Origin of the sequence: Paracoccus sp. P2, assembly GCF_046335115.1 — a bacterium.
Classification (GTDB): domain Bacteria; phylum Pseudomonadota; class Alphaproteobacteria; order Rhodobacterales; family Rhodobacteraceae; genus Paracoccus; species Paracoccus pantotrophus.
Genome location: NZ_JBGOSN010000016.1, coordinates 1 through 56,130, shown reverse-complemented (window position 1 = coordinate 56,130; position 56,130 = coordinate 1). Strand labels below are relative to the sequence as shown.

At 68.1% G+C, this 56,130-nt stretch carries 51 protein-coding genes, 2 pseudogenes and 1 riboswitch (1 of these 54 only partly in view); of the genes and pseudogenes, 20 read left to right on the top strand and 33 right to left on the bottom strand.

Annotation, left to right across the window (positions count from 1 at the left end; all coding sequences use genetic code 11):
• The 3 genes in view from ACDP63_RS12100 to ACDP63_RS12090 are tightly spaced (at most 48 nt apart) and all read left to right on the top strand, a layout consistent with a single transcriptional unit that may run on beyond the window.
• Positions 1 to 315, top strand: the final stretch of a protein-coding gene (locus ACDP63_RS12100) for a LamB/YcsF family protein (RefSeq protein ID WP_024844179.1). It extends 450 nt beyond the left edge of the window; only the last 315 of its 765 coding nucleotides appear in the window; the start codon falls outside the window, past its left edge; the stop codon is at positions 313 to 315.
• A 35-nt stretch (positions 316 to 350) separates the two neighbouring features.
• Positions 351 to 1,124, top strand: a complete 774-nt coding sequence (locus tag ACDP63_RS12095; RefSeq protein ID WP_024844180.1) for an SDR family oxidoreductase — start codon at positions 351 to 353, stop codon at positions 1,122 to 1,124.
• 48 nt (positions 1,125 to 1,172) lie between these two features.
• Positions 1,173 to 2,381 carry an aspartate transaminase gene (locus ACDP63_RS12090; protein ID WP_024844181.1) on the top strand — a complete coding sequence of 403 codons (1,209 nt, stop codon included), beginning with the start codon at positions 1,173 to 1,175 and terminating at the stop codon, positions 2,379 to 2,381.
• A 345-nt stretch (positions 2,382 to 2,726) separates the two neighbouring features.
• Here ACDP63_RS12090 and ACDP63_RS12085 read toward each other — a convergent pair whose 3' ends face one another.
• The 6 genes from ACDP63_RS12085 to ACDP63_RS12060 form a co-directional block, all read right to left on the bottom strand.
• A complete protein-coding gene (locus tag ACDP63_RS12085; protein WP_036747381.1) occupies positions 2,727 to 4,271 on the bottom strand; it encodes an aldehyde dehydrogenase family protein in 1,545 nt (514 codons plus the stop codon).
• 9 nt (positions 4,272 to 4,280) lie between these two features.
• Complete coding sequence (locus ACDP63_RS12080; RefSeq protein WP_409928087.1) at positions 4,281 to 5,144, bottom strand: NAD(P)-dependent oxidoreductase; 864 nt, start codon at positions 5,142 to 5,144, stop codon at positions 4,281 to 4,283.
• Positions 5,145 to 5,207: 63 nt separating this feature from the next.
• The gene (locus ACDP63_RS12075) at positions 5,208 to 6,140 is read right to left on the bottom strand and encodes a LysR family transcriptional regulator (RefSeq protein WP_197029420.1); all 933 of its coding nucleotides are present in this window, start codon (positions 6,138 to 6,140) and stop codon (positions 5,208 to 5,210) included.
• A gap of 35 nt (positions 6,141 to 6,175) precedes the next feature.
• Positions 6,176 to 7,330 carry a M20 aminoacylase family protein gene (locus ACDP63_RS12070; protein ID WP_036764930.1) on the bottom strand — a complete coding sequence of 385 codons (1,155 nt, stop codon included), beginning with the start codon at positions 7,328 to 7,330 and terminating at the stop codon, positions 6,176 to 6,178.
• The gene (locus ACDP63_RS12065; RefSeq protein WP_024844186.1) at positions 7,330 to 7,827 is read right to left on the bottom strand and encodes a hypothetical protein; all 498 of its coding nucleotides are present in this window, start codon (positions 7,825 to 7,827) and stop codon (positions 7,330 to 7,332) included. Before ACDP63_RS12065 ends, ACDP63_RS12070 begins: the two co-directional genes overlap by 1 nt.
• Positions 7,828 to 7,831: 4 nt before the next feature.
• Positions 7,832 to 8,647, bottom strand: a complete 816-nt coding sequence (locus ACDP63_RS12060; RefSeq protein ID WP_024844187.1) for a DUF3100 domain-containing protein — start codon at positions 8,645 to 8,647, stop codon at positions 7,832 to 7,834.
• Between the two features lie 439 nt (positions 8,648 to 9,086).
• Positions 9,087 to 9,206, top strand: a riboswitch (TPP riboswitch).
• 79 nt (positions 9,207 to 9,285) lie between these two features.
• Here ACDP63_RS12060 and thiC point away from each other — a divergent pair.
• A complete protein-coding gene (gene thiC, locus ACDP63_RS12055; RefSeq protein WP_024844188.1) occupies positions 9,286 to 11,091 on the top strand; it encodes a phosphomethylpyrimidine synthase ThiC in 1,806 nt (601 codons plus the stop codon).
• A 159-nt stretch (positions 11,092 to 11,250) separates the two neighbouring features.
• Here the strand turns inward: thiC and ACDP63_RS12050 are convergent, their stop codons facing one another.
• Positions 11,251 to 11,631 (bottom strand): methylglyoxal synthase, encoded by a 381-nt coding sequence (locus tag ACDP63_RS12050; RefSeq protein ID WP_024844189.1) that lies wholly within the window; start codon positions 11,629 to 11,631, stop codon positions 11,251 to 11,253.
• A 317-nt stretch (positions 11,632 to 11,948) separates the two neighbouring features.
• On the opposite strand from ACDP63_RS12050, the gene urtA reads away from it, so the two are divergent.
• The 5 genes from urtA to urtE are packed head-to-tail and all read left to right on the top strand — an operon-like array spanning position 11,949 to position 17,885.
• Positions 11,949 to 13,235, top strand: coding sequence for an urea ABC transporter substrate-binding protein (gene urtA, locus ACDP63_RS12045; RefSeq protein ID WP_024844190.1), 1,287 nt, complete (start codon positions 11,949 to 11,951; stop codon positions 13,233 to 13,235).
• A 48-nt stretch (positions 13,236 to 13,283) separates the two neighbouring features.
• Positions 13,284 to 15,203 (top strand): urea ABC transporter permease subunit UrtB, encoded by a 1,920-nt coding sequence (gene urtB / locus ACDP63_RS12040; protein ID WP_081762183.1) that lies wholly within the window; start codon positions 13,284 to 13,286, stop codon positions 15,201 to 15,203.
• A 1-nt stretch (position 15,204) separates the two neighbouring features.
• Entirely contained in the window at positions 15,205 to 16,440 is a 1,236-nt protein-coding gene (gene urtC / locus ACDP63_RS12035; RefSeq protein ID WP_147427496.1) for an urea ABC transporter permease subunit UrtC, read from the top strand.
• Positions 16,437 to 17,177 carry an urea ABC transporter ATP-binding protein UrtD gene (urtD, locus tag ACDP63_RS12030; RefSeq protein ID WP_147427495.1) on the top strand — a complete coding sequence of 247 codons (741 nt, stop codon included), beginning with the start codon at positions 16,437 to 16,439 and terminating at the stop codon, positions 17,175 to 17,177. The genes urtC and urtD overlap by 4 nt, the downstream gene beginning before the upstream one ends.
• A 3-nt stretch (positions 17,178 to 17,180) precedes the next feature.
• Entirely contained in the window at positions 17,181 to 17,885 is a 705-nt protein-coding gene (urtE, locus tag ACDP63_RS12025) for an urea ABC transporter ATP-binding subunit UrtE (RefSeq protein WP_147427494.1), read from the top strand.
• A 132-nt stretch (positions 17,886 to 18,017) separates the two neighbouring features.
• Here urtE and ACDP63_RS12020 read toward each other — a convergent pair whose 3' ends face one another.
• Together ACDP63_RS12020 and ACDP63_RS12015 are read right to left on the bottom strand one after the other, a co-directional pair.
• Positions 18,018 to 19,424 carry a sensor histidine kinase gene (locus ACDP63_RS12020; RefSeq protein WP_024844195.1) on the bottom strand — a complete coding sequence of 469 codons (1,407 nt, stop codon included), beginning with the start codon at positions 19,422 to 19,424 and terminating at the stop codon, positions 18,018 to 18,020.
• Entirely contained in the window at positions 19,417 to 20,121 is a 705-nt protein-coding gene (locus ACDP63_RS12015; protein WP_024844196.1) for a response regulator transcription factor, read from the bottom strand. The genes ACDP63_RS12020 and ACDP63_RS12015 overlap by 8 nt, the downstream gene beginning before the upstream one ends.
• 170 nt (positions 20,122 to 20,291) lie before the next feature.
• On the opposite strand from ACDP63_RS12015, the gene ACDP63_RS12010 reads away from it, so the two are divergent.
• The 5 genes and pseudogenes from ACDP63_RS12010 to ACDP63_RS11990 all read left to right on the top strand — a co-directional run.
• Entirely contained in the window at positions 20,292 to 21,533 is a 1,242-nt protein-coding gene (locus ACDP63_RS12010) for an ABC transporter substrate-binding protein (RefSeq protein WP_024844197.1), read from the top strand.
• A 66-nt stretch (positions 21,534 to 21,599) separates the two neighbouring features.
• Positions 21,600 to 22,472 (top strand): carbohydrate ABC transporter permease, encoded by an 873-nt coding sequence (locus ACDP63_RS12005; RefSeq protein ID WP_024844198.1) that lies wholly within the window; start codon positions 21,600 to 21,602, stop codon positions 22,470 to 22,472.
• A gap of 4 nt (positions 22,473 to 22,476) precedes the next feature.
• Positions 22,477 to 23,316 (top strand): carbohydrate ABC transporter permease, encoded by an 840-nt coding sequence (locus ACDP63_RS12000; RefSeq protein WP_024844199.1) that lies wholly within the window; start codon positions 22,477 to 22,479, stop codon positions 23,314 to 23,316.
• 3 nt (positions 23,317 to 23,319) lie between these two features.
• Positions 23,320 to 24,426, top strand: coding sequence for an ABC transporter ATP-binding protein (locus tag ACDP63_RS11995; protein ID WP_024844200.1), 1,107 nt, complete (start codon positions 23,320 to 23,322; stop codon positions 24,424 to 24,426).
• A 10-nt stretch (positions 24,427 to 24,436) separates the two neighbouring features.
• A pseudogene (locus tag ACDP63_RS11990) lies at positions 24,437 to 24,610 on the top strand (M20 peptidase family dipeptidase); the annotation flags it as partial.
• A 184-nt stretch (positions 24,611 to 24,794) separates the two neighbouring features.
• On the opposite strand, the gene ACDP63_RS11985 reads toward ACDP63_RS11990, so the two are convergent.
• The 3 genes from ACDP63_RS11985 to ACDP63_RS11975 are packed head-to-tail and all read right to left on the bottom strand — an operon-like array spanning position 24,795 to position 29,125.
• Complete coding sequence (locus tag ACDP63_RS11985) at positions 24,795 to 26,321, bottom strand: malonate--CoA ligase (protein WP_024844201.1); 1,527 nt, start codon at positions 26,319 to 26,321, stop codon at positions 24,795 to 24,797.
• Between the two features lie 16 nt (positions 26,322 to 26,337).
• Positions 26,338 to 27,708, bottom strand: a complete 1,371-nt coding sequence (locus ACDP63_RS11980; protein WP_024844202.1) for a malonyl-CoA decarboxylase — start codon at positions 27,706 to 27,708, stop codon at positions 26,338 to 26,340.
• 34 nt (positions 27,709 to 27,742) lie between these two features.
• On the bottom strand, positions 27,743 to 29,125 hold the full coding sequence (locus tag ACDP63_RS11975; RefSeq protein WP_024844203.1) for an SLC13 family permease: 1,383 nt from the start codon (positions 29,123 to 29,125) through the stop codon (positions 27,743 to 27,745).
• 192 nt (positions 29,126 to 29,317) lie between these two features.
• Between ACDP63_RS11975 and ACDP63_RS11970 the strand changes: the two genes are divergently transcribed.
• Positions 29,318 to 29,977, top strand: a complete 660-nt coding sequence (locus tag ACDP63_RS11970; protein WP_024844204.1) for a GntR family transcriptional regulator — start codon at positions 29,318 to 29,320, stop codon at positions 29,975 to 29,977.
• A 494-nt stretch (positions 29,978 to 30,471) separates the two neighbouring features.
• On the opposite strand, the gene ACDP63_RS11965 is transcribed toward ACDP63_RS11970, so the two are convergent.
• Positions 30,472 to 33,009: an ABC transporter permease gene (locus ACDP63_RS11965; RefSeq protein ID WP_074990556.1), complete on the bottom strand. Its 2,538-nt coding sequence runs from the start codon at positions 33,007 to 33,009 to the stop codon at positions 30,472 to 30,474.
• A gap of 85 nt (positions 33,010 to 33,094) precedes the next feature.
• Positions 33,095 to 33,793 (bottom strand): ABC transporter ATP-binding protein, encoded by a 699-nt coding sequence (locus ACDP63_RS11960; protein ID WP_024844206.1) that lies wholly within the window; start codon positions 33,791 to 33,793, stop codon positions 33,095 to 33,097.
• A 76-nt stretch (positions 33,794 to 33,869) separates the two neighbouring features.
• On the opposite strand from ACDP63_RS11960, the gene ACDP63_RS11955 reads away from it, so the two are divergent.
• Positions 33,870 to 34,508, top strand: a complete 639-nt coding sequence (locus tag ACDP63_RS11955; protein ID WP_244314560.1) for an arylesterase — start codon at positions 33,870 to 33,872, stop codon at positions 34,506 to 34,508.
• 546 nt (positions 34,509 to 35,054) lie between these two features.
• On the opposite strand, the gene ACDP63_RS11950 is transcribed toward ACDP63_RS11955, so the two are convergent.
• Positions 35,055 to 36,134 (bottom strand): PLP-dependent cysteine synthase family protein, encoded by a 1,080-nt coding sequence (locus tag ACDP63_RS11950; protein ID WP_409928086.1) that lies wholly within the window; start codon positions 36,132 to 36,134, stop codon positions 35,055 to 35,057.
• A gap of 194 nt (positions 36,135 to 36,328) precedes the next feature.
• Entirely contained in the window at positions 36,329 to 37,018 is a 690-nt protein-coding gene (locus ACDP63_RS11945) for a Crp/Fnr family transcriptional regulator (RefSeq protein WP_024844209.1), read from the bottom strand.
• A gap of 122 nt (positions 37,019 to 37,140) precedes the next feature.
• On the opposite strand from ACDP63_RS11945, the gene ACDP63_RS11940 reads away from it, so the two are divergent.
• Positions 37,141 to 38,217 (top strand): hypothetical protein, encoded by a 1,077-nt coding sequence (locus ACDP63_RS11940; protein ID WP_024844210.1) that lies wholly within the window; start codon positions 37,141 to 37,143, stop codon positions 38,215 to 38,217.
• A gap of 173 nt (positions 38,218 to 38,390) precedes the next feature.
• Here ACDP63_RS11940 and ACDP63_RS11935 read toward each other — a convergent pair whose 3' ends face one another.
• From ACDP63_RS11935 to ACDP63_RS11920, 4 genes are all read right to left on the bottom strand, one after another.
• A complete protein-coding gene (locus ACDP63_RS11935; RefSeq protein ID WP_024844211.1) occupies positions 38,391 to 38,936 on the bottom strand; it encodes a hypothetical protein in 546 nt (181 codons plus the stop codon).
• Positions 38,937 to 39,007: 71 nt separating this feature from the next.
• Positions 39,008 to 40,357: a TfuA-like protein gene (locus tag ACDP63_RS11930; protein WP_231486692.1), complete on the bottom strand. Its 1,350-nt coding sequence runs from the start codon at positions 40,355 to 40,357 to the stop codon at positions 39,008 to 39,010.
• Positions 40,354 to 41,520, bottom strand: a complete 1,167-nt coding sequence (locus ACDP63_RS11925; RefSeq protein WP_024844212.1) for a YcaO-like family protein — start codon at positions 41,518 to 41,520, stop codon at positions 40,354 to 40,356. Before ACDP63_RS11925 ends, ACDP63_RS11930 begins: the two co-directional genes overlap by 4 nt.
• A 47-nt stretch (positions 41,521 to 41,567) precedes the next feature.
• Positions 41,568 to 42,044, bottom strand: coding sequence for a GNAT family N-acetyltransferase (locus tag ACDP63_RS11920; protein ID WP_024844213.1), 477 nt, complete (start codon positions 42,042 to 42,044; stop codon positions 41,568 to 41,570).
• Between the two features lie 129 nt (positions 42,045 to 42,173).
• On the opposite strand from ACDP63_RS11920, the gene ACDP63_RS11915 reads away from it, so the two are divergent.
• Positions 42,174 to 43,940 (top strand): adenylate/guanylate cyclase domain-containing protein, encoded by a 1,767-nt coding sequence (locus ACDP63_RS11915; protein WP_024844214.1) that lies wholly within the window; start codon positions 42,174 to 42,176, stop codon positions 43,938 to 43,940.
• Positions 43,941 to 44,022: 82 nt separating this feature from the next.
• Here ACDP63_RS11915 and ACDP63_RS11910 read toward each other — a convergent pair whose 3' ends face one another.
• The 11 genes and pseudogenes from ACDP63_RS11910 to ACDP63_RS11860 form a co-directional block, all read right to left on the bottom strand.
• Positions 44,023 to 44,592, bottom strand: coding sequence for a hypothetical protein (locus ACDP63_RS11910; protein WP_024844215.1), 570 nt, complete (start codon positions 44,590 to 44,592; stop codon positions 44,023 to 44,025).
• A 138-nt stretch (positions 44,593 to 44,730) separates the two neighbouring features.
• Positions 44,731 to 44,921: pseudogene (locus ACDP63_RS11905) on the bottom strand (aldehyde dehydrogenase family protein); the annotation flags it as partial.
• A gap of 342 nt (positions 44,922 to 45,263) precedes the next feature.
• Positions 45,264 to 46,709, bottom strand: coding sequence for an aldehyde dehydrogenase family protein (locus ACDP63_RS11900; RefSeq protein WP_024844216.1), 1,446 nt, complete (start codon positions 46,707 to 46,709; stop codon positions 45,264 to 45,266).
• Between the two features lie 18 nt (positions 46,710 to 46,727).
• The gene (locus ACDP63_RS11895) at positions 46,728 to 47,594 is read right to left on the bottom strand and encodes a dihydrodipicolinate synthase family protein (RefSeq protein ID WP_024844217.1); all 867 of its coding nucleotides are present in this window, start codon (positions 47,592 to 47,594) and stop codon (positions 46,728 to 46,730) included.
• A complete protein-coding gene (locus tag ACDP63_RS11890) occupies positions 47,591 to 47,947 on the bottom strand; it encodes a ferredoxin family protein (RefSeq protein ID WP_024844218.1) in 357 nt (118 codons plus the stop codon). Before ACDP63_RS11890 ends, ACDP63_RS11895 begins: the two co-directional genes overlap by 4 nt.
• Positions 47,948 to 47,952: 5 nt before the next feature.
• Positions 47,953 to 48,729 (bottom strand): enoyl-CoA hydratase-related protein, encoded by a 777-nt coding sequence (locus ACDP63_RS11885; protein ID WP_024844219.1) that lies wholly within the window; start codon positions 48,727 to 48,729, stop codon positions 47,953 to 47,955.
• Positions 48,726 to 49,895 carry a CaiB/BaiF CoA transferase family protein gene (locus ACDP63_RS11880; protein ID WP_024844220.1) on the bottom strand — a complete coding sequence of 390 codons (1,170 nt, stop codon included), beginning with the start codon at positions 49,893 to 49,895 and terminating at the stop codon, positions 48,726 to 48,728. Before ACDP63_RS11880 ends, ACDP63_RS11885 begins: the two co-directional genes overlap by 4 nt.
• Positions 49,896 to 49,909: 14 nt before the next feature.
• The gene (locus ACDP63_RS11875; RefSeq protein ID WP_024844221.1) at positions 49,910 to 51,274 is read right to left on the bottom strand and encodes an FAD-dependent oxidoreductase; all 1,365 of its coding nucleotides are present in this window, start codon (positions 51,272 to 51,274) and stop codon (positions 49,910 to 49,912) included.
• An 80-nt stretch (positions 51,275 to 51,354) separates the two neighbouring features.
• Positions 51,355 to 52,158, bottom strand: coding sequence for an ABC transporter permease (locus tag ACDP63_RS11870; RefSeq protein WP_147427490.1), 804 nt, complete (start codon positions 52,156 to 52,158; stop codon positions 51,355 to 51,357).
• A complete protein-coding gene (locus ACDP63_RS11865) occupies positions 52,158 to 52,973 on the bottom strand; it encodes an ABC transporter ATP-binding protein (RefSeq protein ID WP_244314561.1) in 816 nt (271 codons plus the stop codon). The genes ACDP63_RS11870 and ACDP63_RS11865 overlap by 1 nt, the downstream gene beginning before the upstream one ends.
• Before the next feature lie 5 nt (positions 52,974 to 52,978).
• Positions 52,979 to 54,013, bottom strand: coding sequence for an ABC transporter substrate-binding protein (locus ACDP63_RS11860; protein ID WP_409928085.1), 1,035 nt, complete (start codon positions 54,011 to 54,013; stop codon positions 52,979 to 52,981).
• A 144-nt stretch (positions 54,014 to 54,157) separates the two neighbouring features.
• Here ACDP63_RS11860 and ACDP63_RS11855 point away from each other — a divergent pair, with 144 nt between their 5' ends.
• On the top strand, positions 54,158 to 55,063 hold the full coding sequence (locus tag ACDP63_RS11855) for a LysR family transcriptional regulator (RefSeq protein WP_024844225.1): 906 nt from the start codon (positions 54,158 to 54,160) through the stop codon (positions 55,061 to 55,063).
• Positions 55,064 to 55,100: 37 nt separating this feature from the next.
• Here ACDP63_RS11855 and ACDP63_RS11850 read toward each other — a convergent pair whose 3' ends face one another.
• Positions 55,101 to 55,313: a hypothetical protein gene (locus ACDP63_RS11850; protein WP_155987200.1), complete on the bottom strand. Its 213-nt coding sequence runs from the start codon at positions 55,311 to 55,313 to the stop codon at positions 55,101 to 55,103.
• 23 nt (positions 55,314 to 55,336) lie between these two features.
• Positions 55,337 to 55,474 carry a hypothetical protein gene (locus ACDP63_RS11845; RefSeq protein ID WP_155987201.1) on the bottom strand — a complete coding sequence of 46 codons (138 nt, stop codon included), beginning with the start codon at positions 55,472 to 55,474 and terminating at the stop codon, positions 55,337 to 55,339.
• A gap of 334 nt (positions 55,475 to 55,808) precedes the next feature.
• Here ACDP63_RS11845 and ACDP63_RS11840 point away from each other — a divergent pair.
• Positions 55,809 to 56,130, top strand: a 322-nt coding sequence (locus ACDP63_RS11840) for a transposase (RefSeq protein WP_409928084.1), incomplete at its 3' end; no start/stop codon positions are given.

Sequence of the window (56,130 nt, the reverse complement as noted above, 5' to 3'; positions counted from 1 at the left end):
AAGGCCGCGCTGGAGATGGGCGGCAACGTGGTCCGCCTGTTCCTGGCCGACCGCGGCTATCTGGCCAGCGGCCAGCTTGCCCCCCGCAGCCAGCCGGGGGCGGTCATCCATGATGCCGAGCTGGTCGTGGCCCGCGTCATGCGGGTCATCCGCGACCGGCAGGTCGACACGGTGGAGGGCCAGGTCATCCCGATGCCGGTGCAGTCCGTCCTGGTCCATTCCGACACGGCGGGCGCGGTCGAACTGACGCGGCGGCTGCGCGAAGGCATCACGGCGGGCGGCGCGACCATCGCGCCGCTGACCCGCCACATCTGACCCCCCGGCCCATTCACGAGAAGAAAGACAGAACCATGGCATTTTCGGATTACAAGACGGCATTGGTGACGGGCGCCTCGGGCGGAATGGGCTGGGCCATCGCCGAGCGGCTGCGCGCCAAGGGGCTGACCGTCCACGCCCTGGCCCGCAACGCCGACAAGCTGCAGGAACTGGCGGACCGATGCGGCGTCATCCCGCATGCGGTGGACGTTTCCGACACCGAGGCCGTGACCGCGCTGGTGAAGGATCTGGAAATCGACGTGCTGGTGAACAATGCCGGCGTGTCGCGGCCCGGCAGCATCCTTACCTCCAGCGCCTTCGACATCGACGAGCAGATCGACGTCAACCTGCGCGCCGCCCTGCACCTGGCCCGGTTGCTGCTGCCGGGCATGATGGCGCGCGACCGCGGCCATATCGTCAACATCACCTCGATGGCCGGGCATTACGAGTTCGGCGGCCATATCGCCTATCACGCCACCAAGGCGGCGATGCATACCGTCTCGCGCCAGTTGCGGGTCGATGCCTTCGGCCGCCGCGTCCGGGTGACCGAGATCAGCCCCGGCCGGGTCGAGACCGACATCTTCGCCAAGGTCGAGAAGATCGACCCCGCCGAGGCGAAACGCAAATATTACGAAGGCTTCGAGATGCCGCAGGTCTCGGACATCGCCGATGCCGTGGAATATGCGGTCGGGACGCCGCAATATGTCAACATCAACCTGATCGAGCTGCTGCCGACGCTGCAGGTCCCCGGCGGCCTGCGCACCGCAAAGCGCGTGGGCGACGACGTGATCCTGACCGGCAACAAGTAACGCGCCGCCCCGCCGGCATCCGAACAATCCGCACCGATGGAGATTGCCTTGAGCAACATCAAACTGGCCTCGCGCGTCACCAGCATCCGCGTCTCGCCCAGCACCGCCGCCGCGCAGAAGGTCCGCGACCTGCAGGCCGAGGGACGCAGGATCCTCAACCTCACCGTGGGCGAGCCCGATTTCGACACGCCCGACCACATCAAGGCCGCCGCCATCCGGGCGATGGAAGGGGGCGAGACGAAATACACCCCGGTCAACGGCACGGTCGCGCTGCGCAAGGCCATCCAGCGCGACTTCGCGACGCGGCTGGGCATCGACTGCGAATTGAACGAGATCTGCGTCGGCGGCGGCGCCAAGCAGGTGCTGTTCGTGGCGCTGATGGCCACCGTCGAGCCCGGGGACGAGGTCATCGTCCCGGCGCCCTATTGGGTGTCCTATCCCGACATGGTCATCGCCAATGGCGGCACCCCGGTCGTCGTTCCCTGCGGCGAGGAGGTCGGCTTCAAGCTGACCCCCGAGGTGCTGGAGGCCGCGATCACCGCCAACACCCGCTGGGTGATCCTGAACTCGCCCTCGAACCCCACCGGCGCCGCCTATGGCGCCGACGAGCTGCGGGCGCTGGGACAGGTGCTGCTGCGCCATCCGCATGTGATGGTGCTTTGCGACGAGATCTACGACCGAATCTGGTTCGCCGATTTCGAGCCCTGCAGCATCCTGACCGTCCTGCCCGAGCTGAAGCCGCAGGCCCTGGTCGTCAACGGCGTCTCCAAGTCCTACGCGATGACCGGCTGGCGGATCGGCTATGGCGTCGGGCCGCTGGCGCTGATCGATGCGATCAACAAGCTGCAATCGCAGATGTCGTCCTGCCCCTCCTCGATCAGCCAGGCAGCCGCCGCTGCGGCCCTGACCTCGGACCAGCATTCGGTCGACGAGGCCGTGGCGGTCTATCGCCAGCGGCGCGACCGCGCCCATGCGCTGATCAATGCCATCCCCGGCCTTGCCTGCCGCCTGCCGGACGGCGCCTTCTACCTCTATCCCAGCTGCGCCGGCCTGATCGGCAAGAAGACGCCGGACGGCAGGACGATCAGGAACGACCTGGACTTCAGCCTGTATCTTCTGGAGGCGGCAGGCGTCGCCTCGGTCCATGGCGGGGCATACGGGCTCGAACCCTATTTCCGCATCTCGACCGCGACCTCGATGGAGGTCATCGAACAGGCCTGCGCCGCCATCGCCCAGGCCTGCGCGGCCTTGGACTGAGGACAGGGATCACCGGCCGGCATTCCGGCGGCGATTGCTCGCTGAAGCGGTCGAGGAACGCGTCCCCGGCCCGCGCGATTGCACGGGCCGATCCGACCACCTTCCCCGGTGCTTGGGGCGATTGCCGCATCGCCGATACGGCTGCGCGGCTTGCCGGCAGCGGCATTCCGGATGGCGATGCCGCGGCTTCGGCTTGAAGGGATCACAGTTGCGGCATGGTTTCGAGCCCCGGGCGAGCAGCAGGCGCAGCCGCCCACCCGCTTGCGGCCTGCAGATCGATACCGCTTGTGCAGCCCGCGATTCTTGCGGGCTGCGCGGCGTCGTGATGTCTTGGGCTTTTTCCGATCAGCCGGGCGCGTAGCCGAAACTCGCCGGCGGTTCGGCCGCGGTCTCGACCCAGACGCTTTTCGTCTGGGTATAGGCCAGCAGCGCCTCCTGCCCCGAAGAGCGGCCGTAACCCGAGCGGCCGAAGCCGCCGAAGGGCGAGCAGACATTGATCGTCTTGTAGCCGTTCACCCAGAAGGTGCCGGCGCGGACCGCCGCCGCCATGCGATGCGCCCGGCCGACATCGGCGGTCCAGACCGCCCCGGCAAGGCCATAGGGATTGTCATTGGCCAGCGCGACGGCCTCCTCTTCGCTGTCGAAGGTCAGGACCGATACGACGGGGCCGAAGATTTCCTCGCGTGCGACGCTCATCTGCGGGGTTACGTCATCCAGGATCGTCGGCGCGAAGTAGAAACCGCCGGTCGCCTCGAACGACGCCGGCCGTCCGCCGCCGGCAGCAATGCGCGCCCCCTCGGTCACGCCGGCGCCGACCATCTCGGAGATCTTTTGCCACTGCCGCCGGTTGTTGATCGGGCCGACATGGGTCGCCTCGTCGAAGGGATGGCCCAGCGCGATGCGCCCGGCCGCCTCGGCATAGGCGGCGACGAAACGCTCCTTGATGCTGCGATGCACCAGCAGGCGCGAGCCGGCAACGCAGCTCTGCCCCGCCCCGGCAAAGATCGCCGCCTGCGCGCCGATGATCGCGCGCGGCAGGTCGGCGTCGGGAAAGACGATATTGGCCGACTTGCCGCCAAGCTCCAGCACGCAGGGCACGGTGTTCCTTGCCGCCGCCGCGGCGATGGCCGCGCCCGCCTGCGCCGAGCCGACAAAGACCACCAGCCCCGTCCGGGGATGGGTGACGCCGGCCTGCCCGGCCGTCGGCCCGGCCCCGGCGATGACATTGACCAGCCCGCGCGGCGCGCCGCCCAACTCGCACATCCGGCCCAGGATCAGCGTGGACAGCGGCGTCAGTTCCGAGGGCTTGATCACCACGCCGTTGCCGGCGCAGATGGCGGGCGCGATCTGCCAGCCGCCGGTGAACAGCGGCGCGTTCCAGGGGGTGATCTGCATGACCACGCCGATCGGCTCGTGGCGGGTATAGTTCAGATGGCTCGACGGCACCGGGATCACGTCGCCGTAAAGCTTGTCGCACCAGCCGGCGTAATATTCGAACATCTCGGCCACGCGCAGCGCCTCGCCGCGGATGTCGCGGATCGGGCGTCCGGCCGAACGGCTTTCGATCTCGGCGATCAGGGGGGCATGGGCGCGGATCTGGCCGGCGATGGCCCACATGATCCGGCCACGCGCGGCGGCGGGCATCGCCATCCATTCGCGCTGCGCGCGCGCCGCTGCGTCCATGGCGGCGTCGATCTCGGCCGCGCCGGCATCGGCATAGCGGGCGAAGACCTGGCCCGAGGCCGGGTCGGTCAGCTCCAACTGCGCCCCCGAGCCGGGCAGGATCTCGCCGCCGATCAGGCTGCCGATGTCGGCGCCCGGAAAGATCTCGCGATAGAGCGTCAGGATCCGGTCGGCCTGTTCGGCGGCGTCGATTGTCGTCACGTTCATGTCGTTACCTCATTTCGCCCGGAAATCGCCCATGCGGGTAAAGTCGTCGTCGCCGGCATAGGGCGCATCGGCCCAAAGCTGCGCGGCCTTCTCGGTCAGCGGCAGCCGGGCGCCGCATTCCTCGGCCAGCTGCCGCGCCAGCCGCACGTCCTTTTGCATCAGCGCCATGGTAAAGCCGCTGTTGAAGGCGCCGTTCATCACCCAGGCCGGGAAATGCACCTCGCTGAGCATGGTCCGCCCGGAAGCGGCGTTCAGCACCTCCAGCACCGATTGCGCGGGAATGCCCGCCGCCTCGGCCAGGCGCAGCCCCTCGGCCGTGGTCAGCATATGGGCGGCGCAAAGCAGGTTGTTGACCAGCTTGGCCACATTGCCCGCACCGCTGTCGCCGACATGGATCGCCCTGGCCGACAGCGCCTCGATGACGGGCCGGGCATCGGCCAGGTCTGCGGCGGAACCGCCGATCATCATGCTCAGCGCGCCCTTGGCCGCGCCGGCCGGCCCGCCCGAGACGGGCGCGTCCAGGAAACCGTGCCCCATCGCCGCCAGCCGGGCCGCCAGCGCCCGCGTCACCGCGGGTTCCGAGGTCGAGGTGTCGATGACGACGACCCGAGAACGTCCCTCGAGAACCCCCGAGACCTGGTCGATGACGCCCGCGACATCGCGCGCCGTCGGCAGCGAGAAGACCACGCGATCGGCGGCAAAGACCTGGGCCAGATCGCCCGCCGGCTCGACGCCTTCGGCGCGCGCCTGCGCCAGCCGTTCAGGTGACAGGTCGAATCCCAGGGTGCGGAAGCCGGCCCTGACAGCAGAGGCTGCCATGCCAAGGCCCATCGCGCCCAGGCCCACGATGCCGACGGTGGATGTTTCTGTCATGTGATCCTCTTCTGTTGATGCATGACAGTTTCCGCAACCGGGGCATCGGCGCTAGCGGTCGGATCACGAACGAGGTGTTGCCCCCAGCGGAACATCGGCAAAGCTGGCCATGCTGCGTTCCAGATGTCCGGCCAGTTGCGCCACGGATGCGGGCAGCCGCCGCCGCGCCCGCACCATCAGATGCGCCGTCGCCCCCAGAAGCGCCAGGTCGGCCAGTTCGCGCACCACCGCCGCGCCCTCGGCCAGGTCCATGGCGACCGAGGCCCGGGGCAGGAAGGCCAGCCCCAGCCCTGTGGTCACGAAGCGGCGCAGCGCGTCGATCGAGGTGGTCATCAGCTGCGGCGCCAGCGCCAGCCCGCTGTCCGAGGCGACCCGTGCCAGCAGGTCGGTGGTGCCATGCCCCCTGGGCAGCAGCGCCAGGGGATAGTCCAGGCAATCGGCCAGCCGGACCTGCGGCAGGCCGGCCAGGGCATGGCCGGGCGGCATCACCACGCAAAGCGGATGGCCGGCCGAAACGATGCTGCGCACCGATCCCGTCACCGGCGGGTTGTAGGCGATGCCGATGTCGCTTTCGCCATTGGCCAGCGCCGCGACGACCGCATCCGTCGAGCCGATCAGCAATTCGTAGCGCACATGCGGGCTGTGCGACATGAATCCGGCCAGGCCATTCCGGATGAAATCCGCCAGGAACCCCTCGCCGCAATGGATGCGGATGTTGCGCTGCTGGATGCCGCGCAGATCGGCAAGCTGTTCCTGAAGGAAGCCCGCCTCCTCGACGACGTGGCGGGCATGTTCCAGCACCAGGTTGCCGGCATCGGTCAGGCGCACGCCTTTCGAGCTGCGCTCGAACAGGGTCACGCCCAGCTGCGCCTCGATATCGGCGATCTGGCGCGACACCACCGAGGGCGCCAGCCCAAGCTGGTCGCTGGCGGCGCGGATCGAGCCATGGCGATGCACGGCCAGATAGATGCGGATGTCGCGGCGGTCGAGGGTCATCATCGCCTCACGATGAGGACCGTCCGCCTCGCGAGTCAAGGCGCGCGAAGCTCGGCCGCCGCCAGGTCCAGCCAGAAGCCGACGGCCAGCGGGATCAGCGCATCGTTGAAATCGAAGCGCGGCGAATGCAGGCCGGGATTGTCGCCGGCCTCGCGGCCCGCGCCCATCCAGAAATAGCAGCCGGGCAGCTCGTTCAGCATGAAGGCGAAATCCTCGGCCGCCATGCTGGGCGGGGCGTCGACGACCGAAAGCCCGCCCGCCGCCGCGACCTTGCGCACCAGGGCAGCGTTTTCCGGGGTATTCAGGGTCGAGGGATAGCGCCGTTCATAGACGATCTCGGCCGTGCAGCCGAACCCTTCGGCGACCGATGCGGCCAGCTTGCGCAGCCGCGCCTCGATCAGGTCGCCGACCGCCGGATCGAACCAGCGGGTCGTGCCGCGGATGACGGCGGTTTCCGGCAGGACGTTCCAGGCATCGCCGCCATGGATCTGCGTCACCGACACGACCGCGCTGTCCAGCGGGCTGACATTGCGCGCCGCGATGGATTGCAGCGCCGACACCAGCTGCGAGGCGGCGAGCAGCGTATCCGCCCCCTCGTGCGGCATGGCGCCATGCGCCCCCTTGCCGGCAAGCCGGATCTCGAAGGTGCCGAAGGCCGCCATCATCTCGCGGTCGCGCGCAACCAGCGTGCCGAGCGGCAGGCCGGGCCAGTTGTGCAGCGCATAGACAGCATCGACCGGGCAGTCGCGAAACAGCCCGTCCTCGACCATGGCCCGCCCGCCGCCCTCGTTCTCCTCGGCGGGCTGGAAGATGAAGCGGAGCGTGCCTTCGAAGGGCATATCGGCCAGCAGGCGGGCGGCGGCCAGCGCCACCGCCGTATGGCCGTCATGGCCGCAGGCATGCGCCCGGCCGGGATTGCCCGAGGCCCATTCGGCGCCGCTGGTCTCGGTGATCGGCAGGGCGTCGATATCGGCGCGAATGCCGATGGCGCGGTTGCCATTGCCTTTGGTCAGGCTGCCGACCACCCCGGTCCGGCCGATGCCGCGCCGGACCTCATAGCCGAAACCGGCAAGCTGCCCGGCGATGAAGCCGGCGGTCTCGTGTTCCTGGAACCCCAGTTCGGGATTGCGGTGCAACCGCCTGCGCCAATCGATCGCATCGGCCACCACCTGTGCCGGCAGGTCGCGCATCAGAAGAACCTCAGCGCCAGGTCGGCGATCACCACCGAGCCCAGATAGGTGCCCAGCATGACGCAGATGGCGACGATGACGATCTTCCAGCCCGAGCGCCTGGCGATGTCGAACTCCTTGGCCGACAGCGCAAGACCGCCATAGGCCAGGGCCGGCGTGGCCAGCGACAGGAAGTTGATCTTGTCGGCCTGTTGCACCACCCAGCCCGAACCGGGAACGCCGGGGATCGTGGCGACGATGGCGATCAGCGACACCCAGGCGACGGCCGGCAGGTAAAACGGCACGAACCGGGCCAGCATCAGCCCGACGACCGAGCAGAGATACAGGAAGCCCATCCCCGGCAGGGCTTCGAGCGCGCCGATGCCGGTCGAGACATAGTTCGAGATCGTGCCGATGACGCAGGCGATCAGCAGCAGGATCGCGGTTTCGCCGATGCGAATCCGGCGCTCGTCCAGTTCCTCATTGCCCAGGGGCAGGTTGTCAGCGGTCTTGCTCATGATCTCATCCCTGGTTGTAAAGCTCGGGCCGGGCCTTGCGGAACAGCCATTCGGTCAGCGGCAGGGCGACGAACATGCCGACATAAAGCCCGGTGGCATAGGTCAGCACGTTCGAGGCACCCGCCAGGCCAAGGATCAGATCCTTCTGCTCGGGAACGACATTGACGAGGGCGCCCGTGCAGGCCGCCAGCATGGATCCCGACCCGACGCCGCAGGACATGGCCAGGGCGCGGACGTCGAAAAGGCCAAGCGCATGGATCAAGGGCGGCATGATGGCGAAGACGAAGGTGCCGATGAGCGTGCCGGTGGCATAGACGCCCATGACGCCCGCGCCTTCGGGACTGTCGAGGCCGTATTTCTCGGCGATCAGGGCCAGGTTCGGCTCTCGGTCGATGGAATAGACCGCGCCAATGGTCTCGCGTCCCATCCGCAGCAGGAAGACGGCGACGGGAAAGGCGATGGCGATGGTGCCGAGGTTGCCGATCTCTTGCAGGATCAGGGCGGGGCCGGCGTCGATGATGGCCTGGATCTGGGGGCCGACCGTCGTGCCGAACTTGGCGACGAAGGGGGTGATCGCGATGGTGATCATGCCGCCGGCGAATTTCTGCACGCCGGGCGTCAGCAACCGCCTCGTCGCGCGGGTGATGTTCGGATTCAGCACGATGCCCATGGCAAAGGCATAAAGCATCGGCAGCAGGATGATGGCAGCGATGCCGATGGGCAGCCTCAGGACGCCGATCGCCTCGGCGATGCAGACGATGATAAGCACCAGGCCGTGCAACGCCCAGGTTCCAGGGCTGAAGGCAGGGGTTTCCCGCATGGGATTTCCTCTCTGTTGTGGCGGTTTTTGTCGGACTATGAAATCTTCGTGAAGGATCGACCAGCCCGCGAACTGGAACATCGCGTTGCCCGGACAGCAACGACATGCAGCGGGCCGCGGCGTTCCGAGCAGATCGAGCGGTCGGAAGCGCCGCCCGTTTCAGCACGCCCCCGCAGGGCGAATGCCGCGGCTGCGACGGCCTTCAACCGGTGCGCCCGGTCGCCGGGAGCGTGGCGAGGCGCCGGCTTCCCGGACCCTGCCGCCTGGCCCGCCCTGGCCCGCTGCCCCAAAGGCATCAGGCCGTGATCGCCGGCGAAATTCGCCGCCGGGACCGGCGGGGCGAGGCCGTTGCCGGCGCGGCCCGCCCGCGGGCGCGGCGGCGCGTAAAGGAAACGCCCGCTCTGGTTATTGACATCCCCGGCCCCGCTTCGCATGCTGCGCATCTCACCAGGGGTGTCCCGACAAGGGGCTGAGATACTGCTGGGCCGCGAGGCAGCGCAGGGACCCTATGAACCTGATCCAGTTCATGCTGGCGTAGGGACGGTGCGGATGCCTTGCCGGTCGCTGCGACCAATGGGGCATCCTTTTCCTTCCCGTCAGTGCTGGGTCTCCAATGCTGCGACGCGAGGAGCCTCGACATGACATCCAAAGAAACCCTGACGGTCACGACCGGACCGCTGCCCGCCTCGACCAAGGTGTTCAAGCCCGGCGTGCTTCATCCCGACATTCGCGTGCCCATGCGCGAGATAGCCTTGCATCCAAGTGCCGCGGAACCGCCGGTGACGGTCTATGATTCCTCGGGGCCCTATACCGATCCCGCCGCCGAGATCGCCATCGAACGCGGCCTGCCGCGCCTGCGGGACGGTTGGATCGCGGCGCGTGGCGATGTCGAGGCCTATCAGGGCCGGCATGTGAAGCCCGAGGATAACGGCTTCGTCGCCGGCGACCGGCTGACGCCGGAATTTCCCGTCCGGCACCGGCCCTTGCGGGCGCGGGACGGGAGCGCCGTCACCCAGCTGGCCTATGCCCGCGCGGGCATCGTCACGCCGGAAATGGAATTCGTCGCCATCCGCGAAAACCTGGGCCGCAAGGCCGCGAAAGAGGCGCTGGCCCGCGACGGGCAGGATTTCGGCGCCGCGATCCCCGATTTCGTCACGCCCGAGTTCGTGCGCGACGAGGTGGCGCGCGGGCGGGCGGTCATCCCGGCCAATATCAACCACCCCGAGGCCGAGCCGATGATCATCGGCCGCAATTTCCTGGTCAAGATCAACGCCAATATCGGCAATTCCGCCGTCACCTCGTCCATGGCCGAAGAGGTGGACAAGATGGTCTGGGCGACGCGCTGGGGCGCGGACACGGTGATGGACCTGTCCACGGGCCGCAACATCCACAACATCCGCGAATGGATCATCCGCAATTCGCCCGTGCCCATCGGCACCGTGCCGATCTATCAGGCGCTGGAAAAGGTCGGCGGCGTGGCCGAAGACCTGACATGGGAAGTCTTTCGCGACACGCTGATCGAGCAGGCCGAACAGGGCGTCGATTATTTCACCATCCATGCCGGGGTGCGGCTGCGCCACATCCCGCTGACGGTGGACCGCGTCACCGGGATCGTGTCGCGCGGCGGCTCGATCATGGCGAAATGGTGCCTGCATCATCACCGCGAAAGCTTCCTCTACGAGCATTTCGAGGAGATCTGCGACATCATGCGCGCCTATGACGTCAGCTTCAGCCTTGGCGACGGGCTGCGGCCCGGCTCCATCGCCGATGCCAACGATGCGGCGCAATTCGCCGAACTGGAAACCCTGGGCGAGCTGACGAAGATCGCCTGGGCCAGAGATTGCCAGGTGATCATCGAGGGCCCAGGCCATGTGCCCATGCACAAGATCAAGGAGAACATGGACAAGCAGCTGGAGATCTGCGGCGAGGCGCCGTTCTACACCCTCGGGCCGCTGACCACCGACATCGCGCCGGGTTACGACCACATCACCAGCGGCATCGGCGCGGCGATGATCGGCTGGTTCGGCACGGCGATGCTGTGCTATGTCACGCCCAAGGAACATCTGGGCCTGCCCGACCGCGATGACGTGAAGACCGGCGTCATCACCTACAAGATCGCCGCCCATGCCGCCGACCTGGCCAAGGGCCATCCGGCGGCGAAGATCCGCGACGACGCCCTGTCGCGCGCCCGGTTCGAGTTCCGGTGGGAGGATCAGTTCCACCTCTCGCTCGACCCCGAGACGGCGCGGGCCTTCCACGACGAGACCATGCCGAAGGAGGCGCATAAGCTCGCGCATTTCTGCTCGATGTGCGGGCCGAAATTCTGCTCGATGCGGATTTCCCACGACATCCGCGCCGAGGCGCAAAAGGAGGGCATGGCCGCCATGGCACAGAAATACCGCGAGGGGGGCGACCTCTACATGCCCGTGCGCGAGGGGGTCTGACCTGCCCTTGGGCAGGATGATGGAGGGGGAGGGCCGCCGGCGGCGGCCCCCGTCGAGGAAACTGGTCGCTTGGACCGCTTCCCGAGCCCGTGGCACCGCACCCCGTCGGGCGGCAGAGATCGCCCGGCGGAAACGCCGCGCCCGGGATCGGATCAGCGGCTATTCCGCTGCAAGCGCCGCCAGGACGGCATCCGCGCTTTTGCTGTTCACGGCAAGACGCACGTCGTAAAGGATCGCCAGCCGCAGCAGCGACTTCACGTCAACGTCATGGGGCAGGGCCGACAGCGGATCGATGAAGAAGATCAGGTTCTTCAGCCGCCCTTCGGAGATCATCGCCCCAAGCTGCGCGTCGCCGCCCAGCGGTCCGCTGAGCAGTCGGCCCACTTCGAGCCCGGTCGCGGCATGGATCCGCGCCCCGGTGGTACCGGTAGCGATCAGCGACAGGGGACGAAGCCGGTCGATCCGGTTCTCGACCCAGGCGATCAGGTCGTCCTTCTTGCCGTCATGCGCGACCAGGGCCAGATCGGCGCGATTATCCATGCAGGCTCTCCACAAACATCTCTGTTAGCGCAATCATATCGACCTGCCGGCCGCAAGTCGAGTTGGCGATGCGGCGGCGCAGATTTTCTCCCGAAACAGCCGACGGGCCCGCAGCATGGGGCGGCAGGCCCGGAACCCCGGCCCGGCACCGGGGTCGAGGATCTGCCTGTTTGATGGGCCGTTCCCGGAAAAACCGGCTGAAAATCCGTCAGACCATGCCGGCCGACGCGACGGCGCGGCATGAGGATTGGTGGCGCGCGGCCGATGCCCTCTAGTGCCCCTGAACCACTGGAAGGATAGAGGGAAGGGATACAGGGATGAACAGGATCATCGGCGCAGCCGCCGCTCTGGCCATTTCGACCGGGCTTGCGGGCATCGCGCAGGCGCAGGAAGGCGAGCCGATCAAGATCGGCGTGCTGCATTCGCTTTCGGGCACGATGGCGATTTCGGAAACCACGCTGAAGGACACCGTCCTGATGATGGTCGAGCGCCAGAACGCCAGGGGCGGGCTGCTGGGCCGCCCGCTGGAGGCCGTGGTGGTCGATCCGGCCTCGGACTGGCCGCTGTTCGCCGAAAAGGCGCGCGAACTGCTGACCGTCAGCGATGTGGACGTGATCTTCGGCGCCTGGACCTCGGTTTCCCGCAAATCCGTGCTGCCGGTGCTGGAGGAACTCAACGGGCTGATGTTCTATCCCGTGCAATACGAGGGCGAGGAAAGCTCGAAGAACGTCATCTATACCGGCGCCGCCCCGAACCAGCAGGCGATCCCGGCGGTCGATTACATGATGGAGGAACTGGGCGTCGAGAAATGGGCGCTCCTGGGCACCGATTACGTCTATCCGCGTACCACGAACAACATCCTTGACGCCTATCTGAAGGACAAGGGCGTCGCCGCGGCAGACATCTTCGTCAACTATACCCCTTTCGGGCATTCGGACTGGTCCAAGATCGTCGCGGACGTGGTGGCGCTTGGTGCGGACGGCAAGAAGGTCGGCGTCGTCTCGACCATCAACGGCGATGCCAATGTCGGCTTCTACAAGGAGCTGGCGGCGGCAGGCGTCTCGGCCGAGGACATTCCGGTCATCGCCTTCTCGGTCGGCGAGGAAGAGCTTTCCGGCCTGGATACCGCGAACCTGGTCGGGCATCTGGCCGCCTGGAACTATTTCCAATCCGCCGACACGCCGGAAAACGCCGCCTTCATCGAGGAATGGCACAAGTTCATCGGCGACGACAAGCGCGTGACCAACGACCCGATGGAGGCGACGATGATCGGCTTCAGCGCCTGGGTCGCGGCGGTCGAAAAGGCCGGCACCACCGATGTCGATCCGGTGCTTGACGCCATCGTCGGCATCGAGGTGCCGAACCTGACCGGCGGCACCGCGACGGTCCTGCCCAACCACCACCTGACCAAGCCGGTGCTGATCGGCGAGATCCGCGCCGACGGCCAGTTCGACATCGTCAGCCAGACCGATCCGGTGCCCGGCGACGCCTGGACCGACTACCTGCCCGAATCCGCCGTGCTGGATGCCGACTGGCCGGGCAAGCAATGCGGCATGTTCAACACGCAGACCAACAGCTGCGTGCAGGTCCAGTCGAACTACTGACCGGCCTTTGGGGGCGGTGCTGCCGCCCTCTTGCGCCTCCAGACGGGAATGCCCATGACCTGCCGCCTGATCGCCCTGCTGCTGAGCCTGTTCCTGGCCTTGCCCGCCGCCGCCAATCCGGCGCTGGAAACGGTCGTCGCCGACAACCTGGACCAGATCCAGCACCCCTCGCGCCGCACGGTCGAGCCGGTGGTGGCCCGGATCGCCGCCACCGGACCCGAGGGGCTGGCGCTGCTATCGGCCTGGGTGGACCGCGCGCTTGGCCTGGCCGACGGGCGGCTGGTGATCGTCACGGGCGACGGTGCCACGGACGCGGTGACGGGGCAGGCCGTCACGGGCGCGAAGCCGAAGATGCTGCGCCCCAATGCCGGGGTGCGCGGCGTGATCGAATCGGCGCTGGTCGCGGGCGAGATTGCCAGCCCCGACCCGGCCCGCCGCGCCGCCGCGCTGGCCAGCATCGCCCGCGACGGCACCGCCGCGCATCTGGCCGCCCTGCGCGCCGCCGCACCCGAGCCGGACCCCGCGCTGGCCGCCCGCCGCGCCCGGATCGAAAAGCTGCTGACCATCCGCTTCGACGCCGACCCCGCCGCGCGGGTGGCAGCCATCCAGGACATGGCGGGCGACGTGAGCCTTGATTTCCGCGCCGCGCTGAACCCTTTGCTGGCGACCTGGCGCGTGGCCGCGGCCGAGGAGCCGCAGGGCGCCAATATCGCCCGCGAATTGCGCCTGGGCTCCGACGATTTCCCGCGCGAGGCCGCCGTCGCCCTGCTGACCGCGCAGGGGCTGATCCAGCCGCGCCTGACCGCCGCCGACCAGCGCAATGCGCTGGCCGCGCATATCGTCGATGGCAAGGTGGGCGGCATTGCCGTCGCCGAGCTGTCCGACCCGAAGGCCCGCGACCGCGCCTATGAGGCGCTGGAGAGGGCGGGAACCGTCCCGCCCGCCGCCACCGAGGCCGAGACCGAGGCGGCGCTGGCAGGCACCCGCTTCTTCGATGTCTATGCCGAACCGGATGCGGCCGTGACCGACGCCGCCCGCGCCGCGCAAAGGGGCGCGGAATGGCGGCTGGCGGCGATGAAGGGAATCGATCTGGGGCTGGATGCGCTGTCTCTTGCCTCGATCTGTTTCCTGGCCGCCATCGGGCTGGCGATCACCTTCGGGGTGATGCGGGTCATCAACATGGCGCATGGCGAATTCATCATGATGGGCGCCTATACCGGCTATGTCGCGCAGACCGTGATCGCGGATCGCACCCTGTCGCTGGTGGCGGCGCTGCCGCTGGCCTTCGCTGTGACCTTTGCCGCCGGGGTGATGCTTTACCGGCTGGTGATCCGGCACCTGGCGCATCGCCCGCTGGAGACGCTGCTGGCGACCTTCGGCGTGTCGATCGCGCTGCAACAGCTTGCCAAGAACGTCTTCGGCACGCAGGCCCGGCCGCTGACCGCGCCCGCATGGCTGGAAGGCGCGATCACGCTGAACGACGTGGTCTCGATCTCGACCATCCGGGTGGCGATCTTCGGGCTGGCACTGCTGTTCCTGGGCCTGTTCCTTATCATCATGAAGCGCACGCGGCTGGGGCTGGAAGTCCGCGCGGTGACGCAAAACCCCGGCATGGCGGCCAGCATGGGGATCAACCCCGACCGCATCGCCATGCTGACCTTTGGCCTCGGCTCGGGAATCGCCGGGATCGCGGGCGTGGCCATCGGCCTGTTTGCCCAGGTCACGTCCGAGCTGGGCCAGCAATATATCGTGCAAAGCTTCATGACGGTGGTGGTGGGCGGCGTCGGCAACATCTGGGGCACGCTGGCGGGCGCCGGGCTGATCGGGGTGCTGTCGAAGGTGATCGAATCCTTCAACCCCTCGAACACGCTGGCGGCGCAGACCTTCATGATCCTGTTCATCGTGATCTTCATCCAGTTCCGGCCGCGCGGCATCATCCCGCAGCGCGGCCGTGCGGCAGAGGCGTGACATGACCCGGCAACCCTTCATCCTGCGCAACCCCTCGGTGCTGGCCGTCCTGGCGCTGCTGGCCGCCTTTACGCTTGCCGTGACGCTGATGAGCGCGGCCTATGGGTCGGGCGTCATCCCCACCTCGACCGTCAAGGTGCTGGGCAAGACGCTGTGCCTGGCGCTGGCCGCCCTGGCGATGGACCTGGTCTGGGGCTACCTGGGCATCCTCAGCCTGGGGCAGATGGCCTTCTTCGCGCTTGGCGGCTACATGATCGGGCAATGGCTGATGTATGCCCGCACCGAGGCCATCGTCGCCGCATCGCTTTCCGGCAACCCGATCCCGCCCACCGCGCAGGAATTGCGCGAGGCGGTGGCCAACCAGATCTTCGGCGTCGTCGGCTCGGCGGACCTGCCGCTGGTCTGGACCCTGGCCCATTCGCTGACGGCGCAGCTGGTCCTGGTGGTCGCGGTGCCGGGGCTGCTGGCGCTGGTCTTCGGTTGGCTGGCGTTCCGGTCGCGGGTCAACGGCGTCTACCTGTCGATCCTGACGCAGGCGATGACGCTGGCGCTGGCCCTGTGGCTGTTCCAGAACGACAGCGGCTTTCGCGGCAACAACGGGCTGTCGGGATTGCAGAACATCCCCGGCCTCGATGGCGTGTCGCAGGCGCGGCTCTCGGTCTGGTTCCTCTGGGCCTCGGCCGCCGCGCTGGCGTTGTTCTACCTCCTGGCCGCATGGGTGGTCGGCGGCAAGTTCGGCAGCGTCATCCGCGCCATCCGCGACGACGAGACCCGCGTGCGCTTCCTGGGCTATCCGGTCGAGGGCTTCAAGCTGGCAGTCTTTACCCTGGCTGCGATGATCACCGCCATCGCCGGCGCGCTCTATTACCCGCAGGCCGGCATCATCAACCCGGCGGAGCTGATGCCCATCGCCTCGATCTACCTGGCGGTCTGGGTGGCGATCGGCGGGCGCGGCCGGCTTTACGGCGCCATGATCGGCGCCATCGTGGTCTCGCTGCTGTCCAGCTGGTTCACCGGCGGCCGCGCGCCCGACCTGAACCTGCCGGGCTATACGGTCAAATGGGTGGACTGGTGGCAGGTGGCGCTTGGCCTTTCCTTCGTGCTGGTGACGCTTTTCGCCCCCAAGGGCATCGCGGGGATCGTCGACCGGCTGGCTGGCATCCTGCCGCCGCGCCGCCACGGCCGCGCCCTTGGCCCCGATCAGGGCGCATTGCAGGAACAGGAGGCCAAGGCATGACCGCGCTTCTTGAAGTGGACGGGATCTCGGTCAGCTTCGACGGGTTCCGGGCGATCAACAACCTGTCTTTCAGCATCGGCGCGGCGGAACTGCGCGCGGTGATCGGCCCCAACGGCGCGGGCAAGACCACCTTCATGGACATCGTGACCGGCAAGACCCGGCCCGATTCCGGCGATGTGAAATTCGGCGAAAGCTCGCGCTCGCTGCTGCGGATGAACGAGGCGCAGATTGCGCGGGCCGGCATCGGCCGCAAGTTCCAGCGGCCCACCGTCTTCGAGGACCAAAGCGTCGCCGCCAACCTGACCATGGCGCTGAAGGCGCACCGCGGCCCCTTTGCGGTGCTGTTCTGGAAGCCCTCGGCCGCGTCGCGCGCGCAGGTGGCGGAACTGGCGGCCGAGGTCGGGCTGGCCGAGCACATCCACCGCAAGGCGGGCGAATTGAGCCACGGCCAGAAGCAATGGCTGGAGATCGGCATGCTGCTGGCCTCGGCCCCGCGCCTGCTGCTGGTGGACGAGCCGGCGGCCGGCATGACCCTGGCCGAGCGCGAGCAGACCACGGCGCTGCTGGTGCGGCTGGCCAAGACCCGCGCCGTGGTGGTGGTCGAGCACGACATGGACTTCGTGCGCCGGCTGGATTGCAAGGTGACGGTGCTGCACCAGGGCTCGGTGCTGGCCGAGGGCAGCCTGGACCATGTGACCCGCAATCCCGACGTGATCGAAGTCTATCTGGGGCGCTGAGACATGCTGGAAGCCAGGAACCTGACCCTTCACTATGGCGGCAGCCAGATCCTTCACGGCATCGACATCGACGCCCGGCCCGGTCGCGTGACCTGCGTGATGGGCAATAACGGCGTGGGCAAGACCTCGCTGCTGAGCCTGCTGGCCGGACGGCACCCCCGCTCGGGCGGCACGATCCGCCTTGACGGGCGCGAACTGGGCCGGGTGACGGCGCAGCAGATGGCGCGGCTGGGCGTGGGCTATGTCCCGCAGGGCCGGGCGATCTTTCCGATGCTGACCGTGCGCGAGAACATGGAGACGGGTTTCGCCTGTCTGCCCCGCAACCAGCGCCGCATCCCGGACGAGATCGTCGACAGCTTTCCCGTGCTGGCCGAGATGGCGCATCGGCGCGGCGGCGACCTGTCGGGCGGCCAGCAGCAACAGCTGGCTATCGCCCGCGCGCTGATCACCCGGCCGCGCGTCCTGCTGCTGGACGAGCCGACCGAGGGCATCCAGCCCAACATCATCGCCCAGATCGGCCGGGTGATCGCCGCGCTTCGCGAGCGGGGCGACATGGCCATCGTGCTGGTCGAGCAATATTTCGACTTCGCGTGGGATCTGGGCGACGACTTCCTGGTGCTGGAACGCGGCAGGCCGGTGGCCCAGGGATCGAAGGCCGATCTGCGGCGCGAGGATCTGCATGCGCGGCTGGCAGGCCACGCGGCATGATGGCTCCAACCCCTGCCGGGTCAAGAAATCGGGCACGCGAAGCCGGCCAGCCCGGTGAAGCGTATTTCCCCGGTTCCGGGCCGGTCCTGGCCGGCAAGCGCGGGTGGCGGGCAGGGTTTCGGCCGGGTCCGCTCAGGCCCACCGGCGGCACAGGACCAGTTTCGCCGCAAGCCCCTGTTCGGCCTGGAAGAACTCCAGCCGCCCGCCATGCTGCGCGGCGATGGTCGAGACGATGGCCAGCCCCAGCCCCATGCCCGAGGCCGCGCCGGCATTGCCGCCGCGCTGGAAGGCGCCGGTCAGCCGCGCCAGGTCTTCGCCGGTCAGCACCGATCCGCGATCGGTGACGGTGATCCACGCGTCATCCGCATCGCCATCCACCATCACCGCGGCCTCGCGGCCGTATTTCAGCGCATTGTCGATCAGGTTCGACAGCGCGCGGCGCAGCGAGGTGGGCTGGCCGCGCATCAGGATCGCGTGGGCCTCGACCGGCTGGCGCGCCTGCGCGCGCGAAAACAGCGTGCCCGCGCGGGCGGCCCGGATCGGCGCGGGGATCAGCCGCACCGGCATGCCCACGTCCTGATAATCGGCCACCACCGCCTCGGCCAGCGAGGTCAGCGAAAGCTGCCGGAACGGCTCGGCCCCGATCTCGGCGCGGGTATAGGTCAGCACGCCGTCGATCATCGTCGTCATCTCGTCGATGTCGCGCTCGAGCTTGCTGCGCAGGGCGTCATCCTCGATCAGCGCGCTGCGCAGCCGCAGGCGCGTGGCGGGGGTGCCCAGATCATGGCTGACCCCCGACAGGACCAGCGCGCGGTTTTCCAGCGCGGCGCGGTCCTGCGCGACATAGGCGTTCACCGCCTCGGCGGTCTGGCGCAACTCCTCGACGCCCCCCACCGGCAGGGCGGCATTGCGCGCCCGGTGATCGCGCAGCGCCGCGGCGAAGCTGGAAAAGGCGCCCGACACCTCGGCCACCCAGCCCAGCAGCAGAAGCAGCGCGCCCCCCAGCACCGACCCCGCCAGCAATCGCCGGTCCGGGGGCGCGGCGTCGCAGCCCCAGATCGCGGCGCCCTGGATATGCAGCCACGGGCCGGTGTCGGATTGCACGAACAGCCGGGGCGTGCTGCAAAACCGCGCCAGCGTGCGCGTGACCGAGGCCAGCCCCGCCGCCTGGCTGCCGCCGCCATAGCTGCGCACCTCGGCCACCGGATATTGGATGTCGGGCGATTGCACCCGGATCGACAGCCGCGCGCCGCGCGACAGGTCGGGGCGCCCGCCGCCGGTCAGGGTCAGCAGCGTCTCGTGCCAGCCGGCGGGCAGGGTGGGCGCGGCCCCCTGCTGCACCAGCGTCACGCCTTCGGGCAGGGCGCTGCCGTTTTCCAGCGAATCATGCAGCGCCAGCCCGGCGATATAGGCGCGGTCCAGATGCGTCTTCCATGCCGCCTGGCTGGCCATCCACAGCCAGACCCCACCGCCGCCGGCCGCCATCGCCAGCACCACCCAGAGACTGGCCAGCCAGCGCAGGCTGAGGCGGCTAGGCATCGTCGCGGCTGACCTCGGCCGCCAGCACATAGCCGGTGCCGCGTTCGGTGCGGATCAGCGCCGGGTCGGTCTTGTGGCGCAGCCGGCCCACCAGCATGTCGATGGCCCGGCCCCCGGCGGCCTCGTCATGCTCCAGCGCCGCGGCGATTTCCTCGCGCGTCAGCGGGATCAGCGGATTGGCCAGAAACACGCGCAGCAGCGCGGTCTCGCGCGAGGACAGCGAAACCTGCCACCCGCCCGGCGCCGTCACCTCGTCGCGGCGCGCGTCATAGCGCCAGCCCTGAAAGCGCAGGATCGCGTCGCGGCGGCGATGGCTCAGGCTGGGCGCGCGGCGGGCGCGGCGCAGCACGGCGCGGATGCGGGCCAGCAGCAGGTCCGGGTTGAAGGGCTTGGCGATGTAGTCGTCCGCGCCGACCTCGTAGCCGGCCATGCGCTGATGATCCGCCGACAACGCCGAGACCATGATGATCGGCACATCCTGCGCCGCGCGGATCTCGGCGCAGATCTGCACCCCGTCATCCTTGCCCAGCGACACGTCCAGCAGGATCAGGTCGACCCGGCCCGTCCGCAGCGCCTCCAATGCGCCGGCGCGGCTGTCGGCGCGGCTGACATGGAAGCCCTGCCGTTGCAGATAGGCGGCCAACATCGCCGCCATCTCGGCATCGTCCTCGACCAGAAGCAGGCGGTGCAGGCTCATGTCTTCCTCCCTGCCCTCGGCATATCACTTCGTAACAGTTTGTAACATAAAGGTGCGAAATCCGCCCGGCGCATGGCCGTGTTGCGTTGCGCGAATGGCAGCGGCTTTGGCATGATCCTTTCACGGCGCGGTCCCTGCAAGGTCCGCGCGATCAAGATCTGGGAGGATCCATGACCATGAAACCCCTTCTGGCGGCGTCGACCGCCGTGATGCTGGCCGGGCCGGTTCTGGCCGAGCCGCAGGCCGAAGTGCTGCACTGGTGGACCTCGGGCGGCGAAGCGCGTTCCGTCGCGGTGCTGCAAGAGCAGTTCGCGGCCGAGGGCGGCACCTGGACCGACATGCCCGTGGCGGGCGGGGGCGGCGACGCGGCGATGACCGCGCTGCGCGCCCGCGTGCTGTCGGGCAATGCGCCGACCGCCGTGCAGCTGAAAGGCCCCGCCATCCAGGAATGGTACGAGGAGACCGGGCTGGCCGATATCGGCGCGGTCGCCGAGGAAAACGGCTGGGAGGCCGTCCTGCCCGCGCGCATCGCCGAGCACATGCAATGCGAAGGCCACTGGTGCGCCGCGCCGGTGAACGTCCATCGCGTGAACTGGATCTGGGGCAACAAGCAGATCCTGGACGAACATGGCATCGCCATGCCGACCACGTGGGAGGAGTTCAACGCCGCTGCCGAGGCGCTGAAAGCGGCGGGCGTGACGCCCCTGGCCCATGGCGGGCAGAACTGGCAGGATGCGACGGTGTTCGAGACCGTCGTGCTGGGCCTGGGCGGGCCGGAATTCTACCAGCAGGCGCTGGTCGACCTGGATCCCGAGGCGCTGACCTCGGACACCATGAAGCAGGTCTTCGACCAGATGCGGGTGATCCGCGGCTATGTGGACGACAATTTCTCGGGGCGCGACTGGAACCTTGCGACCGCGATGGTGATGAACGGCGAGGCCGCCTTCCAGATCATGGGCGACTGGGCCAAGGGCGAGTTCCTGGCCGCCGGCAAGCAGCCGGGCGTGGATTTCGTCTGCGCCGAAACGCCCGGCGGCGGCTTCCTGTACAATGTCGACAGCTTCGCCTTCTTCAATGTCGATGGCGATGACCGCCAGCAGGGGCAGGCGCTGCTGGCCCGGCTGATCATGGGTGAGGATTTCCAGAAGACCTTCAACCTCAACAAGGGCTCGATTCCCGCGCGTACCGACGTGCCGCTGGACGAGTTCGACGATTGCGCCCGGCAATCGGCCGAGGCGATGAAGGCGGGCGCCGAAGACGGCTCCTTGCTGCCCTCCTATGCGCATGGCATGGCGCTGCGCGGCGGGCCCGCCGGGGCGATCACCGACGTGGTGACGGCGCATTTCAACAGCGACATGACCTCGGACGAGGCCGTGGAGCAGCTGGCCAACGCCGTCGCGAGCGCGATGTAAGGCCGACGGCCCCGTCCCCGGCAGCAGGTCCGGGGACGGGGTTTCCTTTCTGGGGGAAATCGGGAAATGGAATGGCTTGAACGCAACGTGCCCAAGCTGGTCTTGGCGCCGTCCTTCGTAGCGATTCTGGTGTTCGTCTATGGCTTCATCGCCTGGACCGCCTGGATCAGCCTGACACGCTCGCGCCTGATGCCACGCTATGAATTCGAGGGGATCGGGCAATACGAGCGCCTGTTCGCCGCGCCGCGCTGGGACGTGGCGATGCACAACCTCTTCGTCTTTGGCGGCTTGTTCATCGTGATCTCGATGGTGATCGGGCTGATGCTGGCGATCTTTCTGGACCAGAGGATCCGCGCCGAGGGCGTGTTGCGCACCGTCTACCTCTACCCGATGGCGCTGTCGCTGATCGTGACGGGAACGGCGTGGAAATGGATCCTGAACCCCGGCCTGGGCATTCAGGCCACCGTGCGGGGCTGGGGGTTCGAGAATTTCACCTTCGACTGGCTGATCCGGCCCGAGATGGCGATCTATACCATCGTGCTGGCCGCCGTCTGGCAGGCCTCGGGCTTCGTGATGGCGCTGTTCCTGGCCGGGCTGCGCTCGGTCGATACCGAGATCATCCGCGCCGCGCAGGTCGACGGCATCCCGACGCACCGCATCTATTCCGCGATCATCATCCCGACCATGGCGCCGATCTTCCTGTCGGCCTTCATCGTGCTGGCGCATCTGGCGATCAAGGCCTTCGACCTGGTGATCGCGCTGACCAATGGCGGCCCCGGCTACGCGACCGACCTGCCCGCGACCTATATGTATGCGATGGCCTTCTCGCGCGGCGATCTGGGCCAGGCGGCGGCCAGCGCGATGGTCATGATGATGGTGATCTTCGCCATCGTCGTTCCCTATCTCTACAGCGAATTGAGGCCCCGCCGTGACCAGTAACACCATGCTGCGCTGGGGCCTTTACGCGGTCCTGGTCCTGTTCGCGCTGTTCTACCTGATGCCGCTGTTCGTGATGCTGACCACATCGCTGAAAAGCCTCGAGGAAATCCGCACCGGCAGCCTCTTGTCGCTGCCGCGCGAACTGACCTTCGCCCCCTGGGCCGAGGCCTGGTCCAGCGCCTGCGCGGGCACGCAATGCCAGGGTCTGCGGCCTTTCTTCTGGAACTCGGTGCTGATGGCGGTGCCCGCGGTGGCGATCTCGACCGTCGTCGGTGCGCTGAACGGCTATGTCTTCGCGCAATGGCGCTTCCGGGGCGCGAACCTGTTCTTCGCGGCGATCCTGTTCGGCTGCTTCATCCCGTTTCAGGTCGTGCTGCTGCCGATGGCGCAGATGCTGGGGCTGATGGGCATCGCGGGGACGATTCCGGGGCTGATCTTCGTCCATGTGATCTATGGGATCGGCTTCACCACGCTGTTCTTCCGCAATTACTACGTCACCATCCCGCTGGAACTGGTGCGCGCGGCCAAGGTGGACGGGGCGGGCTTTTTTCGGATCTTCTTCGCGATCTTCCTGCCGCTGTCGCTGCCGATCATCACCGTCTCGGTCATCTGGCAGTTCACGCAGATCTGGAACGACTTCCTGTTCGGCGTCAGCTTCAGCGGGCCGGGCAGCCAGCCGGTCACGGTCGCGCTGAACAACATCGTCAACTCCACAACCGGCGTGAAAGCCTACAACGTGGACATGGCCGCCGCGATCATCGCCGCCGCGCCCACGTTGCTGGTCTATGTGATCGCCGGGAAATACTTCATCCGCGGCCTGACCGCCGGCAGCGTGAAAGGGTAAGCCATGCCGATCCTCGAAATCGACCATCTGCAGAAAGCCTATGGCGAAACGCATATCCTGCACGACATCAATATCAGCATGGAGCCGGGCGATTTCCTGGTCCTGGTCGGCCCCTCGGGCTGCGGCAAGTCGACCCTGCTGAACTGCATCGCCGGGCTGGAGCCGATCACCGGCGGCACCATCCGCATCGGCGGGGGCGACGTGACCGGCGTGTCGCCCAAGGACCGCGACATCGCCATGGTGTTCCAGTCCTACGCGCTTTACCCGACGATGAGCGTGGCCAGGAACATCACCTTCGGGATGCAGGTGCGCGGCGTGGACAAGGCGACGCAGGCCGCCAAGCTGGCCGAGGTCGCCCGGCAATTGCAGATCGAGCCGCTTTTGGCCCGCAAGCCCGGCCAGCTGTCCGGAGGGCAGCGCCAGCGGGTGGCGATGGGCCGGGCGCTGGTGCGCGACCCCAAGCTGTTCCTGTTCGATGAGCCGCTGTCGAATCTGGACGCCAAGCTGCGCGTCTCGATGCGGACCGAGATCAAGAAGCTGCACCAGGATCTGAACGCCAGCATCGTCTATGTCACCCATGACCAGATCGAGGCGATGACGCTGGCCACCAAGATCGTCGTGATGAAAGGCGGCGTGATCCAGCAGATCGGCACCCCGGCGGAAATCTACAACCGCCCGGCCAATATGTTCGTGGCCGATTTCATGGGCAGCCCGGCGATGAACCTGATCCCGGCGCAGGTGCGTTCCGAGGGTGGCCAGACCCGCATCGAGATCGCGCGCGAGGGCGCGGCGCCGCTGGTCATCACCGACCCGGTGGCCCGCGAGCTTCCGTCCCAGATCGTCCTGGGCGTCCGCCCCGAGGATATCCACGAGGCCACCGGCAGCGCCCATCTGCCGAGGCTGGCACAGGGCGCGGGCGGCGACGTGATGATCGAGATCGTCGAGCCTGCGGGCGCGGATACCTTTGCCGTCACCCATCTGGGCGGCAAGCCGGTCACGGCGCGGCTGCGCGCGGAAAGCGCGGTCCGGGCGCGGGCGCTGTTTCCGCTGGCCTTCGACCTTTCGAAAGTGTCCTATTTCTCGCCCGAGAGCGGAGAGCGGTTGAACTAGGCCAAGGACGATCGCGCTGCCCCGGCGCCTTTCTGCCGGCCGGGCCGAGGATGCGTCCCTGCCGACCGTTCTGATCTATGGTCACGGCGAGGTGGTGACCGGCGTGCCGGAAAAATGGCCCGCCGGCCTGCCGCCGTTCCGGATGACCGAGCGCGACGGGTGCTGGCATGGCCGCGGCACCGCCGACACCAAGGGCCGGCACTCGGTGAATTTCACCGCGCGCAAGGTGGTCCTTGCCGTCAACGGCAAGCTGGGCTTCGACCTGAAAGGCCTGATGTTCCTTACCCCAAGATCGTTCATCCGCGCCGACAGGAAGATGCGCCCGGCGACCGCAAGCCGCGCCCCGCCCTGTCGGCGCGAGCCGGCCCTCAACGCTCCGCCGCCCCGTCGTAAAGCCCGGCGAAACGGTCGCGCAGCAGGTTCTTCTGCACCTTGCCCATGGTGTTGCGCGGCAGCTCGTCCACGAACAGCACGCGCTTGGGCTGCTTGAACTTCGCCAGCCGTCCCTCCAGCGGGGCCAGCACATCGGCCTCGGTCAGGGCGGGGCTGCCGGTCGGGACCACCACCGCCGTCACGCCCTCGCCGAAATCGCGATGCGGCAGGCCGATGACGGCGGATTCGACCACGCCGGGCAGCGCGTCGATCTCGGTCTCGATCTCCTTGGGATAGACGTTGTAGCCGCCGGTGATGATCAGATCCTTGCCGCGGCCGACGATGTGCAGATAGCCGCGCTCGTCGAATTTCCCCAGGTCGCCGGTGATGAAGAAGCCGTTGTCGCGCAGTTCGGCGGCGGTCTTTTCCGGCATGCGCCAATAGCCCTTGAACACGTTCGGGCCGCGCACCTCGATCATGCCGATCTCGCCCCGCGGCAGTTCGGCGCCGGTCTCGGGGTCGGTCACGACGATCTCGGTGCCGGGCAGCGGCAGGCCGACGGTGCCGGCGATGCGCTCGCCGTCATAGGGGTTCGAGGCGTTCATGTTCGTCTCGGTCATGCCGTAGCGTTCCAGGATCGCATGGCCGGTGCGGGCCTGCCATTCGCGATGCGTCTCGGCCAGCAGCGGCGCCGAACCCGAGACGAACAGCCGCATGGTCGCGGTGGTTTCGGCGTTCAGCATGTCGTCCTGAAGCAGGCGGACGTAGAAGGTCGGCACGCCCATCAGCACGGTGGCGCGGGCCATCGCCTCGAAGATCCGGTCGACGTCGAATTTCGGCAGGAAGATCATCGAGGCGCCCGAGAACAGCACCACGTTGGTGGCGACGAACAGGCCGTGGGTGTGAAAGATCGGCAGGGCGTGGATCAGCACGTCCTGCGCGGTAAAGCGCCAGGCCTCGCGCAGCACCTGGGCATTCGAGACCAGATTGCCATGGGTCAGCATCGCGCCCTTGGAGCGGCCGGTGGTGCCCGAGGTGTAAAGCAGCGCGGCCAGGTCGCCGCTGTCGCGGGCCACGGTGGCAAAGGTTTCGGGGGCGGCATCGGCGGCGTCGGTCAGGCTGCCCCGCCCCTCGGCATCCAGCGTGACCATGCGGGCGCCGGCGGCCTCGGTGGGCGCGCGCAGCGCCTCTTGCCGGGCGGGGTCGCAGACAAAGACCCGCGGCTCGGCATCGCCCAGGAAATAGCCGATCTCGGCGGGGGTATAGCCGGTGTTCAGCGGCAGGAACACCGCGCCTGCCCGCAGGGTGGCGAGATAGAGGATGATCGCCTGCACCGATTTCTCGACCTGCACCGCCACCCGGTCGCCGGGCTGGACGCCAAAGGCCGCCAGCGCATTGGCCATGCGGCCGCTGCGGGCGATCAGGTCGGCGTAGCGGATGCGCTCGCCGGCCTGCGTCTCGATGGCCACGGCCTCGGGGTCGGTGATGCCGGCGGCGAGAAGGTCGAACAGATTGTCACTCATGCGTTGTCCCCGTGATTCATGGGTTGGAGGCCGGCAGCGCGCGCTTGACGCTGTCCGATGCGGCGATGGCGCTGCGTTCGGCGAAGGCTTCGTGGTTCGCCTCGATCCGGTCGAGATCGTAGAGATAGTTCACCATCAGCCCATGCGACTGCTTCAGCCCGTTGGCCGAGACATCGCCCAAAAAGTTCAGCCGTTCCAGCCGGGCGCCGTTGCCCAGGTGGAAGCGCGCCACCGGATCGACGATGCGGCCCTTGCCGTCGCGGGCGCGCAGGAAATAGGCCGCGGCGGCGGCCAGAAGCGGCGGGCGCAGGCTTTCGGCCTTGGCCGGATCCTTGTGCCAGCCGGGATCGTCCAGCAGGGCGAAGGCCAGGCGCTGGTCGGCGTCGATCAGTTCCGACATCGCGTCCTTGCACTGCCCGGCCAGCCAGGCGGCAAAGCCCGGCACCGGCGACAGCGTGACGAAGCTGCGGATGTTGGGCAGTTCCGCCTTGAGTTCCTCGACCACCTGCTTGATCAGGAAATTGCCGAAGGACACCCCGGCCAGCCCGCGCTGGGTGTTCGAGATGGAATAGAACACCGCGGTGCTGGCGCGCTCCGCTTCGATCGGCTGGCGGTCGAGGTCGAGCAGCCCGGCGACATTGTCCGGGATCTCCTTGGTCAGCGCCACCTCGACGAAGATCAGCGGCTCATCCACCAGCTGCGGGTGAAAGAAGCCGTAGCAGCGCCTATCGGTCGGCTGCAGGCGGTTGCGCAGGTCGTCCCAGTTCTGGATGGCATGCACCGCCTCGTAGCGGATGATCTTTTCCAGGATGCTGGCGGGTGTGTTCCAGTCGATATGACGCAGCACGAGAAACCCCCTGTTGAACCAGGACGCGAAGAGATGCGCGAAATCGCCGTCCACCCGGCGCAGCGCGGGGTTGCCCTTCAGATGGCGCAGCAGCTCCTCGCGCATCCGCACCAGCGCCGCCGTGCCGCCGGGCGCCAGGTTCAGGCGGCGGAACAGCTCCTGCCGGCGCGGCTCGGCGGCGTCGTGCAGCGCCTCGATGGCCCGCCCGTCCTCGGGGTCGCGCTGCACCGCCTCCAGCGCCGCGCGGACCGCCGCCGGATCGGGACCGAAACGGTCGGCAAGGTTTTGCAGGAAGGCCAGCCGCGTCGCCTCATCGGCATCCTCGAAGGCGGCGAGCAGACCCTGGGCGATGGCCACCCCCGAGGCCTCGCCCCGCCGCGACAGCAGCGCCTCGCCCAGCTCGCACAGGTCGGGCGCCTCGGGGGCGGTGCCGGCGCCGCGCCGCCCCAAAAGGCGGCGGCCGCGCTCTGTCAGCACCTCGAACAGCTCGCCCAGAAAGGCCGGGCGTCCGGGGCGCGGGGTCTCGACGGTCTTGATCATTTCGGGCCTCCGAAAAGCGGGTGGCCTGCCGGGATCACCCCGGCAGCACGACGAAGATCAGCCACAGCACGACCGGGGCGACCAGCGTCACCAGCGCGCCATAGCTCAGCAGTCTGCGGAAAAACACCTGGCGGTCCACCCCGCGCGCATTGGCCAGAACCAGGGCGCCGTTGGTCGAGAAGGGGCTGACATCGACGATGGTCGAGGCGACGGCCATGCCGGCGATGAAGCCGATGGCGCCGACGCCGGTATCGCCCTGCAGGAAGGGCACCGCCAGCGGGATCAGCGAGCCCAGCACCGCCGTGGACGAGGCGAAGGCCGAGACCACGGCGCCGATCAGGAACAGCATCAGCGCCGCCAGCAAGGGCGAGGCCATGCCCGCCACGCTGTCGCCGACGAAATCGATGGTGCCCATGTGCTCCAGCACCGCGACATAGGTGGAAACCCCGGTGATCAGCATGATCTCGGGCCAGGCGACCTGGGCCATGGCGCGCCTCTGCATGGTCGGATCCCACAGCGCCAGGGCCAGGCCGATGGTCAGCGAGACGAAGCCGATGTCGAGATTGAAGGCCAGCACCAGCACCGCCAGCAACGCCAGCCCGGCCAGCGTCACGATCTGATAGAGCGTGCCGTCGGGCTGGTCGCCCTCCTCGACCTCGGCGACGAGACGGTTCGATTCCCCGCCTCCCTCCTCGCCGATGCGGCGGCTCAGCGCCTCGGCCTCGCTGTCGCCGAAGATCTGCGGGCCGGTGGCGGGGCGGGCAATCTCGACATGCGGCACCGCGACCGGCTCGATCCGGTCCTGCCGCGCCTGCATCAGCTTGCGCCCGCCCAGCATCATGAACAGCAAAAGCGCCACCGCCGCGTTGACGAAGAAGCTGGCGGCAAAGGTGGTCATGGGCGACAACGGCAGCCCGGCCTTGGCCACCACGCCATTGGTGATGCCGCCATAGATGCTGATCGGCGAAAAGCCCCCGGCCTGGGCGCCATGCACCACCATCAGGCCCATCAGCAGCGGCGAGATCTGGTAGCGGAAGGCAAAGCCCAGCGCGATGGGCGCCACGATGGCGACGGCGCCGGGGCTGACTGCACCCACCGCGGTCAGGACGGCCGAGATGCCGAACATGATCCACGGGATCGCGCCGATGCGGCCCTTGACGGCGCGCACGGCCATGCGCACCAGCCAGTCGATGGTGCCATTGTTCTGCGCCAGCGCGAACAGCCAGGTGATGCCGACCAGCGTCAGGAACAGGCCGCTGGGAAAGCCGGCGATGATTTCCTTGGCGGCCTGCCCGGCCAGCAGGGTGCCGACCAGGAAGGCGCCGACATAGGCCAGCACGCCCATGTTGATTGGCCAGATGGTGGCGACGACGAACATCGCCGCCAGCGCGTAGATCGAAAACAGATGCGGGGTCATGCGCGGCTCCTCTCCATGCAAACCTCCTTGCGCCGGCGAACCGGCGGCCGATTCCCGCGCCCTCCTCCGGCGCGCGAATCCTCACCGGGCTGTTATACGTTTCTTGTTGCTTGTTGTATATATCAAATCCGAAGATGGATAAATGCCGGGAAACTGCTTATCTTTCGGGCAAGGAGCAGAAGGAGGCTTTCCATGGCGACGATCCCCAACACGCTGCGCATCCGCAACGCGCTGGAAAACGCCATCGTGGAAGGCAAGTATCCGCCCGGCGCCCGGCTGGATCCCGAGGCGCTGGAGCGGGAGTTCGAGGTTTCGCGCACCCCGATCCGCGAGGCGCTGCACCAGCTCGAGGCCTCGGGCCTGGTCCGGGTGGTGCCCAAGCGCGGCACTTTCGTCACCGAATGGAGCGCCAGCGAACTGGCCGAACGCTTCGAGGTCATGGCCGAGATCGAGGCGACCTGCGGCCGACTGGCCGCCCGCCGCATCACCGAGGCGGAACTGGCCGATTTCGAGGCCGTTCACGAGATCTGCCGCCGACTGGCCGAGGCCGGCGAGGTCGAGGCCTATTATGCCCGCAATTCGGATTTCCACCATTGCATCTATCGTGCGACCCATAATGCCTTTCTGGCGCAGGAGGCGGCGCGGCTGCATGCCATGCTGCAACCCTATCGCCGCATGCAGCTCAAGGTGCGCAACCGGATGATGCGGTCCTTCGCCGAACATGACGCGGTGGTGGCGCGCATCCGAGCCGGCGACGGCGAGGGCGCGGCCAAGGCGCTGCGCAACCATGTGATCGTGCAGGGCGACCGCTTCCACGACCTGATCGCGGCCTTGCGGCAAGGGCGGGGCTGAACGGGCGGGCACCGGTCATCGGAAAACCCCACCGGCGGATCGCCGCGACGCGACGGGATAATGGGTCATGGACCGCCCGGCGGGCTGGTTGCCCATATCGGGGCGAAGGCGACCGGGCGGCCGCGATCACCGGCCGGACAGTGGACCTTGCGGGCCCGCCACCGTGCGAACGGCCGACCGCTGCCAGCCGCCCTCCCTTTGCCAAGCCGGCCGCCGGGCGGCGTGCTTTCCCATGCGCCGCCCCTGGCGCTGCGATCTTCTCGAACAGGCGCTGGCAGATGCGGTGCGGCAACCCGCGATTGCAGCGATCATGGGGCGTGACCGGCAGTCCCCAGGCTGCCGGAACATCGCGCCGGCGGCGCCCGGTCCGGGGGATATGCGGAATGCCGGAAATCGCTGCCCGGTCATCGACTTGCGACATGCCCGCCGCGGCAAGAACCCGCAGACATGGAGCATTTGTCGCGAACCACCAGCAAGACATGCCGGCTCTCGGCCTAGCCGTCCTGGATCCGCAGCACGCGCGCCGGGCGCACCGACAGCGGCCGCAGCGCAAAGGCGATGCCGGCCAGCATGACGGCCGCCACCCCGCCCAGCACGATCGCCACCGCCGAGACCGGCTCGAACACGTAGCGCGCCTCCATCACGAAGGTGATCACCGCCCAGCCCGCGAGCCCTCCGGCAAGGATCGCCACAAGGCCCGCCGCAGCCCCCATCAGCGCCGAGCGCAGCGCGAAGGAGGCAAGGATGCGTCCCCGCGTCGCGCCCAGCGTGCGCAGGACCGCCGCCTCGAAGACCCGCGCCCGCTCGCCCGCCGCGGCGGCGCCGATCAGCACCATGAACCCGGTCACGAGCGTCGCCCCCGCCGCCCATGCCGCTGCCGAGGCAATGGCGCCGAGCGCGTCGGTCACGCGGTCCACCGCGTCGCGCACCCGGATCGCGGTCACGTTCGGGAAGGCGCGCGCCAGGTCACGCAGGATGCGGCCCTCGGCCTCGGTCCCGGCATAGACCGTGGCGATATGGGTATGGGGCGCGCCGCTGAGCGCGTTCGGGCTCATCGACATGACGAAGCCGAGGCCGCCGGTCGAGAAATCGACCGCGCGGAAGCTGGTGATCCGGGCCTCGATGTCGCGGCCCAGGATGTTCACCGTGATCCGGTCGCCAAGCGCCAGCCCCAGCTCCGCGGCCTCCTCGGCCCCGAACGAGACCTGCGGCGGACCGTCGTAGCCCTGGGGCCACCAGGTGCCGGCTGTGACCGTGGTGCCCTCGGGCGGCGTTTCGGAATAGGTGACGCCGCGATCGCCACGCAGCACCCAGTGGTCGCCCGCGACCTCGGCGGCGGGCCGGCCGTTGATGCGGGTCAGGATGCCGCGCAGCATCGGCGCGCTTTCCACCCGCTCCACGCCGGGATCGGCGTCCAGCCGGGCGTTGAACGCCGCCATCTGGTCGTTCTGGATGTCGAGGAAGAAATAGGCCGGCGCGCGGGCGGGCAGGTCGCGGTCGATGGCGGCGCGCAGGTTGGCCTCGATCTGCCCCACGCTGGCCAGCACCGCAAGCCCCAGGCCCAGCGAGAGAATGACCGAGGTGGTTTCCTGCCCCGGCCCGCCGATGGCCGATAGCGCCAGCCGCAGCGCCGGCCGCCCGCGCAGGGCGGGCCGGCGCGCCAGGAACCGCGCCGCGCGGCGCACCAGCAGGGCCGACAGGACCAGCACGCCCAAGGCCGCCACGATGCCGAACGCCGCCCCCAGCGCCAGCCGCGGCACGCCGGAAAACAGCACCGCACCGCCGATCAGCACCGCGGCAAGCATGGCGGACACCGCCCACCATATTGGCCGGGGCCAGCCTTGCGCCGCACCCGCCGCCTCGCGGTAAAGCGCCGCCGCCCTAATGCGCGCGGTGCGCGCCAGCGGCCAGAGCGTGAAGAGCAGCGCGGTCGCGATGCCGTAGAACGCCGCCTCGGCCAGCGGCGCGGGCCAGGGCGCAAAGACCGCCGGCACCGGCAGCAGGCGCGCGATCATCGGCGCAAGCGCCAGCGGGACGGCCGCGCCAAGGACCAGCCCCGCGCCGACCCCCAGGGCGGTCAGCGCCGCGATCTGGAACAGATAGGTCAGGAACACCACCCTTTGGTCGGCGCCCAGGGTGCGCAGCGTGGCGATGGTGGCCGTCTTGCCCGCCAGATAGGCGCGGATCGCCGCCGAGACGCCGACCCCGCCCACCGCCAGGCCGGCCAGCCCCACGATCACCAGGAAGGCCCCGATCCGGTCCACGAAGCGTTCGATCCCCGGCGCGGCGCGGCGGCTGTCGCGCCAGCGCAGGCCGGTATCGGGAAAGGCGGCCATCGCCTCTTGCCGCAGGGCGGACAGATCGGTGCCCGGCGGCAAGAGCAGGCGGTATTGCGTGTCAAACAGCGTGCCCGGCCCGATCAGCCCCGAATCCGCCAGCGCCGGGCTGGCGACCAGCGTGCGCGGGCCAAGGCCGAAACCGCCCGAGGCGCTGTCGGGCTCGGCCATCAGCACCGCTGCCAGGCGAAAGGATTGCAGGCCCAGCCGGAAGGTGTCGCCGATGCCAAGGCCCAGCCGGTCGACCAGTACCCGGTCCATCACCGCGCCGGGCAAGCCGTCCCTGCCGGCCAGCGCCTGATCGAGCGGCATCGGCGGGTCAAGCTCGACCGTGCCGACCAGCGGATAGGCACCGTCCACGGCCTTCACCTGGGTCAGGCCATGCTCGGCCGCGTCGCCCTCGCCGGCGACGGCCATCGAGCGGAAATCGATCACCTCGGAGATGCGCAGCGCCACGCGGTCCATGAAGGCGCGCTCGGCCTCGGAGGCATGGCGATAGGTGAACTGCATCTGCGCATCGCCGCCCAGCAGAACCCTGCCCTGCTCGGCCAGCCCCGCCTGGATCGAGGCGCGCACGATGCCCACCGCCGCGATGGCCGCGACGCCCAGGATCAGGCAGGCCAGGAAGATGCGAAAGCCGCGCAATCCGCCGCGCAGCTCGCGCCGGGCAAGGCGCAGGGCCGTGCGGGCGCTCATGGCCGGACCGCGCGGGCGGCGGCGGTTTGCGCGGGGCCTCGGCCGCGAGCCGGCATCCGCGCCGGGCGGCAAGGGGATGCGGCCGTCATTCCGCCGCCCTCTGCCCTGCCGCCTCGCCCTCGATCCGGCCGTCGGCCAGATGCACCACCCGGTCGCAGCGCGCCGCGAGTTCGGGCGCATGGGTGACAAGGATCAGCGTCGCGCCGTGCCGGTCGCGCAGCCCGAACAGCAGGTCCATGATCGCCCTGCCGTTCTTGCCGTCCAGGTTGCCGGTCGGCTCGTCGGCCAACAGGATCGCGGGCCGCGTCACCGCGGCGCGGGCCAGGGCCACGCGCTGCTGCTCGCCCCCCGACAACTGCGCGGGATAATGCCCGGCGCGCTTTTCCAGCCCCACGGCAGCCAGTTCGGCGGCCGCGCGTTCGAAAGCGTCCCGCGCGCCCATCAGTTCCAGCGGCACGGCGACGTTTTCCAGCGCCGTCATCGTCGGGATGAGGTGGAAGGACTGGAAGACCACGCCCATATTCCCCCTGCGGAACCGGGCAAGCGCATCTTCGCCCAGGGCCGTCAGATCGCAACCCAGCGCCCGGACGCTGCCCCCCGTGGCCCGTTCGAGCCCGCCCATGAGCATGAGGAGAGAGGACTTGCCCGAACCGGACGGACCCACCAGCCCCAATGTCTCGCCCCGCGCCACGTCCAGGGTGATGCCTCTCAGGATGTCCACCGGCCCGGCGTTTCCCATCAACGTGAGCCGCGCTTCGCGCAGCGAAACCACCGGCTCCGTCATCGCCCGTCCTTCACCTGACCGTCCTGCCTGGGGATATGGGGCCGGGCGGGATTTCCGCAACCGCATGATGGCTACGATGTCCGCGGTTTTCATCGGCCTGGCCATGCTGGCGCTGCCGGCGGCGGCAGGGCCGCTGCAGCTGGTGGCCCTGGGCGACAGCCTGACGCAGGGCTACGGCCTGCCGCCGGACCAGGGCTTCGTGCCGCAGCTGGAGGCCTGGCTGCGGGCCGAGGGGCGCGAGGTGACGGTGCTGAACGCCGGGGTCTCGGGCGACACCACCGCGGGCGGGCGGGCACGGGTCGGCTGGGCGCTGGCCGACGGGGCGGATGCGATGATCCTGGCCCTGGGCGGCAACGACCTTTTGCGCGGCATCCTGCCCGAGGTCAGCCGCGCCAATCTGGACGCCATCCTGGCCGAGGCGGCCGCGCAGGAGGTGCCGGTGCTGCTGGTGGGCATGGAGGCGCCGGGCAATTACGGCCCCGAATACCGCAGGGCCTTCGATGCCATCTACCCGGAGCTTGCACGGGCGCATGATGTGCCGCTGGCGGGCAGCTTCCTTGCGCCGCTGCTGGAAGGCACGGGCGATCCCGCGGGTCTGGGCGCCTATCTGCAACCCGACGGCCTGCATCCGAATGCCGAGGGCGTGGCGCGGATCGTCGAGGGCCTCGGCCCCGAGGTGCTGCGGTTCCTGGATGGTATCGAAGGGAAGGAATGACATCGGCGCAAGGGGTGCAGGGCAGGATCCGCACCGGCTTACCCGCCCGCGGAGGTTCCGGCATTGCCCCGGCGCCCTGCCCATGCGGACCACCAGCGCCGCGCCCAGATCCGCCTCCGAGATCCGGCGATCGCGCAAGGGGCGGCCCGTGGCCGGTCCTCGCCATGCATCCAGGTATCGGGAAAGGCGCCGATCCCGCCCTTTTGCAGCCGATTCATGCGCTCGGCGTTCGGGGCCGCCCCTTGCGGTCGCGTCCAGCCTGACCACACCGCGGCCGCAGCCCGGCATCGGTCCTCGCCGGAGGCGCAAGGGGCGCGGCAGGGCGGCCAGCCCTGCTGCCGCAGGCCGATCCCGGTCGCCCGGTTGCGGTCTGCATGCCTCTGGCGGAGGCGGGAAAACCCGCGGCCTCCTTCAGCCATCCGATCACCCGCAGCCGCGCCGGTCGGGGCCATCCGCAGCCGCCAGCAAATCGGCCAGCGCCCCGCTCAGCCCAAACGCGCGCCCTATCCTCGGGTTCCGGCATCCGGCGCGGCGCGGCCATGGCGCTCAGCCCATCCGGTAGCCGGGGGTGGATTCGGAAAGCGCGCGTTCCTCCTCGTCCATGTCCTCGGGGATATCCTGGAACAGCGGTGTGGAGAGATAGCGCTCGCCGGTATCGGGCAGCATGGCAAGGATCACCGTACCGGGCGCGGCCTTTTCGGCGATGCCCATGGCGGCGGCAAAGGTCGCGCCGCCCGAGATGCCGGTCAGGATCCCCTCGCGCGCGGCCAGCTTTTTCGCCCAGGCGATACCCTCCGCGCCGGGCACCGTGACCAGCTCGTCATAGCCGCCCTTGTCCAGCGCCTCCTGCAACACGAAGGGGATGAAATCCGGGGTCCAACCCTGGATCGGATGCGGCTCGAAGGCCGGATGGCTGACCGCCGGCGCGTCCGCCGCACCCCGCTCCTGCGCGATGCCGCTGGAGACCAGGGCGGCATTGGCCGGCTCGGCCAGCACGATCCTGGTCTCGGGCCGCTCCTTGCGCAGGACGCGGGCAAGGCCGGTCACGGTGCCGCCCGTGCCATAGCCCGTCACCACGCAGTCGAGCCTGCGCCCGGCGAAATCGCCCAGGATCTCGCGCGCCGTGGTCGCCTCGTGGATGTCGGCATTGGCCGCGGTCTCGAACTGGCGGGCCAGGAACCAGCCGTGTTCCCGCGCCAGTTCCACGGCCTTGTTGTACATTCCCGTGCCCTTATCGGCGCGGCGCGTCAGCACCACCTTGGCCCCCAGCAGCCGCATCAGCCGCCGCCGCTCGACCGAAAAGCTGTCGGCCATGGTGACGACCAGCGGATAGCCCTTTTGCGCGCAGACCATGGCCAGCCCGATGCCGGTGTTGCCGCTGGTCGCCTCGACCACCGTCTGCCCCGGCTGCAAGGCGCCCGAGCGTTCCGCCGCCTCGATGATGTTCAGCGCCAGCCGGTCCTTGACCGAGGCGGCGGGGTTGAAGAACTCCGCCTTGACGTAGAGATCCACCCCTTGGGGCGCCAGGTTGTTGACGCGGATCACCGGCGTGTCGCCCACCGTGTCCAGGATGCTGTCATAGAGCCGCCCGCGACCGGCGGTCGTCCTTGTGCCTTGCGTCGTCATGGTCCAATTCCCTTGGTTGCAGATGAAGCGGTGATGGTCCGCCGGCGATCGCGATGCCTGGTCGAACCATGAAGAACTCGTGCAGGATCCCCGCGGTGGGCTGGCGCATGATCGGCATCTTCGGCGACTTCAAGCCGGATGACCAGAAATTCGAGCGGCAGCAGGGCCGAGTTGGCGCATGCCGCGGCCGCGGATCAGCCGCCCTTGCCCGTCTCGTCCAGGATCAGGGCATCGGGCCGCAGGATGCGCAGGTATTTCCGCCCCGATTCGATGATGCCCGCGCGGCTGAGCTTGGCCAGCACGCGGCTGACCGCCTCGCGGTTGGCGCCGATCATGTTCGCCATCTCGGCATGGGTCGGCGGATCGGGCACGCGGCACCCCGGCTCAAGCCCGCCATGCTCCAGCGAGACGCGGAGCAGATAGGCGCGCAGCCGTTCCTCGACATCCAGCGAGGTCAGCTCGTGTACCCGTTCGGTCAGGTCGTGGATCCGCCGGACCAGCCCGCGCAGCACCGCCTGCCGGACGAGCGGCTGCGTATCCACCAGCCCGATCAGCAGCGGGCCGGGCATCTCCAGCAGGACGCAGGCCGTGCGCGCGTAAAGCGACAGCGAACGCGGCGTCCCCGACAGCACCGACAGCTCGCCGAAGGCGCTGCCGGAGGCGATCTCGCTATAGACGATCTCGCGCCCGCTCGGCGTCCATTGCACGGCCAGGACGCTTCCCGACAGGACAAAAAGCACGGAGCTGCCGGGATCGCCCCGTTCAAGGATCAGCTGGCCGCGGGCGACATGGCGGCGGCGCGAGCCGGCCTCGATTCCGGCCAGAACCTCGCCCGGCAGCCCGGCGAACCACGGCAACTCGGCCAAATCCAGAATCTTCTTCATCCTTTCCCCATACCATTCAATCGTTTACCTGCGCGGGGCCGGCTTTGTGCGCCCGCGCACAGAACCGCGGCGACGGCTGTGGCAGGATCCGGGTCAACTCCAGCAACCAAAGGGCGTGTTTCATGTCGAACAGACATTCCGCACCATGTATTGCCAAGGAACCGCTGGCCGCGGCCGCCGGCCTGCTGCGTCAACTGACCATGGCTGCCCTGCATGTGCAGGTGCGCGCCCGTTTTCAGGGCGATCCGCCGCAGATCGTCGCCAACCGGGCCGGGATCATGGCCCATGCGGCTGTCGATGGTCAGGCCAGCCTGCGCGCGATGTCGCATTATTGCCTCGAACAGTTGCTGCCGCGCGTCCAGTCGATGATGATTCAGGTCGAGGAGGCCGCCGAACGGGCCGCCGCGCTGGCCGAAACGTCGGCGGCCGATCTCGTGCCGCAGTTGAACGGCATCGCCGCCAATCTGGAGCAGGCGCGCGGGTCATTGCGCGGCCGCGCCCGTTCGCCGCACAACAGCGCCGGGATGATCCGGCTGAGCGAGCAGCGGCTCTGGGGCGCGCTGGCGGTCGAGCTGCAGCGGCTCGAAGGCGCCGATGGCCCGATGATCTGCGCCTGCGCCCGGATCGAGCCCGCCGCGTTCGAGCTTGCCGCGGCGATCGAGGCGTTCCTGGAACGGGGCGACGGCATCGCGCTGGCGCAACGCCACGACCTGGCGCAAATCCTGGTCCGGCTGGAAAACCAGGCGGCGGCGACCCTGCTGTCGCGTGACGAGATCGCCCGGCAGCTTGGCCCGATGGCCGGCCGCCTGCCGCAGCTGGTCGGGCTGCTGGCCGGGCTGTCCCAGGAATACCGGCCGCTGCGCGAGGCCGCGCCACAGATCGCCATGGCCCTGTCCATTGCGACCCAGACCGCCACCCAGTCCCGCGTGACCCAGCGGCTGGAACAGGCGATGCAGGATCTGTGCCGGCTGCTGGGCGGGCTTGTCACCGACTACCGGGCCCTGGCCCGATCCGCGCAGCGCCCGCGGGGCATCGCGGCCGCGCGGCAACTGATCGCCGCCGAGGCGCCGCTGTGGCACGCGGCGGCAAAGGTGCTTGCCGACCCGCCGGCCCTGGTTCCCGATACCCCGGCCGCTTGTTCCGTGGCCCGGATCGAGGGCCGTGCCGGCCTGCACGGCCAGGCAATGGTCAGGGCCTGACGGGTCCGGCCCAGCTTCCGTGGAAATTTCAGAGCATTTAACCATTTTCTCGTTCTAACGTATCTCTGAAAGAAGGGTCAGGATCATGCCGATCCTGACCCGCATTCCTTCGGATTGTCCAGCCGCCGCGGAACCGCGCGGGGGCGATGGGCGGGGGCCAGCCGGGGGCGGGGCTAATCCTTGCCGTCGCTGCCTGCGCTCATGCCCCGCACGCTCATCCCGTGCACGCTCATGCCGCGTTCCGGGCCACCGCGCGGATCCAACAGCAACTGCTCGAACATGCCCGAGCGCACGTCCAGGCGGATCGAGTAATCGGCCTTGTCATAGGACCAGACCATCAGGTCGTCGGGCTGGGGAAGGCCGCGCGCCCCCTCACCCGTCCCCTCGCCCATCGCCTCGGCCGGGGCGGCCTGCGGCGAGCGCAGCTGCGACATGACCTTCCCTGCATCCAGCCCCGGTCCGTGCACCAGAAACAGCGCCGGGCGCGGCATGACGTGATACAGCCCCTCGAAGGCAAAGCCGTAGATGCGGGCAAAATTCGCATCTTCGGCCTGCAACTGCCGCTCGAGCAGGCCGGGCGTGCCGCCGCGGGCGCGTGGGAACGGCCCATGCCGGGGATCGTCGTGCTTGCCATGCGCCGAGGGCGGGCGGATCTGCAAATCCTCGACCACGCGACCGAAAAGCAGCAGGTTCGAGGGGCTCAGCAAGGTCTCGGGCATCGCAACCTCCGCCGGGAAAGGGAATTTTCCACCGCCGCGCAGGGCTAGGCCTGCGGGCCCGGACCTTCAGACTACGGTGCCGGGCGGCCGCTGTCGATGGGTTTGTCGCTCGCGCCCGCATCGGGCGGCGGCTGCCCGTCTTTCAGCCACAGCGCATGGTCCCGCGCCAGCGCGGCTTGGAAATGCCCCATATCGCGAAAGCCGAGGCTGCGGGCGTAATGCTCCAGATCCTCGGGCAGGTCGCGGCCAAGACGGGTGCGGAAATACCAGGCCACCAGCAGCGGCGGCGGCGGCGGCGGCTCGGAATCCGCGCAGGCAAGGATGCGCTCGCGCAAGGCGGCATAGCCGCCGTCCAGCCGAAGCTGGTCCAGGATCGCCGGCCCCAGCGCCGCGTCGCGGTCCTGCGCCATCGCCTCGAGCGTCGCCAGCCGGGCCATCAGCCGGTCGAATCCCGCACGGTCCAGCCCGTTTTCCGCCGCCCAGCGGTCGATGTCCTGCCCGCGCAGCAAGCCGCGCGGCAGGCGAAACTCCAGCGCGGCCTGGGCGATGCGCTGCGGGTCCGGCCCGCATCGCTCGCGCCCGGCGGTCTCGGCGGCGAGGTGTTGCAGCAGGGCGGCGCGGCGCAGGTCCAGATAGGGCTCGCCCCGCAGGCGCAGCGCATCGAGCAGCAGCGCATCCGCCGCCCCGGTGTCCTGCTCATGCGCCGCAAGCCAGGGCGCATTGGCCCAGGCCTCGGTCCATTCAAAGGCGAAATCCGGCTCCGGGGGCGGTTCGCCGCGCGCGGCATGGGCCTGGATTTCGTGCAGCAGTTCCAGCGCATCCGCACGCTTCTGGTCGATGCGGCCGCCGGGCAGCCATGCCGCAAGGCGGTCGCGCATGGCGGGGGGCACCTGCGCCGCGGCCGCCAGGACGCCGGGCCAGTCGCGCTCTTTGTAGAACTGCGCCTTGGCGGTGGCCAGCAGATGCGCAGCACCCGCATCGTCGACGATGCCCGCCGCCAGCGCGGCGGCGACGGTGGCACGGATATTGACCATCGGCTCGCTCAGCGCGGCATGGCCGGTCTCTGCCGGTCCATGCAGCAGCGCCACCTCGTCGTCATCCGTCAGCCGGCCGTCGCGGAAATCCCGGAAGATGCGCCCGACGCCCCGCATTCCGAAAGGCGCAAGCTCGGCGGCGCGCAGGGCGCCCATGCTGGCGGCACCGAAGACGGCGATGCGCTGCGAGATCGCCCAGAGCACCTCCTTGTGCCAGACCGCGGGCACGCCGTCGAAACTGCCGTCGATCAGGCCGATCGCCAGGGGCCGCTGCCGCGCGGCGCGATAAAGATCGCCCTGCTGCGCGGGCGGCAGGAAGCGGATCTGCGGAAAGGCGGCGCGGTCGCGCGCGCGCAGCGAGGGGCCGGAAAAGACCACCACGCTCATGTCGCGGCCTGCCCGGCGGCGCGGGCGCGGGGGCCGGGCCGCCAGCCGGGGTGGTCATGGGGCGCCTCCAGCCCCGGAATCACCAGGCGGACGACCGGCAGGTCCAGGCCCGGCTTGCGCAGGTCCACGGCCACCGCCTCGTCGATGCCGACCGCCCGCAGGCGGGACAGCAGCCAGTCCAGGTCTTCGGCGAAATCCATCGAGACGAACTCTTTCACCGCCGCGAAATCCGTCTCGGGCCGGTGGCTGGCGCGCATCCCGGCGGCCCGCCGCGCCTTGCGGGACAGTTCCTGCGGGCTGTAGTCCTCCGGGCGCAGATCGTCCCGCGCGCCCGAGATATAGGTGCAGCGCACCTGCGCCGCCTCGGTCAGGGCGCGCAGCAGCGCGATGGCGCGCGCGGGATGCGCCCCGGCACCGATGCCGTGATGCGATCCCGGCTCGCGCCGGTCCGAGAGCAGGCAGAAGAAGGCCGGCACCGCCAGGTCGCTGGCCAGCTGCCAGACATGCACGTCGAAACCGGCCCCCTGCATCCGGTCCAGCACCGCACGGCAGGCGGGATCGTCGACGCTGCCGAGATCCAGCCCGGTCGCGGCGCGGCGTTCGGGCGCCAGCAGGTGCCACAGGGTCGCGGCGTCGCGCTCGACCAGTTCGCAGATGGCATGGCAGGTCGCCTCGATCATGGTATTGCCCGAAGCAAGGCCGTTGCTGCTGCAGGGAAAGCACCCGCTGCCGGGGGGCGGCGGCAGGGTATAGTTCGCCCGCACGCATTCGAAGGGCAGCCAGCACGCCCGGCCCGAGACGAGATCCCGCCCCTCGATCCACAGCATCGGCAGGTCGCGGTGGAACCGGTCCGAGACCCTGGCCAGCCGGTCCATGTCGATCATGGCGTGAGAATGGGCCAGCTCGTTCAGGCTGCCCAGCTTCAGCGGCGCCTCGACATGCTCGGCGTGGTAAAGCTCGGCCGCCTCCATCAGGCCCGAGGCGGTGGCGGCAGCCAGGTCCAGCCCCTTGCCCTGCGACACCGCCAGCGAGCGGGCGTTCGGCCGGCAGACCATCACCACCGGCACGCCGATCCGGTCCAGCCCGGTGACATCGGCAATGCGGGTGATGCCCATCCGTGCCATCAGCGGCCGGACCCGCGCCACGGTTTCGGCCGGTGCCACGCCGCGGTGGCAACCGCTGCGATAGCCCTTGATCCCGGCCTCGCGCGTCAGCGCCGCAATCCTTCGGGCGCCCAGACCATGTCCAGGATCGGCGTGGCATCGGGGTCGATCATGCGAAAGCCCAGCCGCAGGTAAAGGCCGATGGCCCGGTTGGTCCGCACCACCGACAGCGAGACGGTCCTGCCCTCGCACGCGGCCCGATGCAGCAGGTCGCGCAGGATCCGCGAGCCGATGCCCCGGCCGCAATATTCCGGCAGCAGCTGCAGCTGGGCCAGGTTGTAGTCGGCATCCCGCTGCGTGACCTGCATCCAGCCGATGTCCCTGCCCTCCAGCGTGATGATGCAGGAATCCGCCGCCTTGAACGAGCGCCGGATCGCCGCCCGGCGCATCGGCTCGTCCCAGGCGTCCAGTTGCAGCATCAGGGGCCGCATCGCGTCGATATAGATCGCCTCGGCAAAGGGATATTCCTCGGGTCGCGCCGGACGCAGGCCGAATTGCGGGATATGATGCCTGTCATATGTCATGCGGGTATTATAGGCCCGTGCCGGCGGCTGTCACGGGCCCCGTGACGCGGCCCGCCGCCGCGATCCGGGCTTGACAGGCCGGGCGGCTGCGCCTTTCTCGGTGCCATCGAAAGGAGCCTTGGACGAGCCATGACCGAACAGCCCGGTTTGACCGGCCCCCGGCTTCAGGCGGTGCTTTATGCCGACATCCACGGCTATACCCGCCTGATCGAGCAGGACGAGGCGGGAACGATCCTGCGGCTGACGCGCTCGCTTGCGCTGATCCGCAACTTGGTCGGGGATTACGGCGGCACCGTGGTCAACACCGCCGGGGACGGGTTGGTCGCCGTGTTTCAGGACGTCCACAAGGCGCTGCATTTCGCCATCGAGATGCAGCGCGAACTGTCCTGCGAATCCGCCTGGGCCGAGACGCGCGAACCGATCGCCTGGCGCGTCGGCATCTCGCTGGGCGAGACCTTCGAGGGGCAGGACGGGGTCTACGGCCACAGCGTCAACCTGGCCGCGCGGATCCAGAGCTTTGCCGAGCCCGGCGGCATCTGCGTCACCGAGACGGTCTACCGGATCGTGCGCGACAATGCGCAACTGGCGCTGCGCTCGCTGGGGCGACGACGGCTCAAGAACATCTCGGCCCCGGTCGAGATCTATGCCGCGATGCCCTCGGCCGCCGCAGCCGCGCCCGCGTCCCCCCTGCCGCGCGACATGCTGCGCCGCACCGATCCCAGCCAGCCCGACGCCTCGCTGGCGATCCTGCCGATGGAAAATCTCTCGGCTGATCCCCGCGACCAGCATTTGTGCCAGGGCATCGTCGCCGATCTGATCACCAACCTGAGCCGGTTCCGGCAGCTGATGGTAATCGCGCGGCATTCCTCGGTCCTGGTCGCGGCGCAGACCACCTCACTGCGCGAGATCGGCCGCCGGCTGGGCGTGCGCTACCTGCTGACCGGCGGGTTCCGCCGGGCCGGCAACCGGCTGCGCATCACCGTCGATCTGGCCGAGGCGGAATCCGAGAACGTCATCTGGTCCGAACGCTATGACGGCGTCATGCAGGACATCTTCGATTTCCAGGACGACGTGACCGCGATGACCGCGGCGCGGGTGGCGATCCAGCTCGACACCGCCGAACGGCGACGGCTGGCCGAACAGGCGCATCCGGCGCTTTACGCCTATGGGCTGGTGCTGCGCGGCCAGGACATGGGGCTGCGCTTCCTGCCCGATGCCAACCTGCACGCCCGCCGCCTGTTCGAGGAGGCCCGCGACCTCGACCCCAGCTATGGCCGCAGCTATGCGGCGATGTCGCGCACCTTCAACGTCGAATGGCGCTACAACTGGACCAACGACCCGGACGCGGCGCTGAACCAGGCGCTGGTCCTGGCCAAGCGGGCGGTGCAATGCGACAATCTGGATTCGCGCGGCTTTTCGGAAATGGGCCTGGCCCATCTCTACAAGAAGCAGCACGACGAGGCGCTGGCCGCCTATGAACATGCGCTGGAACTGAACCCCAACGACGCCGACCTGCTGGCCTATACCGGCGACTGTCTTGCCTATGTCCGGCAGGGCGACCGGGCGGTGCAGCTTCTGGAGCGGGCGATGCGGCTGAATCCCTATTACCCGGACGCCTATCTGTGGTTCCTGGGCGACGCCCATTTCCACCATGGCGATTACGCCAGGACCATCGAGACGCTTTCCAAGATGCGCGACCAGTCCGAGGCGCACCGGCTGCTGGCGGCCAGCCATGCGCTGCTGGGCCAGATGGACGAGGCCCGCCACCATGCCCGCGCGGTGATGCAGGTGCATCCGAATTTCACCATCGCGCATTGGCGCAAGGTGCCGCCGCTGAAGCATCCCGAGGATCTGGAGCTTTACGTCGAGGGGCTGCGCAAGGCGGGCCTGACCTGACGGCCGGTCGCCGCCGGCCCTTGCGCGCACGCGCCCCTAAGAAGCTGCAGCGATCCCGGAGTTGGCAAGGTCATCCATCGGCTCATCCCAGGCTGTCATATCTGCGGACGATCCAGCTGATGTCATAGGCCAGCCAGACCGCGCCGATCAGCGCGACGCGTTGCAGGGTCCGGGCGCGAAGCGCCGCGAAGGCCACGCACAGGCCCAGGGCCAGCCTCAGGAAATACTCGGGCCCCAACGCATGAAGATAATCGCTGCCCTTCATCAGCGTGTCGAACAGGTCGAAACCGAATGTCAGCGCAAAGACGCCGAAGAACCAGCGGCGGCGGCGCATGAAGAAGCTCTCGCTTTCGGCATGGTCGGGCAGCGCGTCGGGAAAGATCAGCGTCGCCATCACGAAATGCAGCGAGGCATAGCAGAGAACGAAGACATAGGCGCCGAAATGCCAGTCGCTGATGCGGCGCAGCCCGAATTCCCACCACCAGAAATGCACGGCGCCCAGCAGGATGACGACCGCCCAGATCGTCTGGGCCAGCATGCCCTCGGTCCGGGCCGGCGACTGGATGCGCCGCGACAGTCCCGACAGGACGCGGGTGATCCCCAGCCCCAGGATCATGCTGACGAGAATGCGAAGATGGCCGTAAGCATCCATCACCGGGCTCCTTCATCCTTCGACCGCCGAAATCCATCCTGAAAGCCGTGATCGCGTTTTTCCAGCCCCGCAGCGGAGATTTATCGTAACCTGCCCAAAGAGATCGCTGCATTGAAAGGATAGGGACATGCCTGCATTCAAGGCTTCGTGGACGAGCAGGCGGCGCATCGTCGTGCAGCGCTGGCCGGCCGTGCCCGTCGCGCCGAAGGCGATGGCGCACAATGCCATGTCCAGATCGGCCGAGGGCAGACGATGCCGGCATTGTTGCCGCCCAGTTCCAGGATCGAACGGCCAAAGCGTTCGGCGACCTTGGGCCCGACGACACGCCCCTTGCTGCCCCTGGTTTCCATCGCCATGCGGCCGCGCGGACGGGCCGGCCGGGCCATCGCCCGGCGGTGCTGTTCAAGCCGTCCATCCGCGGTTGTGGCCCCGCGACATCTTGGGCATGGCGACGGCCGCGACAGGGCCGAAGCGCGGATCATCGGTATCGGCGACCGGGCTTGGCGCTGGGGACGGCGTTCGGCACGCTGAGCCAGGACCTGGAGCGACAGCGGGTGATCCATCTGTCGCCGGATCGGGAAGCCTGCCACGGTCGAAGCCTGGCTGCATGCCCAACCGACCCCAACCCAATGCCGCAGGCTTCTCTCAGCTAAAGATCTGCCAAGGGCGTGCTAGGCCAGCTGATAAGCCGTCTTTACCACCGTGTAGAACTCGGCAGCATAGCGACCCTGTTCCCGCGGGCCGAAGGACGAACCCTTGCGCCCTCCGAACGGCACGTGATAGTCGACGCCCGCGGTCGGCAGGTTCACCATGACCATCCCCGCCTCGACCCTGCGGCGAAACTCCGAGGCGTGCTTCAGGCTGCCCGTGCAGATCCCGGCCGAAAGGCCGAATTCCGTGTCATTGGCAATGGCCAGGGCCTCGTCGAAATCCTCGACCCGGATGACCGAGGCGCAGGGCCCGAAGATTTCCTCGCGGTTGATGCGGGCGTCGTTCGTCGTGTTCAGGAACAGGGCCGGGGCCTGGTAGAAACCGGGCTTGTCCAGCTCAAGCCGCTCGCCGCCAAGCACCTCGGCAGCTTCGCTTCGGGCCAGCTCGACATAGGCAAGGTTGGAATCAAGCTGGCGCTGATCGACCACCGGCCCGATCTGGGTATCCGGCTGCAAGGCATCCCCGACGCGCAGGGCGCGCATTTCACGGCCAAGCCTCTCGACAAAGGCATCGTGGATGCCTTTCTGCACGATCAGCCGCGAAGACGCCGTGCAGCGCTGCCCGGTCGAGAAGAAGGCGCCATTCAGGCAGGCCTGCACCGCGTTCTGCAGATCCGCGTCGTCCATCACCACCATCGGGTTCTTGCCGCCCATCTCGAGCTGCACCTTCCGGCGCAGGGTGCCGCATGTCGCAGCGATGCGCGAGCCGGTCGCCGCCGAACCGGTAAAGGACACCGCGTCGATGCCCGGATGCGACACCAGGGCATCGCCCAAGACCGAGCCCGGCCCCATCACCAGGTTGAAGACGCCGGCCGGGCAGCCATGCTTGTGCAGAAGCTGCGCGATCACATGGGCGCAGCCGGGCGTCAGTTCGGCGGGCTTCAGAACCACGCAATTGCCATAGGCAAGCGCGGGCGCGATCTTCCAGGCCGGGATGGCGATCGGAAAGTTCCAGGGCGTGATCAGGGCGATGACGCCCACGGGTTCCCTGGTGACGGCGACGTCGATGCCGGGGCGGACCGACTGCTGGGCATCGCCGGCGACGCGCAGCGCCTCTCCGGCAAAGAACTTGAAGACCTGCCCCGCGCGGATGGTCTCGCCCATCGCCTCGGGCAGGGTCTTGCCTTCTTCCCGTGCAAGAAGGCGCCCGATCTCTTCCTTGCGCGCCAGCAATTCGGTGCCGACGGCATCAAGCAGGTCGTGCCGGACCTGCGGACCGGCCGCCGCCCAAGCCGGAAAGGCCGACCGGGCAGCGTGGACGGCCTGATCGACCGCGGTGCGGTCCGCACAGGCAAAGAACCCGATGATGTCGCGGGTATCGGAAGGGTTCACATTGGGGCGGCAGTCGCCGTCCGGCAGCCATTCGCCGCCGATCAGGTTGCCCTGGATTTCGTTTCCGTCTTTCATGATCTTCTCCTGCTGGGTTCAGGCTGCGACGCGCTCGGACGCCAGCCGATCCAGCGATGCGATGGCGGACGCGCCAAGGGTCGTGAAGGGCGGCAGCACGTTCTGCCATTCGGGGTTGGCGGTGCGGCAGGCCACCAGATACTTGACCGCGGGGATCAGCGGGCAGGCCGATATGGCCGCTCGCAACTCGGCAAGCTGGGGCGCCAGGCCAACCTCTCCCCGCCAGACGCGCGCGCAAATCGGGGCGGTGTGGTTCGCCGTGGCCGAGATGCAGCCTGCGAAGCCGTCCCTTGGTCCCTCGGCCAGCGTGGTTTCCGAACTGGGAAAGACCTTCAGGCCGGGGAGCCGGGAAACCAGGCCGCGGCAATAGGAAAGGTCGCCGGAACTGTCCTTGATGCCATCGAAACGCTGCGGCGCCGCGGCGTGCAGATGCGCGATCACCGCCTCGGGGATCACGAAGCCGGTCATCTGCGGAAAATTGTAGAACCAGACCCGGATCGGCCGGTCGCCCAGCGCCGCATGAAGCGCCAGGTACCAGGCGATCAGCCCCTCCTCGGACGGGGGCGTATAGTAATAGGGTGGCAGAACCAGGGCCACAGGATAGCCCAGGTCATCGGCATGGCAGGTCAGACCGATGGTTTCGTCAATCGACGGCGTGCCGGTCCCGACCATCAGGCGGCAAAGGTCCAGCGCCTCGGCGGCCTGGGTCATGACCATGCGGCGCGTCCCGGTGTCGAGGGAATTCGCCTCGCCGGTCGATCCCAGGACGTTCAATCCGTCGCAGCCGTTGGCCAGGGCCCAGCGCGCATGTTCCACAAAGGCGGCCCCCAGGAAGCGGCCCTGTGCATCGATCGGTGTCGGCACCGCAGCGACGATCCCTTTCATCCTATTCTCCTTCGGGTTGCCTGCATGACGAGACGGGGAGCAGCCGGCAGATCCGGATGGTCCGGCCGGGGCGCCATGGCACGGGACCAGCCGCCGGGTTCTTCCATCTCGCCGGCCTCGTTGATGAAGACCTCGCGGTTGATGCGTGCGAAGATGGCGTTTTCGGGGTCCAGCTCGTCCTCGTATCGGATCGCATCGACGGGGCAGATGCTTTCGCACATGCCGCATTCGATGCATTCGGTCGGGTGGATGTAGAACATCCGCTCGCCCTCGTAGATGCAGTCGACGGGACAGGAGGTGGTGCAGATCCCGTCCTTGACGTCGATGCAGCGGCCCTGGATGACAAGCGCCATGGCATTTACCGGCCGCGCCAGACGGGCGCACGCTTTTCGCGGAATGCGGCGACGCCTTCGACCGAATCCTCGGATTTCAGGGCGGCGATCAGGGCCGGGCGGCGCAGGTCGCGCGCTTCCTGCGGATTCAGATGGGCCGTCGAACGGATCGTGTCCTTGATCGCGGCCACCGACAGGGGCGCGCAGGACAGGATGTCCGCGACCCAGGCATCGACCTCGGCATCCAGCCCGTCGGGCGGCACGACCGCGTTGACCAGCCCGAACCGCGCGGCCTCTTGCGCGGACAGCATCCGGCCCGTCATCATCAGCCCGGCGGCGATGTTGCGGGGGATCAGGCGTTGCAGGGCGACCATGCCGCCGTCCAGGGGCAGGCGGCCGACCCGCGCCTCTGGCAGCCCGAACCGGGCCTCGGTCGAGGCGATGACGATATCGGCGCCCAGCACCATCTCGAACCCGCCGCCAAGGGCAAGGCCGTTGACCCGGGCGATGACGGGCACGGTCAGGCTTTGCCGCAGGGCGATGCCGCCGAAGCCGTTCGGATTGGCGGCGCCCCAGTATTCCAGCCCGCTGAGTCCGTTCGCGGCCTTCATGTCCGCGCCCGCGCTGAAGGCCCGGTCCCCCGCCCCGGTCAGGACCACGCAGCGGATATCGCTGCGCGTCTCGATTTCCGACCAGATGCGGTCAAGCCTGGCATCGGTCGCAGCATCGACGGCATTCATCCGGTCGGGACGGTCGATGGTGACGCGCGCGACGTGATCGACGACTTCGAAGCGGACGGTCATACCGCCTCCTTCCGCGCGACGGCGTTCAGGTTGAATTCGCGGATGACCTCGTCGGTATGCTCCCCCAGCCGCGGCGGCGCATGGCGGATCACCAGAGGGGCCTCGCTGAGATGAACGGGCGACCCGACCAGGGTGATCTTTCCCAGGATCGGGTGGTCCAGGTCCAGCAACATGCCATTGACCGCGGTCTGCGCGTCATCCAGCGCCTCGCCCAGGGAACGGACGGGGGCGCAGAGCAGGTCCTGATCCTCAAGCCGCTTGATCCAGTGGGCGGTCGTGTTGGTCGCAAAGGCATCGCGGAAGCGGCCCTGCAGATAGGGCTTGTTGGCCCGCTGCGACGCAAGGTTCGGATAATCGGCCGACAGATCCTCGATCTCCAGGGCCGCGCATATGTCGCGCAGCGGATGCGGCTTGAAGGCGCCGACCACCACCACCGCCCCGTCGGTCGTGTCGAACACGCCGGTCAGGGGCATCGCGGCCCAGTTCAGCACCTCGCGGTGCTTCGACCATTGCGCGGCCTCTTGCATCTGCATGGCGATCATCGAGTCATAAAGCGAGACGCCGACCTTCTGCCCGCGCCCGGTCTTGGCCCGCGCCAGCAGCGCCGCAAGGATCCCCTGCACAAGATGCATCCCGGCCGTGTAGTCGCAAAGCGTGGTCGGATAGATCGACTTCGGCACCGCCGGATCCTGGGTCTTTTCCATGACCCCGGTCATCGCCTGGGCCAGCACGTCCTGGCCACCCTTGTGGGCATAGGGGCCGACCTCTCCGAAGCCGGTACCCGAGGCGCAGATGATGGCGGGGTTGATCTTCGACAGCGTGTCATAGTCGAAACCCAGGCGCCGCATCACCCCGGCGCGGAAATTGTCCACGACCACGTCCGACTGGGCGACCAGGTCATAGATCATCCGGCGGCCGGCCTCGGACTTGGTGTCGATCTCCACCGACCGCTTGTTGCGGTTGAGCGAGGCGAAGACGGCGTTGTTCATCGCCTCCTCGCTCGGCTCTCCGAAGAAGTTGCGCGACAGGTCGCCCTCGCCGGGGCGTTCGACCTTGATCACGTCCGCGCCGAAATCGGCCAGCATCTGGGTGGCGCAGGGGCCCATCATCACCTGGGTAAAGTCGAGGACGCGGATGCCCTCTAGCGGGAGGTGCTGTTTCGTCATGGTGGTTCCCTTTCTCAGGCGGCGGCGATTGGTTCGATCAGCGCATTGGCCGAGGGCATGTCGCCCGGATCGGCGCCCTGCGCCCGCATCTGTTTCTGGATGGTCCTGACATCGACGTCGCGCAGCGCGCAGTTCGCCTGAAGCGCCTTGGCCACGGCCACGCCGGCAGCCTCGCCCTGGGCCATGCAGGGGGGGATTTCGCGCGATTGCTTCTGCGCCTCGCTTTCGACGGAATAGTGCCGTCCGGCGACGATCAGGTTGTCGATCCCCCGGGGCAGCAGCGCCCGATAGGGGGTATAGTAGTCCCTGCCCCGGCAGACCGAGTCCGCGAAATGGCGCCGCTTCTTCACGTCGTCCTTGGTGACGATGTATTCGCCCTGCAACAGCCGCGTCTGCCGGATGCCCATCTGTTCCGCCGCGCCCAGCATCTTGGCGTTCTCGAAGCCCGGCAGGTTGGCGCGGGCGAAGTCCAGCAGCGCCATCATCCGGCGGCGGCCTTCATATTCGGCCTCGACCATGTGTTCGGGCGACAGGCCGTCATAGCCCGGCATATGCGGGCAGTTGCACCAGACCACGCCGGGCAGCGGCGTCTTCAGCCACCACATCCCCCAGGCCCCGCCGATGACGCGCCTTGCCTGGCGATCCAGCGCCTTGAAGGCTTCGGGGTTCTCGTATTCGAACGCTTCCGCCCTGGCGGTATCCACGTCCATGAGGCGGAAGACGGTCGTGACGATGAACTGCCCGGTCGCGAAGGACGCGCCCGCCGAGGCCGCCACGTCCAGATCGCCCGAGGCATCCACCACCATCCGCGCCCGGATCGCCTGCCGGCCCAGCTTGGTCTGCACGATCACGCCGGTGACGCGGTTGTTCTCGACGATGGCTTCGGAAAACCAGCTATGGGTGCGCAGCTCGATCCCCGCCTCGGCGACCAGATCCAGGCTGACGCGCTTCCAGGCATCGGGGTCGAAGGCGACCGCGTGGATGATCGGCTGCGGCATGCCCTGCTTGTGAAAGTCGATGCAGCCCCAGCGCGCCCATTTCCGCCACATTTCCCAGTTGGTCAGGCAATCTTCGGGCGGCGGGAAGACGGCACCGTCCTGGCGCTGCATCCGGTCCACGAATTCGCTGACGATGCCGGTGGTGACGATCTCGGTCCCGTCGTTCACCATGTCGTCCAGCACAAGGACCATGCCGCCCGACGCCATGCCGCCCAGGTGGTGATAGCGTTCCACCAGCGTCACCCGCGCCCCGTTGCGGGCGGCCGACACTGCGGCGGAAAGGCCCGCCGGTCCCGCCCCGATCACCACCACATCGGTGTTGCTGACGACCGGCACCTGCTCGGCCCTGGTGGTGAGAAAATCCCTGATGCGATCGGTCATTTTGGACAAGCTCCTCCTGTCACGCCGGGGCGGGTCAGGACCGCGGCGTCGATTTTCCGGTTGTTTCGAATGGTCTTAGCTTACCAGCGCACGATCCGGCGTTCGGCCAGCGTGACCAGGGCGAACATCAGCACCGACAGCCCCGAGGACATGAGCACCGTGGCGTAAAGCAGCGGCGAGTTGAAATTGAAGGTCGCGTCGATGATCAGCGCACCCAGGCCCAGATCCGCACCGACCCATTCGCCCACGATGGCACCGATGACCGAGGTGGTGGCCGAGATCTTCAGCGCCGAGAACAGGAACGGCAGCGACGACGGCAAGCGCATCTTCCAGAACACCTCGGCCTTCGACGCCGACAGGATCCGCGCCAGTTCCAGCGTCTGCGGGCTGACCGACTGCAGGCCGCGCACCATGTTGACCAGCGTCGGGAAGAAGCAGATCAGCGCGGCGATCACCACCTTTGCCGTCATGCCCGGCCCGAAGATCAGCACGAGGATCGGCGCGATGGCCAGGATCGGGATGGTGTTGACGAAGACGGCGATGGGGAAGAACGCCCGCTCGACATTGCGGGAATGGACGAAGGCCACCGCGATCAGGATGGCGGCAAGATTGCCCACCACGAAGCCCGCCACGCTTTCGAAGAAGGTGGGCCAGAAGTTCTGCATCAGCAGGGGGTACTTCTCGACAAGGGTGACGGCGACATCCGACGGCGCAGGGGCGATATAGGTCGGGACGCCAAAGGCCCTGACCCCCAGTTGCCACAGCCCGACCAGCGCGACGGCTGTCCCGATGGGCACGATGGTCGAGACCAGCCTTTCCCTGCGCGCCGCGCTGCGGGCAAGGGCATGGGGATCGGCGATGCCAAGGTTTTCGATGACGGCCATCAGCAGGTCTCCAGAAGTTCGCGCAGATAGCTGCAATAGCGGTTGAATTCGGGCGTATCGCGCAGCTTCATCTGCCGCGGCTCGGGCAGGTCGATATCGACGATTTCGCGCAGGCGTCCGGGATTGGCGCGCAGCATGATCACTTTCTGCCCCAGGAAGACCGCCTCGGAAATGGAGTGTGTCACGAACAGGATCGTCGTTCCCGTCTCCCGCCAGATGTCCAGCAGCTGAAGGTTCAGCCGGTCGCGGGTCATCTCGTCCAGCGCGCCGAAGGGCTCGTCCATCAGCAGCAGCTTGGGCTGGCACAGCAGCGCGCGCGCAATGGCGACCCGCTGGCGCATCCCGCCCGAAAGCTCATGCGGAAGGGCGTTTTCGCGGCCCTTCAGGCCGACCAGCTCCAGCAATTCGCGCGGGTTGCGGGGCCCGGTGGGGATTGCGACCCCGCGCTTGCGCCCGATCTCCAGCGGCAGCTCGACATTCTTCAGGGCCGTCCGCCACGGCAGCAGGGCGGCATCCTGAAAGACAAAGGCAAATTCCCGCGCCAGCCGCGCCTCTTCGGTCGTCTTGCCGAAGATCGAGACATCGCCCCCCGCGGCGGGGATCAGGTCCGAGACCAGCCGCAGCAGCGTGGACTTGCCGCATCCCGACGGGCCAAGGATGGTGTAGAACGCGCCGGCCTCGAGCTCCAGGTCAAGCTTGTCGATCGCGGTATAGGTTCCGAAGCGGACCGTTGCCGCGTCCAGCCTGGCCGCCGGGGCGTTCACCCGTGCCGCAGCGACCGGCTGCCCCACCAGGGTTTCCATGGGTTCCATCATGTCGTTCAACCGTATACCGGCCGCATTGCGGCGATTTCATCCAGCACCGAAAGGGTCATGACGTCGTCGACCGCAGGCGCCGCGCCTTCGAACTGGCCGAGGCGGTCGTAGATGTCGATCTGCGCCTGCCAGTTTTCGCGCGTCATCGTGCCCCAGCCGTGTTCGCGCGTCGCCTCGTTGAAGCTGTATTCGACGGCCGAACCCACCGCCGCGAGTTCGGCATCCCGGTCAAGGTTGGGATAACGCGACACGAGGATATCGACGGCGGCCTCGGGATTGTCATGCACCCAGCCCCAGCCGCGTGCGATCGCGCGCAACATTCCGCGGACCTGCTCGGGGTTTTCGTTCAGCGACCTGTCGGTGACGTAATAGGGATTGGCGTAAAGCCTGATGCCCGCATCCCACAGCGTCATGTCGACCCGTTCCGGCCCCAGCACCGACAGGGCGCTGACATTGGTTTTCCAGCCGGTCACCACATCGGCCTGGCCGGTCAGCAGCGGCGACATGTCCGCGCCCATCACCAGCACCTCCACCTGGTCCTCGGGGATGCCGTTGGCGGCCAGCAGCGCCTGCAACAGGATCCGCGCAGTGCCGTTGGTGGCGACGGTCTTGCCGATCAGATCCTTCGGCTCGCGCACCGGGTTCTTCTCGAGCGAGAAATAGGTAAAGGGATGCTGCTGATACCCTGCGGCGATGCACTTGACCGGCAGCCCTTGCGAGCGCGCCAGCATCAGCGACGGGCTGGAGCTGATCGAGCCGATCTCGGCCCGCCCCGACGCAACCGAGGCGACGCCATCCACGTTCGGACCCCCGGCAACGACGTCCAGCGCCAGCCCTTCCTCGGCGAAATAGCCGTTCTCATCGGCGGCCAGTTCCCCCAGGATGCCGTTCCCCGCCAGCCACCCAAGCTGCAGCTTGATCGTATGGATATCAGCGGCCCAGGCCCGTTCGATACCGATCCGGGTTCCGACAAAGGCGGCCCCAAGGGCCGTCATGCCCTGCAACAGACTGCGCCGGTCGAGCTTTGTTCTGTGTCGCATCTTTCCATCTCTCTGTTGGTGGTGGGGCGGCCCTTGTTTCGACCTTGTTGCACTGACTTTAGCGTTGCGGATGCAGTGCAGATAGGAGAAAGTTTTACCAACAGTGGTGCAGAAACCGCATCACCCCCCTGGTGTCGAGGCAGCATGCATACCAGCTTCCTGAAGTATTTCGACGAGGTCGCCCGGCAGCGGTCGATCCGCAAGGCGGCACAGCTGCTCAACGTTTCGTCCACCTCGGTAAACCGCAAGATCCTCAACGTCGAGCAGCGGCTGGGCGTCTCGATCTTCGACCGCACCCCGGAGGGCGTGGAGCTGACGGCCGTGGGCGCGATCCTTCTGGAGCATTGCCGCACGGTGCTGCATGATTTCGAGCGCACCAAGATCCTGATCGACGACATGCGCGATCTGCGCACGGGGCATATCAACATCTGCACGATCGATTCGATTGCGATGGGCTGCCTGCCCCGGGCGATGAACGAGTTCGGAAAGAGCTATCCCGACATCTCGATCTCCGTCACCACCGCCCAGCCCGAGGACGCGGTGCAGGCCGTGGCCGGCGGCGCGGCAGAGATCGGAATCGCCTTTACCTTCTCGGACCATCCCGGCGTCAGGCTGCTATCCGAAAAATCCGCGCCCTTCGGTGTCATTCTTCGCCCTGATCACCCGCTCGCAGGCAGGACCAGCGTGACAATAGACGATATTGCCGCCTACCGGCTGGTGCGCACCATCGATGCCCGAGGCGGCAACTCGATCATCGATCAGGCCATCACGACATTGGTTACACCGCTGTCGACGCATATTTTCACGAACACATTGTTTCTCGCCAAGCAAATGATCCTGGGCGGCCATGGTATCGGGCTTTATACCAAGATCGGCTTTTACGACGACATCGAAGACGGCCGGCTCCGCTTCGTGCCGCTGATCCAGGAGATGCTTGCCAACATCCGGGTGGGGATCTTCGTATCCACCTCAAGCCCCATCGACCCGGCCAAGCATCTGATGTGCAACGCGCTGGCAAGAGAGATGGCAGGCATGCGCCTGGACTCCTGAAAGGCGTTGCGGCGCGGGCAGAGCCCGAGGGATGGTCTCAGTGCAGGGGCAGAGGTATCATCTGCACCGGCATTGGTGCGGGCGGTTCTGGTGCCACGACGATTGCTTCGCCCGGACTCGGTGCTGGAATGAAGGCGGGGGCGCTGCGATCCATTTCGCCGCAGGCTTTCTCGATGGTTTCGCGATCCATCGCATTGGTGAGCCGATGGCCGATGAGGGTGCCGAGCTGGCCGAGGACATCCTGTGGCACAGGGCACGATTGCATGGGAAAGGCTATGCGACCGGATTTCCGACAACCAGGTGGAGAACGAGGCTGATGGAGAAGAACGACAGCACCGTCATCACCAGCATCACCACGGCCGCGCCGTGCTGCTGTCCATAGCGCTGTGCCAGGATCGGATAGACCCCCATCGGCTTGCGCCGCGAGCGCCGCAAAGCCCTTGCGCATGTCGGCGCCCCCCGCCGCAAGCTCGACCCGCGTCTTGACTGGCACCGGGATCACGCCGTCAGCCCCCGGGACCAGCCGCGCCAAGGCTTCCGGATCATAGCCGCCGCTGTGTGCGTGGGAATTAGTTTGAGATAGGCGGTGGGAAATCCTTTAGGATGAAATCTTGTATCTCATTGATTTTGAATGAAAACAGGTGTCAGAGGTCCAACAAGGCAGTTTCGGAAGGGTGGCAATCTTAACAGAATGAACCGCGCCGGGTTTTCCGGAGGCTCCAACTCCTGAGTAGGATGGAGCATCATGAGCAAGACGACGACCAAGTTTTCCCCTGAAGTGCGCGAACGTGCGGTGCGGCTGGTTCTCGACAACGAGGCTCAGCATCCGTCGCGCTGGCAGGCGATCATGTCGATCGCGGCGAAGATCGGCTGCACCCCCCAGACCCTGAATGACTGGGTCAAGAAGGCCGAGGTCGACAGCGGCAGGCGCGCGGGCATCCCGACCGATATGGCCGAGAAGATGAAGGCGCTGGAGCGGGAGAACCGGGAACTGCGCCAGGCGAACGAGATCCTGCGCAAGGCATCAGCGTATTTTGCGATGGCGGATACTCGACCGCCGGTCGAAG

Coding starts and splice junctions, on each gene's coding strand:
- ACDP63_RS12095 (WP_024844180.1), top strand. CDS start 351: ATGGCATTTTCGGATTACAAGACGGCATTGGTGACGGGCGCCTCGGGC.
- ACDP63_RS12085 (WP_036747381.1), bottom strand. CDS start 4,271: ATGAACGTGACGACAATCGACGCCGCCGAACAGGCCGACCGGATCCTG.
- ACDP63_RS12080 (WP_409928087.1), bottom strand. CDS start 5,144: ATGACAGAAACATCCACCGTCGGCATCGTGGGCCTGGGCGCGATGGGC.
- ACDP63_RS12075 (WP_197029420.1), bottom strand. CDS start 6,140: ATGACCCTCGACCGCCGCGACATCCGCATCTATCTGGCCGTGCATCGC.
- ACDP63_RS12070 (WP_036764930.1), bottom strand. CDS start 7,330: ATGCGCGACCTGCCGGCACAGGTGGTGGCCGATGCGATCGATTGGCGC.
- ACDP63_RS12065 (WP_024844186.1), bottom strand. CDS start 7,827: ATGAGCAAGACCGCTGACAACCTGCCCCTGGGCAATGAGGAACTGGAC.
- ACDP63_RS12060 (WP_024844187.1), bottom strand. CDS start 8,647: ATGCGGGAAACCCCTGCCTTCAGCCCTGGAACCTGGGCGTTGCACGGC.
- thiC (WP_024844188.1), top strand. CDS start 9,286: ATGACATCCAAAGAAACCCTGACGGTCACGACCGGACCGCTGCCCGCC.
- ACDP63_RS12050 (WP_024844189.1), bottom strand. CDS start 11,631: ATGGATAATCGCGCCGATCTGGCCCTGGTCGCGCATGACGGCAAGAAG.
- urtA (WP_024844190.1), top strand. CDS start 11,949: ATGAACAGGATCATCGGCGCAGCCGCCGCTCTGGCCATTTCGACCGGG.
- urtB (WP_081762183.1), top strand. CDS start 13,284: ATGCCCATGACCTGCCGCCTGATCGCCCTGCTGCTGAGCCTGTTCCTG.
- urtC (WP_147427496.1), top strand. CDS start 15,205: ATGACCCGGCAACCCTTCATCCTGCGCAACCCCTCGGTGCTGGCCGTC.
- urtD (WP_147427495.1), top strand. CDS start 16,437: ATGACCGCGCTTCTTGAAGTGGACGGGATCTCGGTCAGCTTCGACGGG.
- urtE (WP_147427494.1), top strand. CDS start 17,181: ATGCTGGAAGCCAGGAACCTGACCCTTCACTATGGCGGCAGCCAGATC.
- ACDP63_RS12020 (WP_024844195.1), bottom strand. CDS start 19,424: ATGCCTAGCCGCCTCAGCCTGCGCTGGCTGGCCAGTCTCTGGGTGGTG.
- ACDP63_RS12015 (WP_024844196.1), bottom strand. CDS start 20,121: ATGAGCCTGCACCGCCTGCTTCTGGTCGAGGACGATGCCGAGATGGCG.
- ACDP63_RS12010 (WP_024844197.1), top strand. CDS start 20,292: ATGACCATGAAACCCCTTCTGGCGGCGTCGACCGCCGTGATGCTGGCC.
- ACDP63_RS12005 (WP_024844198.1), top strand. CDS start 21,600: ATGGAATGGCTTGAACGCAACGTGCCCAAGCTGGTCTTGGCGCCGTCC.
- ACDP63_RS12000 (WP_024844199.1), top strand. CDS start 22,477: ATGCTGCGCTGGGGCCTTTACGCGGTCCTGGTCCTGTTCGCGCTGTTC.
- ACDP63_RS11995 (WP_024844200.1), top strand. CDS start 23,320: ATGCCGATCCTCGAAATCGACCATCTGCAGAAAGCCTATGGCGAAACG.
- ACDP63_RS11985 (WP_024844201.1), bottom strand. CDS start 26,321: ATGAGTGACAATCTGTTCGACCTTCTCGCCGCCGGCATCACCGACCCC.
- ACDP63_RS11980 (WP_024844202.1), bottom strand. CDS start 27,708: ATGATCAAGACCGTCGAGACCCCGCGCCCCGGACGCCCGGCCTTTCTG.
- ACDP63_RS11975 (WP_024844203.1), bottom strand. CDS start 29,125: ATGACCCCGCATCTGTTTTCGATCTACGCGCTGGCGGCGATGTTCGTC.
- ACDP63_RS11970 (WP_024844204.1), top strand. CDS start 29,318: ATGGCGACGATCCCCAACACGCTGCGCATCCGCAACGCGCTGGAAAAC.
- ACDP63_RS11965 (WP_074990556.1), bottom strand. CDS start 33,009: ATGAGCGCCCGCACGGCCCTGCGCCTTGCCCGGCGCGAGCTGCGCGGC.
- ACDP63_RS11960 (WP_024844206.1), bottom strand. CDS start 33,793: ATGACGGAGCCGGTGGTTTCGCTGCGCGAAGCGCGGCTCACGTTGATG.
- ACDP63_RS11955 (WP_244314560.1), top strand. CDS start 33,870: ATGTCCGCGGTTTTCATCGGCCTGGCCATGCTGGCGCTGCCGGCGGCG.
- ACDP63_RS11950 (WP_409928086.1), bottom strand. CDS start 36,134: ATGACGACGCAAGGCACAAGGACGACCGCCGGTCGCGGGCGGCTCTAT.
- ACDP63_RS11945 (WP_024844209.1), bottom strand. CDS start 37,018: ATGAAGAAGATTCTGGATTTGGCCGAGTTGCCGTGGTTCGCCGGGCTG.
- ACDP63_RS11940 (WP_024844210.1), top strand. CDS start 37,141: ATGTCGAACAGACATTCCGCACCATGTATTGCCAAGGAACCGCTGGCC.
- ACDP63_RS11935 (WP_024844211.1), bottom strand. CDS start 38,936: ATGCCCGAGACCTTGCTGAGCCCCTCGAACCTGCTGCTTTTCGGTCGC.
- ACDP63_RS11930 (WP_231486692.1), bottom strand. CDS start 40,357: ATGAGCGTGGTGGTCTTTTCCGGCCCCTCGCTGCGCGCGCGCGACCGC.
- ACDP63_RS11920 (WP_024844213.1), bottom strand. CDS start 42,044: ATGACATATGACAGGCATCATATCCCGCAATTCGGCCTGCGTCCGGCG.
- ACDP63_RS11915 (WP_024844214.1), top strand. CDS start 42,174: ATGACCGAACAGCCCGGTTTGACCGGCCCCCGGCTTCAGGCGGTGCTT.
- ACDP63_RS11910 (WP_024844215.1), bottom strand. CDS start 44,592: ATGGATGCTTACGGCCATCTTCGCATTCTCGTCAGCATGATCCTGGGG.
- ACDP63_RS11900 (WP_024844216.1), bottom strand. CDS start 46,709: ATGAAAGACGGAAACGAAATCCAGGGCAACCTGATCGGCGGCGAATGG.
- ACDP63_RS11895 (WP_024844217.1), bottom strand. CDS start 47,594: ATGAAAGGGATCGTCGCTGCGGTGCCGACACCGATCGATGCACAGGGC.
- ACDP63_RS11890 (WP_024844218.1), bottom strand. CDS start 47,947: ATGGCGCTTGTCATCCAGGGCCGCTGCATCGACGTCAAGGACGGGATC.
- ACDP63_RS11885 (WP_024844219.1), bottom strand. CDS start 48,729: ATGACCGTCCGCTTCGAAGTCGTCGATCACGTCGCGCGCGTCACCATC.
- ACDP63_RS11880 (WP_024844220.1), bottom strand. CDS start 49,895: ATGACGAAACAGCACCTCCCGCTAGAGGGCATCCGCGTCCTCGACTTT.
- ACDP63_RS11875 (WP_024844221.1), bottom strand. CDS start 51,274: ATGACCGATCGCATCAGGGATTTTCTCACCACCAGGGCCGAGCAGGTG.
- ACDP63_RS11870 (WP_147427490.1), bottom strand. CDS start 52,158: ATGGCCGTCATCGAAAACCTTGGCATCGCCGATCCCCATGCCCTTGCC.
- ACDP63_RS11865 (WP_244314561.1), bottom strand. CDS start 52,973: ATGATGGAACCCATGGAAACCCTGGTGGGGCAGCCGGTCGCTGCGGCA.
- ACDP63_RS11860 (WP_409928085.1), bottom strand. CDS start 54,013: ATGCGACACAGAACAAAGCTCGACCGGCGCAGTCTGTTGCAGGGCATG.
- ACDP63_RS11855 (WP_024844225.1), top strand. CDS start 54,158: ATGCATACCAGCTTCCTGAAGTATTTCGACGAGGTCGCCCGGCAGCGG.
- ACDP63_RS11845 (WP_155987201.1), bottom strand. CDS start 55,474: ATGGGGGTCTATCCGATCCTGGCACAGCGCTATGGACAGCAGCACGGC.